This is a genomic window from Candidatus Colwellia aromaticivorans, assembly GCF_003333305.1.
GTDB lineage: Bacteria > Pseudomonadota > Gammaproteobacteria > Enterobacterales > Alteromonadaceae > Colwellia > Colwellia aromaticivorans.
On record NZ_QOLD01000069.1, the window covers coordinates 1 to 57,671 of the forward strand.

Here is a 57,671-nt window from a genome sequence, read left to right on the forward strand (position 1 = left end):
TATTTTATGCTTTACATACGCAGCGCCAGGCAAGTTCCTTCCTATTTCTGTCAAGGTTAGTTTATTACCTGCTATTAATGCGTCGCTACAACTCATCAATGTTTTCATTCTGGCATTATTGAAAGAATATAAGGCGTTTTTGAAATATTTATGGCAAAGTAATGGCTCAGGCATGGCAGTTGTAACTTATGTGTGTTGTGGTGACTTACATAAGATCATAAATTGCTGTGCCTGTCACGTTTTGGGGATTCGTCAGCCCATAGGGCAGGTTTAGAAACGTTTTATGCAGCGTTATTGATTTCGACAATAGAACAACTATTCTCTTCAATCAATGCCTTGCCTAAAGACGTTTCTAATTCCAGCTGAATCCTGCATTTTGAAGTAACACGGGTATATAAGTTCAAGTTTCCCTTTTAATATTAGGTATGACTTTACCAAAAGGAAATAAGTGATGAGTAGCCCGTTAGTTGTTGATTATTACAGTGACATTTTATGTGTTTGGGCGTGGATCGCACAACGTCGTATTGATGAATTAAATAAGCAATTAGGCAATAAAATTGAATTACGCTATCACTATGTAGATATATTTGGTGATGCGATAAATAAAATACCGACTCAATGGCGAGAAAAAGGCGGTTATGACGGTTTTTCTGCCCATGTAATTGAGTCAGCTTCTGTTTATGAAGATGCTCATATTAATAGTGATATTTGGTCAAAAATTCGTCCGGTGTCTTCTGCTAATCCTCATTTGGTTCTTAAAGCCATTGAATTAACTTATTCATGCCAACAAAGCATTGAGTTAGCGCTAAAATTTAGGGAAGCATTTTTTGTTGAGGCAAAGGATATTAGTCATTTATCGGTGTTGTTTTCTATTATTGAACAAGCAGGGCTTGATAGTAATCGGGTAAATAAAGCGATGAATGATGGTAGTGCTATGGCGGGCTTAATGCGTAATTATCAACAAGCAAAAGCATTGGAGTTAAAAGGTAGTCCATCTTATATTATCGACAATGGTCGACAAATATTGTACGGGAATGTCGGTTATCGAGTGTTGCTAGCCAATATTGAAGCACAGTTAAATGCACCAGAAAATGACGTAAGTTGGTGTTAATTTTTATTTCGGATTGATTGTTTCGAACTAATTATTACAAAGGCATCATAATATATATATTATGCCTTTGTAATTGGTATTATTTGCTTCTTACTTTTTAAACCCAACTTGGCACTGAATCAGCGTTAATGACTTCTTCGTAGGTTGGACGTGCTCTGACAATGGCAAATTCATTATCTTTTACCATGACCTCGGGCGCTAACATTCTAGTGTTATAAGTAGACGCCATTACTGCGCCATAAGCCCCACAACTCATAATGGCAATTAAATCACCTGATTTTGATTCATTTACTTGGCGGCTTTTGGAAAAAGTATCGCCAGTTTCACAAACGGGGCCAACAACGTCATAAATTTTTTGTGCTGTATTTGTCGTATCTACCGCTAATATTTCGTGATGAGCATCATACATACTTGGGCGAATTAAATCGTTCATGCCAGCATCTAACATTAAGAACTGACGCTCCTCACCTGTTTTAATCAATACCACACTCGATACTATAATACCGGCATTTCCTAATAAAGAGCGGCCAGGTTCAACGATGATTTTACAGGCTAAGTGGCCTAATTGTGCTTTGGCAACAGCAGCATATTCCTTTTTACTTGGGATCACTTCATCACTGTAAGTAATACCTAAACCGCCACCAATATCGATAACGCTGATTTCATGGCCATCTTCTGTAAGATCAGTCACTAATTGGGCAATACGTTTATACGCTTCTTCAAACGGGGCAAGTTGGGTTAATTGTGAGCCAATGTGAACATCAACCCCTTGAACTTTTATATTAGGTAATGACGCTGCTTGCTTATAAGCTAGTCGGGCTTTACTTATTGGCACACCAAATTTATTTTCAGCTTTACCGGTAGATATTTTTGCATGCGTGTTCGCGCAAACATCAGGGTTTATACGAAAAGCAATGGCAGCTGTCGTGTTTAACCGCGTGGCAATTTGGCTAATGAGTTCAAGTTCAGGCTCTGATTCAACATTAAATTGAAAAATGCCTTGGTTTAATGCGTATTCTATTTCTGATTCAACTTTAGCGACCCCTGAATAGACTATTTTGTCTGCGGGAATTCCAGCAGCGAGAGCGCGGCGAATTTCACCTTCTGAGACAACGTCGGCACCTGAGCCTAGTTTTGCTAAAGTAGATAACACGGCTTGGTTACTATTTGCTTTTACGGCATAGCAAATCAGCGTATCTTGTTCACTAAAAGCTTGCTGATAACCTTTAAAATTTTGGCTTATAGCGGTATTTGAGTAGCAGTAAAAAGGTGTGCCTACTTGTTTTGCTATATCGCTAATGGCCACGTTTTCAGCAAACATTTTGCTGCTAATATACGGAAAGTGTGTTTGAATTGTCATGTGCCTAGTCTTTATTTACAGAGTGAACTTTTTAAGAATGAACAATCTATTCTAATCTTTAATGCTATTCAATATAAACAGCCATAATATTTTTTTCTAGTTTATATTAAAGCCACTTTAAGATGCAGAATTTAGCTGGAATTAGAAACGTCTTTAGACAAGCCATATTTTCAAATAAAAAGTGTTAATTTAGATTTTATCGTTTAACAAAACAGGAACCACGATGAAAAAAAAGAATTTATTAGCCTTGTTTACAGTCTCTTTATTGTCGGTATCTGTGTTAAATCTCAATGTTTCTGCCCACGTGTCAGACTACAGTACAGATGTGATTGGTATTAGTGAAATACACTTATCTTCCAGTCATTGGGTGAATAAATTAGCACAAGATAATACCCCTTTAATGAGCCAAACGAGCATCGCTCAGTTCAACCAAAACTTAGTGCAAAATAATCCTTATATTGTTAATCCGCTGGCCATGGTTGAGCGTTTAACTAAAGCTCAATTATTAGAAAAAATACGCAGTATTAGCAAGCCTTCAAACCAAAAGCGTTTTTATGACAATGGCGAACAGCTTAATCAAAACGATTATGCAGCTTATATTGAAAGTACTAACCAAAATGCTGTCAAAGCTGAAAACACAGTGACCTTTGGTTTAGTGGTTAGACGCTCTATATTACGTACATTTCCAACCTTAGACAGAGTTTTTAAGTCGACAGAAGATAGAGATTTAGATCGGTTTCAAGAAAGTGGTTTATTTCCTGGTGATGCCGTTGCTATTTTACATGCGAGCAAGGACGAACAATGGGTTTTAGTGCAGGCCTATAATTACCTTGCATGGATGCCAAAAAAAGATGTCGCGATTGGTAACAAAACTGACATCTCAGCTTTTAAAAATGATGAAAACTTTATTGTGGTAACAGGCAGTAAAGTTTTTACTAATCATGTGCCAAACCATGCGGCGCTGTCAAACATCCAACTGGATATGGGCATACGCTTACCTTTGGCTAAACGTAGTGAGTATAGTAATGCGTTATATGGCCAAAACCCGTTTGCTAATTTTATTGTTAAACTACCGACTAGAAGGTCTGATGGTAAGTTAGCGCTTAAACTTGTGCTAATACCACGTAGTCAAGATCTACGTGTGGGTTATTTACCTTTTACCAAGCAAAATTTAGTAAAACAATCTTTTAAGTTTTTAGGTGAACGCTACGGCTGGGGACACGATTATAATGGTCGGGACTGTACTGGTTTTATTGGTGAAATTTACAAAAGTTTTGGTTTGTTGATGCCAAGAAATTCGGGTCAACAGGCTAAAAGTGATTATGGTCAAAATCACTTTTTTGCTATAGGTGCAGCTAAATCAGATAAGTTGAAAGTGATCGAGCAGATGCAAGTGGGCGATCTTATATATATACCTGGCCATGTGATGATGTATTTAGGACTGGATAATTCAAGGCCTTATATCATACATGATGTTAAAGGCTTGGGCTACATTGATGAGCGTGGTGAAGTATACCGTGGTACGCTAAATGGTGTTTCCGTTACGCCATTATTACCTTTAAAAGATTATGAATCCTTAAAAGATTATGTAAATAATATTACTAACATTAAGCGTATTAGAGCTAAATGATGATAAAGGTAACGAGATGAAAATAACTAATATTCGGTTTGCCAAATTAACAGTACCCCTAGTGACTCCGTTTAAAACTGCGCTTCGCACTGTAACCAATATTGACGATTTAGTGGTGATTATTGAAACCGATAATGGGGAAGTTGGGTATGGCGCAGCGCCGGCTACTCCGTTGATCACTGGTGATACTCATGGCTCAGTGATGACAGCGATTGACACGGTGATTAAGCCATTATTAATTGGTCGAGACATTGGCGAACTTAGTGAGTTGACTAATATTGTTCAGTCGGCACTTATTAAAAACACTAGCGCTAAAGCGGCGGTTGAAATTGCACTTTTTGATTTGTGGGGAAAATTATACCAAGCACCTTTGTATAAGCTGTTGGGTGGTGGTTGCAGCCAACTGAAAACGGATATCACCATCAGCATTGATAACATCGATAAAATGATCAGTGACAGTCAAAAGGCATTAGCGCAAGGTTTTGATATTCTAAAAATCAAAATTGGTAAAGATATTCACCAAGACATTGAACGAGTAAAAAATATTTACCAAGCAGTTAAAGGCAAAGCATTAATTCGTTTGGATGTGAACCAAGGCTGGACAGCTAAACAAACGGTATTTACTATACAAAAACTTGATGCGGTGGGGGTTGAATTAGAGCTAATTGAACAACCTGTTAGAGCGGATGATTTGGCTGGTATGCGTTATGTAACTGAGCGAGTTTCAACGCCAATAATGGCAGACGAAAGTGCCTTTGGCCCTAAAGAAGTTATTGAACTCATTACCACGGGTGCTGCGGATATTATCAATATTAAATTGATGAAAACAGGCGGTTTATCCAACGCCATTAAAATAGCGGATATTTGCCAAACGTATCATGTTGATTGCATGATAGGGTGTATGCTTGAAGGTAGCATAGGGGTGGCAGCTGCAGCACATTTAGCCGCATCAAAATCGAATGTGATCACTAAAATTGACCTTGATGGTCCAGCGCTTGGGCAATACGATCCTGTACATGGCGGGGTAAATTTTAACCTTGCTAATATTAGTTTAGGCGATGGGGCTGGTTTAGGTATTGAAAGGATTGATGGTTTGGTCGACCTCTAGCACTTAGTGTTTTCAATGGTCATGAGTATAAAATGGCAATAACGTTTGGTTTTATCCTCGGTAAATTAATTAGTGAAATTTCCCACTTATTAATAGTGTAATTTTTAAGTGAGTAAAGATTTTTATGAGCGCAGAATATACAAGTGTAGACTGGTTGGTATTTGTCACTTATGGCGCAATTTTATTGCTGTCAGGCTGGTGGGTTAATCGCAAAAAATCAATCAGCAGTGAAGATTACTTTCTTGGCGGTAATGCTATGCCAATGTGGATGGTGTCTATTTCTGTATTGGCAACATCACAATCAGCAGCAACCTTTTTAGGTGGTCCTGATATGGGCTATCGTGGTGATTTATCTTATTTAGCGACTAATATTGGCGCTTTTATCGCGGCATTTTTTGTGTCAGCTTACCTTATTCCAAAATTTTACCAATACAAGGTTTTTACCGTTTATGAATTGCTTGAACAGCAAATAGGGCCGAGAGCAAAAAAGCATGCCGGTATTATGTATTTGTTTGGTCGTGTATTTGCCAGTGGCGCTCGTTTGTATATGGCGGCCATTGCCGTGGCGATGATTTTATTTGGTGATATTGCTGCACAAAGTATTGTGTATGCAACCGTTATTATTACTGTGATTGGTTTGTTATTTTCAGTATTTGGTGGCGTACGCGCAGTTATTTATAGTGATGTCATTCAAGCGATCGTTTATGTCAGTGCTGCGGTATTTGTTCTTTACTTTTTAGTTATCGCTATTCCTGCCGATTTTTCAACGATTGTTGCTGCGCTGCAAGAGCCAGCAGTTAACACTACAGGCTTTATTCAAACCTCAAAACTAACGTTATTTAATTTCGATTTAGATTTTAGCAGCGCCGGCATGTTTGGTTTTTGGTCATCTATCACAGGGTTTTTATTACTCAATATTGCCGCTTTTGGTTTAGATCAAGATATGACTCAAAGGGTGTTAACATGCAAAACAGCTAAAGACGGCAGTAAAGCGATGTTATTTTCTGTAGTGATGGTTATTCCCGTTATGCTGTTGTTTTTGGTTATCGGCTTATTGTTATTTATTTTTTATCAACGTCCTGACTTAATGGGAGAGGGCGCGGCAACCGCGATGACATCATTTGATGGTGCAAAAGTGACAGTATTTATGTCCTATGTTCTTAATCAAATACCCTCAGGTGTCCGTGGTTTGGTGACTATAGGTATTATTGCGGCAGCCTTGTCTACATTGAATTCAGGTCTAAGTTCAATGTCATCAGTATTGGTGCAAGATTTGTATCGTCCTTTTAACCAGCAAAGGGGCTTGCAGTTTGCTGATAGTCATTATGTTAAGGCAGGTAAAGTCAGCATGATTATTGTTGCTGTTGCGTTAGCTGCGATGGCAGTATTGTGTTTTTACTGGCAACAGCATACAGATACACCACTATTAGCTTTCGCCTTGAGTGTTATGCTATTTTCTTATAGTGGCTTGTTGGGTGTTTATTTTACTGCGCTATTTACCAAACGAGGCAGTGAGCGCTCGGTAACCGCAGCCTTAATAACGGGCTTTGTTATTACGTTAATATTTCAACCTTATATTCAAACATTGTATTTACCAGCAGAGTTGATTTTTGACTTAGCCTTTACCTGGAAGCTATGCATTGCGACTTTTATTTCTACCTTGGTTTGTTTGTTAGGCACGCGTAATATTGTTGATACGCCATATAGTTCTGGTCATGAGAATAAACTTGAGGTGCATGCCTAATGGCATTGGAAAATAAAAAACAAGTTAGTAATAAGATTAACTATATTTTGGGCGTTGATGGCGGTGGTACTAAAACACTCGCTCGTTTAATTAACTTAACGACTCAAGAGCAATGGCAAGCAGCTTCTGGTCCATCATCATTAACGAATAATTTTACGGGTGCGGTGAAGGTATTAAACGCGTTAATTGATGATCTAATCGAACAAGCAGATTGTCAATCACTTGAGGTGGTTGCTATTTTTGGATTGGCGGGTGCAGGTAATAGCGATCTTGTTGCTAAGTTGCAAGAAATACTCGCGCATCGCTTTATCGCCCTCGATATTTGTAGTGATGCTACCACGTCTGCCTATGGGGCAAATAATGGCGGCGAGGTTGCTGTAGTTGCTTTAGGTACTGGCTCTGTAGGGATGCGCCTACAGTTAAATGAACAGGGTAAGTTAACTCAGCACTTAGTTGGCGGTTGGGGTTTTCTCATTGGTGATGAAGGTGGTGGCGCTAAACTGGGTTACCATAGTGTTCAAGCTTTAGTGGCTGAATTTGAATATTTTGGCTATGCGCAGAGTCAATTAGCTAAAGCGGTTGCTGCTTTTATTAATACTCAAGATAGTCATGTGATAACACGTCAGGCTATTGCTGTTTGGTTAGCAAACGCAAAGCCTATTGATTTTGCTCAGTTATCACCCTTGGTGACTCAACACCAATCTGACTGTCCCGTGGCGAAAAATATCATTGATAATCATGTCGCCAGTGTTGAATCGCTCATTAGGGATACACGTGCTGATACCACACTGCCAGTCGTTTTGCTGGGAGGACTTGCTCAGTCAACCCAAACGTTGTTGTCAGCCACAACTAAACGTTTGTTAGTTAGCGCAAAAGGTGATGCGCTTGATGGCGCCTGCTTACTTGCTACCATTGCGGTGAAAAAGCACAAGCTTGCGATTTAATAAACAGTCTTGTGCACCTTGAGTCGTGCTATTTATTACTTACAAGATCACTCTTAGCTGAAGTTATACGTTTAACAATGACAGCGCACTTTGCAATTTATCGACTAATTCAGGATTAGTTAATGCTTGTTTTTCGCTATCAAAATTATCATAAAAGCTAGGGACAGATACGCTCGCTTTAACATCACCAGCAAAATAAGGTGCCGATCCCGTTGCTGCGGCCAACACTGAACCTGCGCCGCCAGGGCCCGGCGATGTTGCTAATAATACCATTGGCTTATTTTGAAAAAGTTTTTGATCGATACGTGAAGTCCAATCAAAAAGGTTTTTATAAGCCGCAGAATAAGAACCGTTATGCTCAGCAAAAGAGATAATAATGGCATCTGCTTGGCCTAGTTTAGCGAAAAAATCTAATGCTTGTTGCGGCTGACCTAGAACTTCTTCCTTATCTTGGCTAAATAATGGCATTTCATAGTCGTTAATATCTAAAATTTCAACTTCAACACCATCTCTATGTTTAACTTGTGAAGCTGCATAAGTGGCAAGTTGCTTATTGATTGATTTTGAACTGCTGCTTGCTGCAAAGGCTAATAATTTCATGAGATGGCTTCCGTTAATGTAAGTTAATGATGATTAGTATATATTACAAGCTTATCGTAATTAATATAGTAAAAAGCATTTATTTATTTCCATATGACACATAATAGCAAAGACAGTAAATTATTCGATGGCATTATCATTTTTACCCAAGTGGTGAAATGCGGTAGCTTTTTTAAGGCTGCTGAGGTGACTGGGCATTCTAATTCGTATATCAGTAAAACAATTAACAAGCTCGAAGCCCGACTAGCCGTTCGCTTGCTAAACCGTACTACGCGTTCGCTTAGTTTAACGCCTGAAGGTAAAGTCTATTTTGAACAATGTCAGCAACTGGTATTAGATGCTGAGGATGCTTTAGGCTTACTAAACCAAAGCCATGTTCAGCCAAAAGGGGTATTAAAAATAAGTTGTCCCGTTGCTTTTGCTCAAGGCTATTTACAAGATTTTTTATCAAAATATTTACAATGCTATCCAGAGGTTGAACTACAGCTTGATTTAAATGATCGTCGTGTTGATCTTATTCAAGGGGGCTTTGATTTAGTGATCAGGGCGACAGATCAATTGGAAGAATCTAGCTTAGTCTGTCGAAAAATATATAGTTGTAAAAGCTATACCGTAGCGTCTCGTGATTATTTACAGCGCTTTGGTAGGCCGACTAAACCAGCGCAACTGTCTGAACACCAATGCCTTTGTTACAGCAATTTAAAAACACCTAAACGTTGGCATTATGTTGACCCTAGTGGCCATGATATCCAAGTCGATGTTTCGGCTAAATTACTCTGTAATAGTGCGCAAATGGAATTGGCTATGGTAAAAGCTGGGCATGGGATTTGTCGTTTGCCAGAGTTTGCTATGGAGCAGGAGCTTAAAGATAAGTCGTTAGAAATACTTTTTAGTGATTATCCTGCACCTATTATCAACGTTTATGCTATTTATCCTAGTCGACAGCATTTATCACCGAAAGTTAGGTGTTTTATTGATTTAATGGTTGAGCATATGCCCGTGTGTTAAGTCTTTATCATAATGTTGTGATGCATTCTGGCACTGTCTTAATAGTTGATGGAAGTCATTTAGTTCTCTATCCATACTCGTTTCAGGAAGATACAAGTGGTAGCCTAGTGCTGAGTGTAAGCTTTGACAGTGATGCAAAAATGCGGCTATTGGCCCTGAAATGTTCAAACCAGATTGCACCGTAAATGGCGTAAAATTAATTTGAATTTGTTCTAATGATAAGAGTTGCTGTACATAAGCAAACTTGAGTAAAGGTTGTTGTTCATGTATCAGCCTGTTAGCTAATCTAGGTGATATTTGTTGCGCTAGTGACTCTAAATTAACTAAACGAATACCGATGTAAGGTAAGTCAATAGGGGTGATTCCGCATACTTCTCGAATAGGCTTTATTGCTTGAATTTGTTGCCAATAAAGTTGCCAGCTACCGTATATATGCATATATTCTAATTTTTTTGGTGTTATATGATAACTAAATTGTGGTTGTAAATACTTTGTCACTCCAGTAATCATCACGACTAAAGCCACTAAAAAAACAAACATTAATACTAATCTCAATGATTGCCAATAATACTGGCTAACTAATAAGGTTAACAATAATAGTATGAAGCCAACTAACAGCAAAAATATCGCATGATGGCTGGCTTGCGCTTTAATATTAATACTAGGTAATTGTGTTGTCATGATGATATCACTTGCTATAGCGCATTTTATAAATTAGCTAATCAGTCAACTTACCTGTTAAGTATAAACGTTTTTTAGGTGATTTGTGACTACGTATTATATTTGAGGTTACCAATCACCAATCAAATTGAATGTTAATATGATCACTTTTGCTACAGACTGTGTAATAACCAAATTTACTGGCCGCCTTAAGTATCATCCTGCTGTCATGTGGTGAATAATGGTATGGGGATAGTTATGTAGCAAGTCGTGCAACGGGATCTATATTAATTTTTAGAATTAAGTCTACTTGACGATGTGTTCCCGTTTTTTCAAAAATATATTTAAGATACCAACGAGCGGTTTCATAACTTATTCTCATCTCAAAAGCTGCACCTTTTAACTCGAACCATCAACTAAATACTTGGTTAATCGTGTCTCACAAAGGCTTAAATTGTAACTCTGTTGTAAATATTGCATATTTATTGGATTTTCAGCTGCGCTTTCCCTAATAATTAGGAGAACTACAGGTAGATCAAATTGTAATTGTAGTCTCGGCATAGCCGGCATTAATATTAACAAGAGGTTTTCATATTCAGGTAGGTTAAGACGTAGTGGGATCTCTTTATTAAGTACTGCGTTAATCATGGTTTGTTTTAATTCGGCATTAAATTTTTTTCTAAAACTCGAGTTTTTCGCGGTAAATTTCCCTTGTTGTATTGATAGAAAAGGATTTTTTTCTATACTATTTGATGCACTTTGGTTTATTTCCAATACATTTTTATCACTATCTAATATTAAAATACCGTGTCCCATATTTGACAATAGGTGCTCAGCATTTTGCATTCGATAATTTGTTCGTTCAAAAACGTTAGAGAGCTGTACCGCTTTGTTGATATGTTTTGAAAATGCGCCCAGTGCTTGTAATTCTTGTAGGGTGTATAAGCCTTGTTGAGCTGAGCGTAACAAGGTGAAGTGCAGTGTATTATGACCATCAGCGATTAACATACCGCCAGCTGCATGTGAAAAATTCTGCGGTTTCATCCATTCATTATTAAATGTTGTGCGGCAATAGAAATTTTCATCTTGGCGGCGAGCATTGAAAATTTGCTCTGTGAACATAACGCCCGCTATTAATTCTGAGTGATCCGTAAAGGTTGGGTTAATGTGCCCGTAATAATCCCCATAACTTTTTAAATAGCCTTCCTTTAACCCCAAAAAAGCGATTGATTTAACTTGTTTAGTGTAGGGATTTTGGCTAAATAGTCCTGCTCTTTCGGATTGAAAATAATCACAGACACCTTGCAACGCAACATCCCAATGTTGTGGATCAATAGAAGCTTGGTAGATTGATACGATAGCATCATTGTATTTGTCAAAGTCGATTAAATTTCAAGCCGTTATGAAATTGTTCTTTGGGTATAGCTAGCCCGCTAAAAGGTAGCAAATTTTGTTAAGAAAACCTCCACCCAATTGGGGGGAGGTTAAATTACTTATATTAGCTAAACTCAGAAGTGGTAATAAAACTAATTATAAGAAGGAATTTCTCGATGAATATAAATAACTCTAAAAAACAACTATGTAGGAATATTTTATCAGTGTTTATTGCGGTGCTTTTATTAATGGGCTGTGGTGGTTCTTCAGATGAGTCAGCAATAAAAACAGGTGTTTTTCTAGACAGTGCAGTTATCAATATTGGCTATAGAACAGAAACGTTAGAAGGAATTACAAATTCAGCAGGGCAGTATCAGTATTTAGCAGGGGAGACAGTCACATTCTTTATTGGTGATCTTGTATTTCCTACTATAAACGCTAGTCCTATTGTAACGCCTTTTGATTTAGCCAATACGGAAGATATAACAAATAATATGGTTGTTAATATTATTCGATTACTGCAATCTCTCGACCAAAATGGCGATTCAAGTGATGGTATTAGTATTACCGAACTGGCAAAATCATCAGCAGTGCCTTCAATTGATTTTACGCAAACGGTTGAGGATTTTTCATCGTCATCAGATGTACTTACTTTACTTGCCAATGCGGGACAAGATACAACTATTTTAATATTAATAACCATTGAAGAAGCAACCGAACATTTTAAAAATTCACTAGGATTGACGAATAATTTAATTGCATTAACGACAGCAGAGCTTGTTGGTAGTTCATTTGAAGTTTATTTTGATCAAGCTGAGGGTTCACTTATTTATCATTTTTCGTCTGATGGTGCGTGTAGTGTAGCTGATTTCGATGGTGAATTTGATTGTACCTGGGAAGTTAATTCCTCAGGACAATTAATTGTAACAACTGAAGATTTTGAAGATACTTATACCGTAACGTCAGGTAATTCAACATTAGGCACATTAAGTATTCATATTGATGATATTGAAGAAGGTATATTAAATGAAACAGGTAAAATAACAAAAGTAGGAGAAAATATATTTACTCATAAAGCCGTATCTGGTGGGGACTTTAGGATCAATTTTAATCCATCAGGTTTTCTTGCTTATCATTTTTCACCCGACGGTACTGGTATTGTTCAAGATTTTGATGGTCAATTTGATTGTACTTGGGCGATAAATTCATTAGGTGCGTTGGTGGTAACAACTGAGTTTTTTGTAGACACCTACGTCTTAACGGGAGGTATACCTTCGTCTGGCACATTAAATATTCATATTGTTGATGAAGAAGAGGGTATATTAGATGAAACAGGTACTATATCGCTTCATCGTTGATATGGCCGATTTTGTGGTAAAAATATAAAATACATTATTGTTGGTAAAGGTTTGAAATAACATGAAACTATTATTTTAACCTTTATTATTATGTTTTCTCAAATTGAACTTCATTAAAATTGTACTCAACGTTACCACGAAGATATTAAGCCTAATGTCTTTTAGCGAGGAACGGAAGCTTTGATATTACCACTCCTAGCTTCCGCTCTCTAGCGCCCAAAGTGATCCAAAACATTGTTCACTGAATCTCAGATATTATGATTGAAAGGCTGTTTTTCATAAAAATTAATCTATGGTCAATGAGACCAACCTCAATAATGAGGCGTAGTCACAAGTCAATAACTTTGTTATAGAAGCAAACTTTACAGTAGTAAACTCAACCATAAAGGAATGGTTATTGTGCTCAGTAAGGTGCTTACTACTACAGTACCCGCTACGGTTTGCTGATGTTGTTGATGAGTTAAAGCAATTAAATAAGCATTTACCGCCGTAGGGCAGGCACTTAATATGACCAATACTGTAATGGTGAGTGGTTGAAGACTGAAAATATAATGCGTTGTTATATAAACTAAAATGGGTAATAAAATTAATTTACTAACACAAGCTATGCTTATGAACGTTAACTCTTTGCGTACGTGATAAAAGGTTAATGATCCCCCTAAAGTAAATAATGCTAACGTAATCGCGGGTTTCCCGATTAACGTTAAACTTTCTTGTAAAAAATCAGGTAAAGATATTCCTAATATATTAACCAATAAGCCTGTCAGTATGCTGATAATGAGCGGGTTATTTAACGTGTGCTTAATAAAACCAAGCCAATAGAAGTATTTGTTTTTGTTTTTTTCTTTATTAGTATTCTTTGCTGCTAATACAGCGGTTAAAGTAAATAACATTGCGCTATGCATGGTGACTATAAGAAAAACAATGATGATCACTTGTTCACCAATAACGGCTAATAATACAGGTAAGCCAACAATGACGTTATTTGAATAGCTAGCGCTTAAAGCAAAAACTGCAGAAGCAGCGCTATTTTTATGAGAAGACTGTTCGGTTTTTTTATTGACTTTATGCCCATAAAAATAATAATTTATTAGCCAAGCAATTAAGTAGCAAATTAATACAGGCAGATAAAATGCAGCGAATAATTGTGGACTGACATCACTGCTAAAATCAGCTTTTGCCATTTGATAAAACAAAAAAGCAGGAATGCTAATCGAGAAAGTAAACTTGCTTAATGTGTTAAGTTGCTCACGGCTTAGCCAACGACTTTTTGTACAGATAAACCCGAGCAGACCCACTAAAATTAGTGGTGATATGATAGCAATGATATTCATAATGAATACACCGAAACTCTTTTTTTATTAGCCGTAGCTTTGTTCAAAAAAACTTTCAATAATTAATCGAGCTGATTCGGCATCGATATTATCTTTTGTTAAATTTTTATAACCGCCACGAGAAAATAACTGCTCTTTCGCATCGGCAGTCGTTAGCCTTTCATCTTGAAATTCAACTTTTATTCCAAAACGACCAGCGATACGTTGGCCAAATTTCTTCGCATCTAAGGTTATTTGTTGCTCACTACCATCCATATTAAGCGGTAGGCCAACAACAATAAAATCAGGTTGCCATTCTTTTAAATAACTCGCTAATGAATCCCAGTTTGGAATGCCATCGTTGGCTTTAATTGAACCTATAGGGGAAGCGGATCCAGTAATTTCTTGACCAACTGCTACACCAATATATTTTTTACCAAAGTCAAAGCCGATAACGGTGCGTTGACCAATAGGGCTGTTTTTTTTTGCCACTGTATTTACCTAAATGTTTATCGGTTGCTAATCATTCGTTACTCAACCGTACTTCGCTACTCGTAAGTTATAACTAACGACTGTTGTTATGCATGGCCAATATCCGAAGATAAATGCGCAATATCAATACCCAGCTTTTCAGTCGCCTTTTGCCAGCGTTGTTCAATTGGGGTATTAAATAAAATATCACTATCGGCATCAATGGTTAGCCAAGAGTTAGCTTGTAATTCGGTTTCCAATTGACCCGGCCCCCAACCAGCATAACCTAAGGTGACTACAAACTGTTCCGGTGCTTTTTTTGTGCCTAATGCGAGCAAAATATCTTTAGAGGTGGTGATCATGATGTCATCACTGAGCGCTAAAGAACTATTCCAACCAGATTGAGTTCGATGCAACACAAAACCACGGTTTTGGGAAATAGGGCCACCAGAAAGTACCAGTTGCTCTAAGCTATGATCTAAGCCGATGTTCTCCACTGATGCAGGCTTCTCTTCAGGTTCAAGTGTGGCTTTGTTTTCACTTGCCTGTTCATTATCATTTTCTTCAATTTGTTTTAATAAATCATGCAAGGTGATATTAACAGGCATGTTAATAATCAAACCCATGGCGCCTTCATCATTGTGCTCACAAATATAGGTGACGGTTTTGTTAAAATAGTCATTACCTAGTGAAGGCATGGCAATTAAAAATTGATTTTCTAAACTATCCATTTCTACCTCTATTAAAGCCAATATCACAAAGTTAGTGAAACTGGTATAACGCTAACTGCCAAGGGTATTCTGATCGGAACTCACTATTTTTTTCTAATGTTTTCTTCAATAGCATCCATCAATTTACCACTAATATTAATAGGGTAAGCGGCTTCTATTTCTCGTATACAGGTTGGACTAGTAACATTTATCTCAGTCACTTTATCGCCAATAACATCTAAACCGACAAAATATAATCCACGCTTCTTCAGCTCAGGGGCGATGGTTTCAGCAATGAGTTTATCACTTGGGCTTAATGGCCTAGCAACGCCTCGACCACCGGCAGCTAAATTACCCCGGGTTTCTCCTTGTGCTGGAATGCGTGCTAAGCAGTATGGCATCGGCTCACCATTTACAATTAAAATACGTTTATCGCCATCAACAATTTCCGGCATATACTCTTGTACCATGGCGTATTGTTGACCATGGTTAGTTAATGTTTCAATGATAACACCCACGTTGGCATCATCTTCTTTAATACGAAATATTGATGAGCCGCCCATGCCATCAAGTGGTTTGATGATAATGTCTTTAAGCTCTTGATGAAAAGTACGAATTTGTTTGTCATTTCGTGTGACTAACGTGCGAGGCGTTAAGTCAGCAAACCAAGCGGTAAATAGTTTTTCATTACAGTCTCGCAAGCTTTGTGGTTTGTTAACGATTAATGTACCTTCTATTTCAGCGCGCTCAAGCATGTAGGTTGCATAAATATATTCGGTGTCAAAAGGTGGATCTTTACGCATTAAAATAGCGTCAAGCTCACTTAACGCGATATCTTGTTGATCCGATAATTCATACCAATGGTTAGCATCATCAAATACTTTTACCTTTTGTGTACTTGCTCTCGCTTGATCTTGATCAAGATATAAATCCTGCATCTCCATGTAATAAATTTCATAACCACGCTTTTGGGCTTCAAGCATCATTGCCATGGAAGAGTCTTTAACTACTTTAACCTCAGAAATAGGATCCATTACGATACCGAGTTTTATTTTTTCAGATTGTGCCATTGTTATTTTCTATCCTATCTGTATATTATTTTAAATCGCCAAAGCGACATTGCAGCGCGGTAATTGCGGTAAGCGCGGCTGTTTCTGTTCTTAATACCCTTGGACCAAGTAATATATCTTGAAAATCAGCTTGGTTTGCTTGGCTTATTTCCTCATCCGTTAACCCGCCTTCTGGGCCGATTAATAATCTAACGCTAAGTTCGCTGGCTGGTTTATCCATTGGTAATGACATTATGGAATGTTCAGCTTTAGGATGTAAATTAAGCTTTAAAGCGGTTGTTTGCTCATTAATCCAGTCTTGTAACGGCATAGGCTCAGCAACCAAAGGAACAACACATCGGCCACTTTGTTCACAAGCACTGATCACTATTTTTTGCCATTGTTCTCGTTTTTTAGCGAAACGTTCGCTTGATAGTTTTACCCCACAACGCTCAGTAAATAATGGCGTGATTTTATTGACCCCAAGTTCAACTGATTTTTGTAAGGTAAAGTCCATACGGTCGCCACGTGAAATACCCTGACCTAAATGAATATTCAATGGTGATTCGTTATTCACCGATTCCTCGCTGATTATTTCAACACTAGCCTGTTTCTTTTTAACATCGACTAATTTGGCAGTATATTGAAATGCTTCATTACCATTAGGCTTGTTGCCATTAAATAAGGTAACTATATCGCCTTCATTTAAACGTAAAACTCTCACCATATGACCAAAGGCATCATCAGATAATTTCACCGTGCTATTTACAATAAAATCTGTACTTTGATAAATTCGTGTTTTGGACATAGTGTGGCAAGGCTTACTTTATTCGTCATAAGATAGATACAAGATAGGGGTTAAGGGGTTAAAAAACAATGGGGAGGCTTAACTATATTTTTTCTTATAAATGAAAAAACCAGCAAAAATGCTATTCACCTATCGTCACTCCCGAGGTCTTTAAATCGGGAGTCTAGAGTTTTAAACACTGAGATTCCAGCTTCAGCTTTGTAGTTCCAGACCAAAGCTAAGTACCTACGTCCTGTAGGCAAAGACATAACTGGAATGACGGGAATACTAGGTATGGTGAATAGACTGCACTATTTTTTGTTTATAAATGAAAAAAACAGCAAAAATGCTGGTTTTTAGGTAATGATAAATGTGAACACTCTTTTGTTTACCGTTAGCTTTAGATTCCCGCAGCTTTACGCAAATCATCAGCCTTGTCAGTTTTTTCCCAACTAAAGGCAGTAAAGGTATCATCACCAACAGTCATTTCAAATGGTTCACGACCAAAGTGACCATATGCCGCAGTTTGCTGGTACATAGGGTGTAATAAGTCTAACATTTTAGTGATGCCATAAGGGCGTAAGTCAAAATGTTCGCGTACTATCTCAACTAACCTTTCTTCAGCAATTTTGCCAGTGCCAAAAGTATCAATTGAAATTGAGGTAGGCTCAGCAACACCAATTGCGTACGACACTTGAATTTCACATTTGTCAGCAAGTCCGGCTGCAACAATGTTTTTAGCAACATAGCGACCAGCATAAGCCGCACTTCTGTCTACTTTTGATGGATCTTTACCTGAAAATGCACCGCCGCCATGACGCGCCATACCGCCGTAAGTATCTACAATAATTTTACGACCGGTTAAGCCACAATCACCTACAGGACCACCAATAACAAAACTACCTGTTGGGTTGATGTGATATTTCGTATTTTCAGTTAAGAACTCTGCTGGTAATACATGCTTAATAATGTTTTCCATTACCGCATCAATTAAATCTTCTTGCTTAATATCAGGGTTATGTTGAGTTGACAATACTACGGTATCAATCGCGATAGGTTTATTGTTTTCATAAACAAAGGTAACTTGCGATTTAGCATCAGGGCGTAACCAAGGTAAAATACCTGATTTACGCGCTTCAGCTTGACGCTCAACTAAGCGATGAGAGTAATGTAAAGGAGCAGGCATTAAAGTTTCAGTTTCGTTAGTTGCATAACCAAACATTAAGCCTTGATCGCCAGCACCTTGATCTTCTGGTTTAGAGCGATCAACACCTTGGGCAATTTCAGGTGATTGTTGACCAATTAAATTCATAATGCCACAAGTAGCACCATCAAAACCAACATCAGAAGAAGTGTAACCAATGTCACTGATAACATTACGTGTAATAGTTTCTAAATCAACCCAAGCATTGGTACTCACTTCGCCTGAAATAATAGCAACGCCGGTTTTAACCATGGTTTCACAAGCAACACGGGCAAATTTATCTTTAGCAATAATGGCATCTAAAACCGCATCAGAAATTTGGTCGGCTATTTTATCGGGATGACCTTCAGAAACAGACTCTGAAGTGAAAAAGTGTGTAGACATAAATCCTCAGCAGATTGCATTTTAGCATTCATATTTTGATTTTATACAGCAGCTTAATTAATTACAGCCATATAAAACCTGCGCTAAAATGTAAAAATTGATAGTAATACAATAATAATGCGCAGATTCTACTCTTTCTAAAGTCATTCTTCTAGCTTTTTTACGCCTAGACGTCTAAATGGCTTAAATTATTATAAGCGTAATGAGAGCCTCTCATCAAACGAATAAACATTTGATGTTAATATAAGCACCTAAAATCATATTTTTTGATCCAGTATAGTAAAGTTACGTTGCAAAAGGTTAGAATGAATATATGAAGTATTAACTGTACCTTTTGATGAATATTGAAGAATTATTAAGCCCGATCAAGTCATTTTTACAATGTGAAACACCGCAAGAGTGGATTGAAAAAGCGGCAAAACCTGAAAATTTACCTGTCATATTATTAGACCATCTCGTGTGCGAATTAAAAGCAGCTCAAACAGGGATGTGGCTTATTCGCAAGTATGCTGTAGATAAAAAAAGTGGTGAAGAATTGCTAAACTGGCTACAGCCATATGAGAAGTTTGTCTATAAAAAAGAAGGGAAGCTTGAAGATTTGGCTAGTAAGTTGAAATTTTCAAAGTCTATAGTGCCAAAAAACAATTCTCCAATAGGGCAAGATTTAATCGATAAGATGGTGCTACTGATTAAAGAAGAGCTACATCACTTTTATCAAGTTTTAGAAATAATGAATGCCCGTAATATTCCATATGAGAATATTACGGCGGGTCGATACGCCAAAGGAATGATGACACATGTCACAACACATGAACCTGAAACACTCATTGATAAACTGATTTGTGGGGCTTACATCGAAGCTAGATCATGTGAACGATTTGCTAAGTTGGCGCCGCATTTAGATGATGATTTAAATAAGTTTTACGTCTCTTTATTACGCTCTGAAGCCCGTCACTACCAAGATTATTTATCACTGGCTGCACAGGTAGCAGGTAAAGATATATCTGAACGAATAGCTCACTTTGGTAAAGTAGAGGCTGAATTAATATCTACTCCAGATAGTGATTTTAAATTTCACAGTGGTTTACCTGTAAAATCTTAAATTGTTACACAAGTCTAAGTGGTTAATCGAGTTACTCTGAATCGAACCGATTGAATGTGTTTGGTATAACAGTGAATTAAGGTTATCAGTCTCGATGTACTTTACGTTAACGGCTTATTCATTAATTGCATACTTGTTGGCGTAACCTTAAGCCAAGCACCTTGTTCATACCAATCACCCAGCACTATCCGTTTAGCCTCTTCATTATTAGCACTTAACTCATGTACTGCAGGTCTGTGAGTATGGCCATGTATTAATAGCTGACTGTGGTAGTTTTCAAGACATTTAACTACTTCGTCAGGTGTTACATCCATAATATCTTGTGATTTAAACGCTGTTGCTGCTGCACTTTTTTTTCGGTAGTCAGCCGCTATTTTTTTACGGACAAATAAAGGTAAGCTTCTTATTAGCGCTTGCCACCACCATGAACGTGATTTTTTGCGAAACTTTTGATAGCCAACATCACGAGTACACAGCGTATCACCGTGCATAATAACAACACTTTTTCCGTATAAATCGATTAAATCAACCTCAGGTAACAAGATCATTGCTGATTTTTTAGCAAAGCGCTTTCCAAGTAAGAAATCACGATTACCATGAATATAGTAAATAGTAGTACCAAGGGCTGATAGGGTAGCCAATGCTTTGGCTATAGTGGATAAAAAAGGGCTGTCGTCATCGTCACCAATCCAAGCTTCGAATAAATCACCCAAAATATAAAGTCGCTGTGCTTGGGTCGCTTCACCTTGCAAAAAACGTAAAAAACAGGCCGTCATGTCGGGCCTGTTTTGTGCTAAATGCAAATCAGCAATGAAGTAGGTAACTTCTTGGAGAGTACTATTCATTAGTTGAAAAGGTTACCGAGTTATTCAACAAGTGCAGATTCAATTAAAATATCGTCTTTAGGAACATCACCGTGACCAAACATATTGCCTGTTTCTACAAGTGCCATCTTATCAATTACGTCCATGCCTTCAACAACTTCGCCAAATACACAGTAGCCCCAGCCTTGAACAGATTCACTTGTAAAATCTAAGAAATCATTGTCTGATAAATTGATAAAAAATTGAGCGGAAGCTGAATGTGGCTCTTGTGTACGTGCCATCGCTAAAGTTCCGCGTTTATTACCTAAGCCATTATTTGCTTCGTTTTCAATGCTAGCACGGGTTTGTTTTTCATCTAAACCAGGAGCAAAACCACCACCTTGTGCCATAAACCCTTTGATCACACGGTGAAAGATAGTGCCATTGTAATGACCTTCTTCTACATATTGTTGAAAGTTTTTAGCTGTGTTTGGTGCTTTATCGAAATTTAATTCAATTTTAATATCACCAAGGGTCGTTTTGAAAATAATCATAAGATTCTCTTAATAAGTTGGGCATGCAAATAAATTTTGCCAAATTGTACCTTAACTTAAGATAAAGTGCATCTGCTATGGTGATCCAAAAGGATGCTTGAGGTACAATCTTTTTTTAATTCGAATATTCAATTTTTTATTTAAGTGGAGTCGTTAATTCTCATGTTACAGATATACAATACCCTAACCCGTAAAAAGGAAGTTTTTACCCCAATTAACCCCGGTAAAGTAGGATTGTATGTTTGTGGTTGTACTGTTTACGATTTATGCCACATTGGTCATGCACGCACTTACATTAGCTTTGATAACATTGCTCGCTATTTACGCTTCTCTGGTTTTGAGGTTAATTATGTACGTAATATCACTGACGTTGAAGATAAGATTATTAATCGTGCTCATGAAAACAATGAAACAACTGATGAATTAACTGAGCGTACTATTGGTTACATGCATGAAGATTTTGATGCCTTAAATATGGCGCGTCCTAATCTTGAGCCTAGAGTAACCACGCATATGGCTGAAATTATTGCGATGATTGAAACGCTAGTCGCTAAAAAACATGCTTATATTGCTGGTATTGACGCGGATGTAACCGGCAAAGGGGATGTTTTATTTGATGTGTCGAGTTATGACAATTATGGCAAGTTGAGTGGTCAAGACTTAGAACAATTACAAGCGGGCTCACGCGTTGAAGTGGATAATACAAAAAATAGCCCGTTAGATTTTGTGTTATGGAAGTCAGCTAAGCCGGGTGAGCCAAGTTGGTCATCACCTTGGGGAGAGGGGCGCCCCGGTTGGCATATTGAATGTTCAGCGATGAATGCTAAAGAGCTAGGGAACCACTTTGATATTCATGGTGGAGGCTCAGATTTGCAATTTCCTCATCATGAAAATGAAGTTGCGCAAAGCTGTTGTGCGCTTGATACACCTTATGTGAATTATTGGATGCACACGGGTATGGTACAAATTGATCAAGAAAAAATGTCTAAATCGCTTGGTAACTTTTTTACTATACGTGACGTGTTAGCTAAGTATGATGCCGAAACAGTAAGGTTTTTCTTAACAACAGGGCACTATCGTAGCCAGTTAAATTACTCAACAGACAACTTGAGCCAAGCGCGTTCTTCATTAGAGCGTATTTATACAGCGCTAAGAGATGTTAATGTGCCTGAAGACTTTGTTTTAGATAAACAATCACCTTATGTAGTGCAATTTAGCCAAGCCATGGATGATGATTTTAATACCCCACAAGCTATTGCGGTATTATTTGAAATTGCTAAAGAACTCAATGTAGTAAAAGATGATAACGCGGAACAAGCAATAAAACTTGCTGCTACGTTAAAAGCACTGGGTGGTGTCATCGGTTTATTACAATTGGCGCCATCATCTTTTTTACAAGGTCAAAATGATGATGATGAAGTTGCGGTTATTGAAGCGCTAATTGTACAGCGTAATCAAGCGCGTGTGGATAAAAACTGGGCATTAGCAGATGATGCAAGAGATAAGTTAAATGCGATGAATATTGTGCTAGAAGATAGTGCAGGTAAAACGACTTGGCGTAAAGCTTAGCCTTTAGACCCTTCGACTGTTCGTTCCTCACGCTCAGGGCGAACGGTTTACCTTAATCTATAACCTATAATCCGTTTGTCCTGAGCTTGTCGAAGGAAGCTTGTCGTCCTTCGACTGTTCGTCCCTCACGCTCAGGATGAGCGGTATTGTCCATTTATTTCCCAAATTGCTCACAAGCAATAAGCGTATTTTCAATCAAGCTTGCTACGGTCATTGGGCCAACACCACCCGGAACGGGAGTGATAAAAGCTGCTTTATTCTTAGCGATATCAAAATCGACATCACCAACAAGTTTTCCAGACGCTAAACGGTTAATGCCTACATCAATTACAATTGCACCCTCTTTAATCCACTCACCGGGAATAAAGGCGGGTTTACCAACTGCGACAACAATTAGGTCAGCATTTCTCACTTTCCCTTCAAGATCTTTAGTGAACCGGTGCGTAGTCGTAACAGTACAGCCAGCCAGTAATAACTCTAACGTCATTGGACGGCCAACAATATTTGAAGCGCCAACTACCAAAGCTTCTAAACCGTAAGGGCTTATATCCGTTGACTCGATAAGCTCCATAATACCTTTTGGAGTACAAGGGCGTAATCCGGGTTGACGCAGAACGAGTTTACCAACATTAAAAGGATGGAAACCATCAACATCTTTCTCGGGGTGAATATGTTCTATGATCAAGTTCGCATCTAAGGTTTCAGGCAAAGGCAGTTGCACCAAAATACCATCGATTGTGTCATCGTTATTGAGTTCATCTATTAATTGGTATAATTCATCTTGTGAGGTGGTAGGTGGCAAATCATATGAGCGAGAAACAAAGCCAACTTCTTCACAAGCCCTACGTTTACTACCAACGTAAACTTGAGAAGCCGCATCACACCCTACTAGAATAACAGCTAAGCCAGGGGCTCTTTGACCATGGCTAATGCGTATATTAACTTTTTCTTTTACTGAATCTCTTAGTCGTTTGGCAATGCTTTTGCCGTCAATTAATGATGCCGTCATAATGCTTATACTTGACCTTAAATATATTATTTAAATAATAGTGATAAAACAGCGCTATTTTGCCATAAAGGTAGACTGAGTAGTAGGTATAAATAACAGTTAACACACTTGCGTGTTATAACCGCTGTTTGAAATTATAGTTATGATAGATTACATAAATGATAGAAAGCCAAATAAGGGGGTTTTGATTCAACAATTGACCAAGTTGCATTAAAATTAGGCGAACACGTTTTTTTTAAAAAAAAAGGTTTGACTGGGCTGACGCAACTCGGTAATATCCGCATCCGTTGAAAGCAGCTAATATTTAGTTTGATTTTTAACGGATGTCGGTGATTAGCGCAGCTTGGTAGCGCACTTGGTTTGGGTCCAAGGGGTCGCAAGTTCGAATCTTGCATCACCGACCACTTTTTCTTTCTAGAATATTAGAAAGTTCAAGTCTTGGTTTGAGTGTCGTCAAGTTCAGTCGAAAGTTTGAATCTTGCATCACCGACCACTTTTTCTTTCTAGAATATTAGAAAGTTCAAGTCTTGGTTTGAGTGTCGTCAAGTTCAGTCGAAAGTTTGAATTTTTCATCACTAACCACTTTTTTATTCTTTAGAATTTTAAAGTAAAGCTTTTGTAGGTAAATGTGCGCCCTTAGCTCAGCTGGATAGAGCAACGCCCTTCTAAGGCGTGGGTCGCAGGTTCGAATCCTGCAGGGCGCGCCATACTAAAAAGTAAATGTAAAAATGTATTATGGTGGCTATAGCTCAGTTGGTAGAGCCCCGGATTGTGATTCCGGTTGTCGAGGGTTCAAATCCCTTTAGCCACCCCATCTTTATTTCATTACATGCCAATGTAGTGGGAATTGTGAAAATCGGTGATTAGCGCAGCTTGGTAGCGCACTTGGTTTGGGTCCAAGGGGTCGCAAGTTCGAATCTTGCATCACCGACCACTTTCTTTATTTCTTCTTTAAATATTCAAATATCCAAATGTATTTTTTGGTGTAATGAAAAAAAGTCAAAATTTCAATCTGTCATCATTGACCAATGACTTTATTTTCTCTAAAAAATCAACCTCTCGATTGAACCCTGTCATTTTCAAAGTATGGGCAGTGACTCAGAACAAATACTTCTTTTATTTTTCATTAATATCAATAAATACATCAACTAAATTGAAATGCATGCAGTGGCTTTGATTACGTTACATCTCTTTTTAAGAGAGTGAGCATTGATAAAAAAATGTATCTTGATCATGAATCGCTCAGACATCCTGAAACTCGCATACTTGAAGTATCATGGGGATCTAATTTTCCGAGAAAACTTGCTCTTGCAAGTTCTTTTATGTATCGCTATAATTTGGCGTCATAAATTTTAACCGTTCGTATGAACAAGGCACTTTTACTGCTTTATAGTAAAGTAAGTAAACATTAGTGCATTATAAAAAGCGTAGCACGCTAATTTCTTTTGAGGTAATTAAATGCAAGTTTCAGTTGAGACAATACAAGGTTTGGAACGTCGTTTGACTATTTCAGTTCCAGCCGAAACAGTAGATGTTGAAGTTAAAAATCGCCTTCGTCAAGTGAGTAAAACCCAACGTATTGACGGCTTCCGTCCAGGTAAAGTACCAGCGTCAGTTATTCAAAAACGTTACGGTAAATCAGTTCGTCAAGAAGTTGCTGGTGAACTCATGCAACGTAATTTTGTTGATGCCATCATTGCAGAAAAAATTAATCCAGCAGGACGTCCTTCATTCGTAGCTAAAAGCAATGAAGATGGTAAACCATTAGAGTTTGAAGCAACATTTGAAATTTATCCTGAAGTTGAATTAAAAGACTTAGAAAAAATTGCAGTAGAGCGTCCAGACGTTGAAGTTAACGATGCAGATTTAGATGAAATGTTTGTAACATTGCAAAAGCAACACCAAACATGGAAAGAGAACAAACGTATAACAAAGAAAGGCGACAAGTTAACACTTGATTTCAATGGCCGTGTTGATGGTGAAGAATTTGAAGGTGGTAAAGCTGAAGGATTTGAACTTGAACTTGGCGCGGGTCGCATGATTCCAGGTTTCGAAAAAGAAATCACGGGTATGAAAGTCGGCGAAGAAAAAACGATTAAAGTTACATTCCCTGATGATTATCATGCAGAAAATCTAAAAGGTAAAGAAGCTGAATTTGACATCGTTGTTCATAAAACTGAAGGTTCAGTATTACCTAAAGTTGATGAAGAGTTTGCTAAACTTTTCGGTGTTGAAGAAGGTGGCGTTGACGCTTTACGTGCAGAAGTTAGCAAAAACATGTCACGTGAATTAACGCAAGCTGTTAAGGCTAAAGTTAAAGAACAAGTAATTGAAGGCTTATTAGCTGGTCATGAAGTTGGTTTACCGTCGGCGTTAGTTGCTCAAGAAGTTGATGTTTTACGTCAGCAAGCTATGCAGCGCTTCCAAGGCCAAATGGATCCAAAAAACTTACCTGAACTACCAAGTGAGATGTTTACTGAGCAAGCAGAACGTCGCGTTAAAGTTGGTTTGTTATTAGGTGAAGTGATTAAAATTAACGAATTAAAAGTTGATAATGCTAAAGTTGATGAGTTAATTGCTACTGCTGCTTCTGCTTACGAAGATCCAAAAGAAGTTATTGAATACTATGCAAACAACCAAGAATTAATGCAGCAAATGCAAAATGTTGCTTTAGAAGAGCAAGCAGTTGACTTTTTAGTTGAAAAAGCTGATGTATCAAGCAAAAAAGCGAGCTTTAAAGATATTATGAACCCAGAAGGTAAGTAATACCGCTTTTTATATTGACAAAAAGCTACGCAATAGCTTAAATGGCTTATATGGAAACATATAGGCCATTTTATTTTTATATAGCCAAGGCACTTCAAAATGCGAGTTTCAGGATACCTGAGCGGATCATGATCAAGGCGCATCTTTTGATTAAGGGTTGTTCCCTTAAAAACAGATGTAACGATGAGTATGTTTTTCTCAGGAATCCCCGTAGGACTGGTTTAGAAACGTTTTAGTCTACGTTATTGAATTTGAGAAGGGAGTTAACCATCTCTTCAATCAATAGCTTGCCTAAACACGTTTCTAATTCCAGCTGAATCCTGCATTTTGAAGCAACTTGGGTATATGTAAGCCACTTTTTTACATTCGGTTTTAGGGAAGGTACACACTTGTTTACTTCACAACATGCATCTCAGTTTAATTCAGAAATTAATTCTCAAAGTTCAGCCTCCAACCCAGAAAGCGCTTTAGTGCCTATGGTAGTAGAACAAACCGCTAAGGGTGAACGTTCTTACGATATTTATTCTCGACTATTAAAAGAGCGAGTTATCTTTTTATGTGGTCAAGTTGAAGATCACATGGCGAATTTAATCATTGCCCAATTATTGTTTTTAGAATCAGAAAGTCCAGATAAAGACATATTTCTTTATATCAACTCGCCTGGTGGCTCGGTAACAGCGGGTATGGCAATTTACGATACCATGAAATTTATTAAGCCGAATATAAGTACTGTTTGTATTGGTCAAGCCGCAAGCATGGGCGCATTTTTACTTTCTGGTGGTACCAAAGGTAAGCGTTATTGTTTACCTAATGCCCGCGTAATGATTCATCAACCACTTGGTGGTTTTCAAGGTCAAGCATCAGATTTTGAAATTCATGCAAAAGAGATTTTGTATATTAAAGATAAGCTAAATCGTTTAATGGCTGAACATACCGGACAGTCTTTAGAGAAAGTATCTCAAGATACTGATCGAGATAATTTTTTAAGTGCAGAAAGTGCAGTTGAATATGGTTTAGTTGACTCCATATTAGAACAAAGAAACAGTTAAACTTTTTAAATACACCATTTTATAAAAAAAGGGTGTACTGAAAAAATGATAAAATTACTACTATACTTAGTTTATATAAACAGTTTGTAGCTAATTAACAGTATTAAGATATTTAGAGGTAGGGCATGACGGATATTAAAAGTGGCGACGGTGACAATGGTAAGTTACTTTACTGCTCATTTTGTGGCAAAAGCCAACATGAGGTTCGTAAACTAATTGCTGGCCCATCAGTATTTGTTTGCGATGAATGTGTTGAATTATGTAATGACATTATTCGTGAAGAAATCAAAGAGATTTCACCCAAAGAAGAAAAAGAAGCATTACCTTCTCCAGTAGAAATACGTGAAAGCTTAGATGACTATGTTATTGGTCAGGATCACGCGAAAAAAGTATTAGCCGTTGCGGTTTATAACCATTATAAACGTTTACGTAATGGTGACTCGCATAATGGTGTTGAGCTAGGTAAAAGTAATATTTTATTAATCGGTCCAACTGGCTCAGGTAAAACCTTATTGGCGCAAACGTTAGCTCGTTTGCTTGATGTGCCTTTTACTATGGCAGATGCTACGACACTAACTGAAGCAGGTTATGTAGGTGAGGATGTAGAGAATATTATTCAAAAATTGTTACAAAAATGTGATTATGATGTTGAAAAAGCTCAACGCGGTATTGTTTACATTGATGAAATAGATAAAATTTCTCGTAAATCAGACAACCCTTCAATTACTCGTGATGTATCAGGCGAAGGCGTTCAACAAGCATTGTTAAAACTTATTGAAGGTACTATTGCTTCTGTACCGCCACAAGGCGGACGTAAGCATCCTCAACAAGAATTTTTACAAGTTGATACCTCTAAAATACTCTTTATATGTGGTGGCGCGTTTTCTGGCCTTGATAAAGTGATTGAGCAACGTTGCCAAACCGGAACAGGTATTGGTTTTGGAGCTGAAGTACGTGGTAAAGATGAAGAAGTAACTTTAACAGAGCGCTTAGAGGAAGTTGAACCTCAAGATTTGGTTAAGTATGGTTTGATTCCTGAGTTTATCGGTCGTTTACCTGTTCTTGCAACCTTACGTGAATTAGATGAATCTGCATTAATTCAAATTCTACAAGAGCCTAAAAATGCATTAACCAAACAGTTTGTCGCATTATTTGATATGGAAGAAGTTGAATTAGAGTTTAGAGAAGATGCATTACGCGCAATCGCTAAAAAAGCGATGGATAGAAAAACAGGGGCTCGTGGTTTACGCTCGATTGTTGAAGCGGTATTACTCGATACTATGTATGAACTACCATCAATGGAAAATGTGAGTAAAATAGTTGTTGATGAAACAACGATAAAAGGTGAATCTAAACCCTTGGTTATTTACGATAGCAAGCAGGATCAAGCTGCTTCCGAGTAAGCGATATGAGTATATAATTACTGTTTGAATTTAAAGAGCCCTTGTGGCTCTTTTTTGTTTCTACCTCAGCTATAGAAACTTATTTTTATTGCTTGTAACTTCTTTATTTATCCCCATATACTTTCTAATCAGTAATTTATAACACTTTTTAAAGAGACTCACATGACCGAAGAATTATCTGGTGTAGTTGAAATTCCCGTACTTGCCTTAAGAGATGTTGTCGTTTACCCACAAATGGTTATTCCTTTATTTGTTGGTCGAGAAAAATCTATTCGTTGTTTAGATCTTGCCATGGAAAATGACAAGCAAGTATTTTTGGTAGCACAAAAAGATGCTGCTATTGATGACCCTCAAGCCAATGATGTTTATGAAGTAGGTACAGTAGCGACTATTTTACAAATGTTAAAACTTCCAGATGGCACAGTAAAAGTGTTAGTTGAAGGAGTACAGCGTGCACGGGTGACAGCATTTGTTGAAACGCAAGAATACTTTAGTGCAAATGTTGAATACTTACCAATTGAAGGTGATTCAGAAGATGATACCGAAGTATTAATTCGCTCTGCCATCTCACAATTTGAAGGTTATGTAAAACTTAATAAAAAAATTCCACCAGAGGTACTCACCTCGGTTTCAGGTATTGACGATGCTCAGCAGTTAGCTGATACCATGGCTGCTCATATGCCGTTAAAGCTTGGCGATAAACAAAAAATATTAGAAATCATTAATGTTTCTAAACGTTTAGAGCATTTAATGGCGCTGATGGAAGGTGAAATTGATTTATTACAAATAGAGAAAAAAATTAGAACGCGCGTTAAAAAGCAAATGGAAAAAAGTCAACGCGAGTATTATTTGAATGAGCAAATGAAAGCCATTCAAAAAGAGCTTAATGAAGGTGATGAAACACCAGACGAGCTTGAACTTATGGCTAAGCGTATTGATGAAGCTCAAATGCCGGCAGAAGCAAAAGATAAAACGTTGGCCGAATTACAAAAATTGAAAATGATGTCACCAATGTCAGCTGAAGCGACAGTAGTGCGTAGTTATATTGATTGCATGATCAATGTACCATGGAAAAAACGTAGCAAATTAAAGCGTAACCTAGCGTTAGCACAAGAAGTGTTAGATAAAGACCATTATGGTCTAGATAAAGTAAAAGAGCGCATTCTAGAGTATCTTGCCGTACAACAGCGCGTTAGCCAGTTAAAAGGTCCTATTCTTTGTTTAGTCGGTCCTCCAGGAGTTGGTAAAACCTCATTAGGCCAATCTATTGCTAGATCTACAGGGCGTAAATATATTCGTATGGCGCTAGGTGGTGTGCGTGATGAAGCTGAAATTCGTGGTCATCGCCGTACTTATATCGGTTCATTACCTGGCAAGTTAATTCAAAAAATGTCGAAAGTTGGGGTAAAAAACCCACTGTTCTTATTAGATGAAATTGACAAAATGGCTTCAGACATGCGTGGCGATCCTGCTTCTGCTTTACTTGAAGTGTTAGATCCTGAGCAAAACACCACTTTTAATGATCATTATTTAGAAGTTGATTATGACTTATCTGATGTTATGTTCGTCGCTACGTCTAATAGTATGGATATTCCTGGGCCATTACTTGACCGTATGGAAGTTATTCGTTTATCGGGTTATACCGAAGATGAAAAACTAAATATTGCTCGTAATCACTTACTAGATAAACAAATTAAGCGTAATGGTCTAAAGAGCAAAGAAATAACAATTGAAGACAGTGCTATTATTGGAATTATTAGATATTACACTCGAGAAGCAGGGGTACGTAATCTTGAACGTGAGATATCTAAATTATGCCGTAAAGCAGTTAAATCCATTTTATTAGATAATAAACTGAAAAGTGTTGTTATCAATCAAGACAATTTAGATGAATTTTTAGGCATACAACGATTTGATTATGGTAAAGCCGATGATGAGAATCGTGTGGGCTTAGTAACCGGTTTAGCATGGACACAAGTGGGTGGTGAATTATTAACGATAGAGACAGCCTCAGTACCTGGTAAAGGTAAATTAACCTATACGGGCTCTTTAGGTGACGTAATGCAAGAGTCGATTCAAGCGGCGATGACTGTAGTGCGAAGCAGAACGAAAAAGTTGCGTATCAATGAAAATTTTTATGAAAAACGTGATATTCATGTTCATGTACCGGAAGGGGCAACACCAAAAGATGGACCAAGTGCTGGTGTAGGAATGTGTACTGCACTCGTTTCAAGTTTAACCGGTAATCCGGTAAGAGCAGACGTTGCCATGACAGGTGAGATTACCTTACGCGGTGAAGTTTTGGCTATTGGTGGTTTAAAAGAAAAGTTATTAGCAGCGCATCGTGGTGGCATTAAAACGGTCATTATTCCTCATGAAAATGAACGTGATCTAAAAGAAATACCTGAAAATGTTAAAGCTGATTTATCTATTCACCCAGTAAAATGGATAGATGAGGTACTGAAACTGGCGCTTGAGCACCCAGTAGAGCAATGGCAAGCAGAGTGATTTTTATACGAGAAAAGTTGCTTTTTGATATAAATCATTAAAAAAGGTTAAAAAAGGTTAAAAAAGTCAAAAAACTTGTGAAAAATAGTAATTAAGGCTTTTCAAACGTTGAAACTATGGTAAGTTAACTACGCTTATATCGCTAGACCCCTTGTATATCATGCATAAAGCAATATATTTAGGAGAGCTAGCACAAAGTATTTTTCTAAACTCTACGCTTGAAGTTCAACAAAAGAAATGATTTTACCTAGAGTATATAATTTCTACAGGACGAGCTTTTATTAAACCCCTTATTGAGGGAAGTAAAAATAGCGTTGTAATAATAACAATTGAAGGGGTATACACTGTGAATAAATCTCAACTTATCGAGAAAATTTCTGAAGGCGCAGACATTTCAAAAGCTGCTGCTGGTCGCGCATTAGATTCATTTATTGGTGCTGTAACTGAAGAGTTACAAAATGGTGAGCAAGTTGCTTTAGTTGGTTTTGGTACTTTCTCTGTACGTGACCGTGCAGCACGTACTGGCCGTAATCCACAAACAGGCGCTACTATTCAAATAGCGGCTGCTAAAATTCCTGCATTTAAAGCAGGTAAAGCATTAAAAGATGCTTGTAATGACTAATATTTGATTAATTGCTTTTAGCAGTTTTTATATTAAAAATATATTTAAAGACCACCTAAAGGTGGTCTTTTACTGTTAGCCTATTTAAATAGACTAAAAATAATGCCTATTCACCTTCCTCTGAAAGCGTAGTTATTCCGTAAATCTCTAGTACAGAGTATTCTACATCAATCCAGAGTTCCTTAATTAAAACACTATGAGGAAGACAGCAGGTGAACAGTTGAAAAAATAAAATGAATCTTGCACTTCAAGCGATGGTCTGCATCTGCTAAAATCGCGAGCAATAAAAAATTATAGCCTGAACTCTCGATATTATAGAGATCGGTTTTATTGGCTATACCTTAAATAAATGAGATAAAGATGTTAGAAAATATTCGAGAAAGCTCGCAGGGCATGACAGCCAAAATTATTCTTGGCCTTATTATATTAACTTTTGCTGTTGCTGGTCTTGGTAGTTACACTAATTCGACTGATACTTCTATTGCGACGGTTAATGGCGAAAAAATTAGTCAACAAGAATTCAATAAAGCTTATCAATCGCAACGTAACCGTATGGCACAACAATTTGGGGATATGTTCGATACTTTATCTAATGATAGTAACTATATGGCTAATTTTCGCCAAGGTGTTTTAGATAATCTAATTAATGAACGATTAATCGATCAAAGTGCAGAAAGTCTTGCTATTCGTGTATCAGATGAGCGACTTAAAAAAACGATAAGAGAAATGCCTGAATTTCAAGTTGATGGTGTTTTTGATAATAACCGCTACTTGGCTATTATTAACCAATCTGGTTTTTTCCAATCATCAAATTTTCGAGATTATTTACGTGTTGAAATGACTCGTCGTCAACTATCTCAAGCGCTTGTTTCTACAGAGTTCAACTTACCTTACCAAGAAAAATTACAACTGGCTTTGCAAAATCAAACCCGTGATATTCGTTTTGCAACTATTTCAGCAAAACAATTCGAAGCCGGTATTGATGTTAGTGAAGAAGAAATTAAAACTTACTATCAAGCTAATCAAATACGTTTTGAAAATAAAGAACAAGTAAAAGTAGATTATATCCGTCTAAGTATTGCTGATATAGCCAAAAACATCCAAGTTAGCGATGAGGAAGTTGCTAGCTATTATCAAGATAATATCGCCAGTTTTACTCAAGCGGAACAACGTCGTGTTTCACATATACTTATAGAGTTTACTGAGGGTGATAGTAATAGTGAAGCCACAGCCAAAACACAAGCTGAAACTGTGTTAGCTCGTATTGCTCAAGGAGAAGACTTTGCAGAGCTTGCTAAAGAGTTATCAAATGATACTTTTAGTGGTGAAAATGGTGGTGATTTAGATTTCCTTGAAGTTGGCGTAATGGAGTCAAGTTTTGATACTGCAGCTTTTGCATTAACAACAGTAGGAGATATCACCGAACTAGTCAAAACGAGTTTTGGTTACCATGTTATTAAATTGACAGAGCTTAAAACACAAGTGATTCAAAGTTTAGCTGATGTTAAAACTGAATTACTGGCTAAAGTGAGTAATGATAAAGCACAAGAGGAATTTTATACACAAACTCAAGAGATGGCACGTGTAAGCTTTGAGTTTCCAGACAGCCTCGAAGATGCCGCTAGTGAAGTGAATACTACGATAGAAACATCAACTTGGTTAGCTAATTCGGGATTAAATACTAATAGTAAAGCGCCTTTTAATAATCCTAAAGTGCTTGAAGCCGCTTTTTCTGATTTGGTTTTACAAGATAATATGAACTCCGATATTATAGAGCTGAATGATAATGAAGCCTTAGTATTACGTTTGAATACCTACCAAGAAGCAAATGTTAAGCCGTTAGTGGAAGTACAAGCGCAAATAGAAAAAATATTAGTGGCACAAAAGGCGACTGAAAAAGCACAAAGTACGATTCAAGCACTTTTGGTGCAATTTAAAGCAGGTAATGATATTACAGAAGAGTTAACTAAGCATTATGTTAGCTTTACCGCAAAAGAAAATGTTGGGCGTTATAGTGCAGATTTAGATCAAAGTATTACTCGTGAAGCATTTGTATTACCTCACCCTACAGAAGGGACTATTTCCGCATCGACAGTCGCACTAAGTAATGGAGATTTAGCTTTAGTAGAGGTACAGGCGGTTAATGTGGTTGATTCGATTGCGACTCCACAGCTTGCTCAGCAGCAAACCTCTCAATTAGCCCAATCTGCTTATAAAAGCTATGTTGATTCATTAAAAATTGGCGCTGAAATTACCCATGGTAAAGTAGCTGAACCGACAAACTATTAAATACTGATAAAATAAGTAGCGGATTTTTAAACCCGCTACTTATTTTATAGTATATCTTTTAAGAACCATTTTCTTCAGATCATCATTTTTTAGGTGTTAGTTGAAAACTATGATTCCGCAGTAGTTTTTGAGTTACTTTATGTTGTGGATTAGTCATCACATCACGAGTTTTACCTGACTCAACAACTTCCCCTTGCGATAACACCATAATGTCGTCACTAAAATGGCGAATGATGCCTAGGTTATGGGAAATTAGAATATAAGCTAAGCCCATCTGGTATTGCAGGTCTAACAACAAGTTAATCATTTGTGAACGTAATGACGGATCTAATGATGCCAATGCTTCATCGAGTATTATTACTTGAGGTTTTAATATAATCGCTCTAGCAAGCGAAATGCGCTGCTTTTGACCTCCAGAGAACATATGAGGATAAAAATTCATATGATCGCCCAATAAACCTACTTTTTGTAATGTGGTGCGAATAAGATCTTTTCGATGTACTTCATCAAAGGGCGTATTGAGTTTTAACGGCTCATCAAGTAATTGTAAAATAGTTAAGCTTGGGTTTAGCGTAGTGCCTGAATCCTGAAAGATCATCCGAATATGTTGGCATCTTTGTTTATAGCTAGCACTTTGTAATGCTTTACCATTTAAATAAATACAGCCGCTACTTGCTGGCTCTGCGCCAACTAATAACTTAGCTAACGTTGATTTTCCCGAGCCAGTATCACCGATAATAGCTAACGTTTGATGTGCTTCAACACTAAAAGAAATAGGCGCTAAAACGGTGGTTGTTTTTTTATTAAACCAATAGTTTTTATCTCTATATGACTTACTGAGGTCTTTTACTTCAAGTAACTCTGACATATTAGTTATCCCCCTTTATTATTTTTTTAGGAAGGGGGCTTGGTGGTGTAAGAGGAAAGTGGCAACTGACTTTATGTCCATGAAAATTAGTCACTGAAGGGGCTTTTACGCAAGCTTGCTGTGCTCTAGGGCACCGTGGACCTAAACGACAGCCAATGGGTAAATGTTGTAAAATGGGGATGCTGCCAGGCAATGTTTTTAATCGTGATTTTGCCGGTAAATGTAAATTGGCACTGGGGCTACTATCGACTAAAGCTCGGGTATAAGGATGTAATGGCTTACTAAATATTTGCGTTGTTGTACCTGCCTCAACAAATTGGCCACTATACATTACCGTAATGGTATTGGTCCAATGGGTGATGTTTTCTATATCATGACTGATCAATAAAATAGACATGTTTTTTAATTGGTTTAAACTGGCTAATAATCTGAAAATTTGTCCTTCATTGCTAATCTCCATTGCCGCTGTTGGCTCATCTGCAATCAATAATATAGGTCTTCTTGCTAAGGCCATTGCTATCATCACCCGTTGGCAGAATGCTTCAGTTAACTGATGCGGGTAACTTGAAAGGCAGGCGTTGTGGTCTTTTATGCCTACTTTATGTAGGAGTTTAATTGCAGCAGATTGACGTTGTTGTTTTCTTTGCCAAAAAAAGCCTGATAGCTGACCACTATCAATGGCTTCTGTTAGCTGTTCTCCAATTGATGTTGTGGGATCCAAACAAGCCATAGGTTCTTGAAAGATCATCGCAATATCACGAGAGAGTAGCGCTTTGCGTTCTTCAATTGAAAGGTGTAATAAATCAATGCCGCGCCAATGAAATCTATCAGCATGTACATGCCATTTATCGTCTAGTACACCGACAAGTGCTTGTGCTAATAATGACTTGCCTGAGCCTGATTCACCCACTAAACCTCGTACTTCACCTTCTTTCATGGATAAACTGATTTTATCAACGGCAAGTATACTTTGTTCATCATGGATGAGCTCAATTGATAGATTTCTAATATCAAGTAAATTCATTAGTGTTCCTTGCGCAGTTTAAGCGCATGGCGAATACCTTCACCGACAAGGTTGGTTGCAACTACGGAAAATAAAATAGCTAAACCGGGTAAGTAAACTGTCCATGGGGCGATATAAAATAAATCTAAACCATTAGCTAAGGTTGCCCCCCATTCAGGTAATGGAATTTGTGCGCCCAAACCTAAAAAACCTAATGTTGCAATGTCTAAAATAGCAGCAGATTGCGCTAAGGTTGCTTGCCCCATGATTCTATCGGTAATATTAGGAAATATTGAATAGTACAAAATTCTAAATGGACTTGCTCCATCTAGCTTTGAGGCTAGCACATAGCCTTTACGGGACTCTTCTTTTACTGCATAACGAGTAATATGAATAAACTGAGGAATGAGGACCAGCACTACTGCCCATACAGTGTTAGCTATACCAGGGCCTAAAATAGCAACAATAATAATAGCGAGCAGCAAAGACGGAATGGATAAAATCACATCGAGAAAATGATTAAGGAAGCTTGATTTAAGGCCTGAAGTTAAGGCTGATAATGAGCCGATTATCACACCAATAACCAGTGAAATAATAACAACGATAAAGCTAAGGCCAAAGGTAAGTGAAGTACCATACATTAAGCGCGATAACATATCTCGGCCTAATTCATCAGTACCTAATAGATAACTTACATTACCGTCAATATGCCATGCTGGAGGCAGTAATAGCATATCTAGTTGCCCTTCAACGGGCGAGTGGGGGGCTAAAAGCGGACCGAAAATAGCGAGCACTATCAAAAATAAAAAACAGCTAAAGCCTACCATTGCAACCGGTGTTTTTCGAAAAGCCAACCAAAGTTGCATAAAAGGAGAAGGAAAAATTTCTTCTAAATATATCTTATCACGCGCCATATTTAATTCCTCTAGCGAGTGGGTTTAACGCGGCATAAATAAAATCTGTTAGGATGTGCACGATAAAAATAAAGCATGATAAAACTAATAGACCACTTTGAATGGCGGTATAATCTCTTTGATAAATACTTTCTATAAGCCAACGACCTATTCCCGGCCAGCTAAAGATGACTTCAGTGACCATTGCAATGGTCACTAAATTAGCAAATTGCAAACCAACGTGACGAATTATTCTAATTAGTGCGTTTCTGATGGCGTGACGAAAAATAATTTGTTGAAAAGTTAAACCTTTAGCACTAGCTGCACGAATATAGTTAGTTTCTAACACTTCGATCATTGAAGTACGAGCTAAACGAATAAAGATCGTTGCAGGTGCTACTGCAATAACACAAGCAGGTAGAATAATGTGGGCGGTAGCATCACTAAAGGCTTGCCATTTATATGGACTGTCACTCAGAAGGATATCAATAAACTGAATGCCGGTTACTAGCTCTATTTCGAATAGTAAACTTATCTGCCCAGCAGAAGGAAACCAGCCTAAGTTGATAGAGAAAGCTAAAATTGCCAATAGCCCTAACCAAAAAACTGGTACCGAGTAACCTAACATTGACACAGACAAAATCAAGTTATCAGTGAGTTTATTATGCTTTATTGCTGCAATAAAGCCTAAGGGAATACCAACAAGCATAGCAATGAGCAGTGCTACTAAACTGAGTTCAATCGTTGCGGGTAGTAAGTTAACTATTTCAGTACTAATATCTGACTGGCTTGCCATTGATAACCCTAAGTCACCGTTGATTATATGGCTGAGGTAAGTCATGTATTGCCAGAAAAAATTACGGTGAGTTTGATAAGCCTCATTAAGCTCAATAAGTTGGCTTGGTGTCGCATTAATAGCACCTGATAAATTAATTATTGCCTCACCAGGGAATAAAAAATTTAAGCTAAATGACAGTAGTGTCAATAATAACATAGTAAACATAAATAGGCTTAATCGGCGTAAAGTAAAAACTAGCATAATTAATTTACACCTGTATTAATGATGTTGTTTTTTCTGCGTTGAGGGTTCTGCTTTACCACTGTTTTCTTACTGGTTAATTTGCGCTTGGCTACGTGGTAAAAATTGATACCGCCAAAGGGTGTTAAAATGTTACCTATTACATTGTTCCCCCGCGCTTGATAACGTTTTGAGTGCGCAATTGGAATTAAGGGAACTGCTTGTGTAAGTATAGCCATAGCTTGAGCGTAGTATTTTTTTCTTTGATTAATATTAGTTGTTTGCAATGCTTTTTTTATAATAGCATCATATTCTTGGTTACACCAAAAGGTGGTGTTGCTGCCAGTTTGTGTAGCGGAACAACTAAGTATAGGGGTGAAAAAATTATCAGGATCAGGGTTATCTGCAGACCAACCTAACAAAAAGCTTTGATGCTCGCCAAGTTTCAATCGTTTTAAAAAAGTGTTCCATTCATAACTAATAATATTAACTTTTATATCAATTTTCTTTAAGTCGCTTTGAATAAGCTTAGCCATAGTGATGGCATTTGGGTTATAAGGCCTTTGAATTGGCATGGCCCACAAATCCATAGTGAAGCCATCTGAATAGCCCGCTTGGGTTAGAAGGCTTTTTGCTAATATAGGATTAAATTCTTGTTCAAGGATACTTTCATCAAAAGCCCATGAAGTTTTGGGTAATAATGAATTAGCCATTTCAGCTTTCCCTTGATAAACCGTATCAAGCAAGGTTTTTTTATTAATCGCATAACTGATTGCTTGTCTAACTAGTTTATTATCAAAGGGGGCTTTTTTGACATTAAAACCAAAATAGCCAACGTTTAATGCCGTTACCGCCTCTAATGATAAATCTTCACGCTGAATTATTTTTTCATGGGCAATGGGGTAAGCTGTAACATCACACTCATTTGCGAGCAGTTTGGTTAATCTACCTGTATTACTGGGGGTTATATCAAATACTAGTTGTTCAATTTGTGCAGGTTCTTGCCAGTATCGTTCGTGACGGTAAAAGCGTATTAATGATCCAACGCGATATTCTTTTAACTTAAAGGGCCCTGTTCCTATTGGGTGTGTGTCTATATTTGATTTAGCCTTTTGTTTAGCAAGTTGTTCAGCATACTCAGCAGATAAAATTACAGCAAAATCAGTAGCAAGGTTCGCTAGGAATGAATTATCAGCATGAGACAAGTGAAATCGTATGGTGTGATCATTAATTTTTTCGATCTCGTCGATTAAATCACTAAAACTGACACTTTGAAAAAAAGGGTAATTTCCACCAGAAACTAAGTGATACGGATGCTCAGTATCTATAATTCTTTTAAAGCTAAAAATGACATCGTCAGCAGTTAATAACCTACTCGGGGTAAAATAATCAGTGTGATGAAAAGCAACATTTTTTCGTAAATAAAAGGTGATTTTTTTACCATCATGAGTAACATGCCAAGACTCAGCTAGGGCAGAGCTCAATGTGTTTTTATCGCCCTGATAAGCAATTAATCTATCGTATAGCTGGTTTGAGGTCGCATCTATTGTTGTACCAGACGTGACCAGTTGAGGATTAAAAGTTTCTGGTGAGCCTTCAGCGCAGTAAATCACACTGCGCTCACTTAATGATAGTTTACCTTCCTCGTTACAAGCAGTTAACAATAATAAGCTGAGTAGGATTGTTGTAATAAACTTAAGATAAATCATCAGTAACACCCCTCTCAAGTAAATTATATTTTTTTAAATAACCTCTCAGTTGATGATAGGTTAGTTCAAGTGCTTGAGCGGTTTTCTTTTGATTGTATTGGCAATGTGCTAACGCTGATTTAATTAATTCAACTTCGTAGTTTTGTGATAATGATTTTAATGATTGTGGGAAAGCATTGCTAATAGCATAGAGTGGACTGGCCGTTTCTACGATGTTTTCAGTATCAGCTAGGTCGCTAGCGGTTGATTTATCTGGTTGTTGAATACTATTCTCAGGGTGAGGTGCAATGAACTTTGGTTGTAACTGTGTTCTATCTATTGTCTTAATAAGCTGAGTTGGTCTAAAAGGCGACTCAAAGGGATCAATAATTAAATCATGTACAGGTAAATGAGGATTATTACAGCGATAAACACTGCGTTCGATTACATTTTTTAATTCTCGAATATTACCCGGCCAAGAGTATTCTAGCATGGCCCGTTTAGCCTTATCAGTAAAACCGCTAAACACTTCAAATTCTAATTCTCTCGTCATATTGATAGCAAAATGCTCTGCTAACATGAGAATGTCGTCAAGTCGCTCTCTTAATGGCGGCAAAGTAATAACATCAAAAGCTAAACGGTCAAGCAAATCGGCTCTAAATTGGCCTGATGCTGCTAAGGTTGGTAAATCTTCATTGGTTGCTGCAACTAAACGTACATTGGTGGTAATCGTACGTGATCCGCCAACGCGTTCAAATTCGCCGTATTCAACCACACGTAATAATTTTTCTTGAATTAATCCAGAAGTATTCGCAATCTCATCTAAAAAAAGGGTGCCATTATCTGCCCGTTCAAATCGACCTTCGTGACGTTTATTAGCACCGGTAAAAGCGCCAGAGTCATAACCAAAGAGTTCTGTTTCAAGTAAGTTTTCATTCAGAGCAGCACAATTAAGCTTTAAATAACTTTGTTCCCAACGTTTTGATAAATAATGTAAACGCGCAGCAACTAACTCTTTACCTGTACCACGTTCGCCAATAATTAATACTGGTTTACTCAATAGCGCAATTTGTGATACTTGTTCTAACACCTCTAGAAAGCAGTTAGATTGACCAAGAAGATTGTCTTGTTTATTAAAGCGCGACATGGCTTGACCTAATTATGATACCAATTAAATTCATTATAAATTGAAATAACTAAATAGACTTGGTATTAGTTAATTTCACTAACAAATAGTGTATTTTATTAATCGACGATATAATAGTATTTTTTAAGATTTCGATAAATCTAGCTAAAACAGTTGGTTAAGCCTTTTTGTCACGTTGGCGTAAAACATGAATAGCATAGTGTATAAGTTTACTACACATTTATACTCGTTTTTATTAAATTTGAATGAAATATCATTAATTTGAACAATAAGTAAGAGCGTTAACTAATATATAAGAGGAAGTCGTTATGGGTATTTTTTCAAGGTTTACCGATATTATCAATTCGAATATTAATAATTTATTAGATAAAGCTGAAGATCCAGAAAAAATGGTACGTTTAATTATTCAAGAAATGGAAGATACCTTAGTTGAAGTGCGTTCAAGTTCCGCTAAAACGTTAGCAGATAAAAAAGAACTTACTCGCCGAGTGACTCGTTTTGAAAATGAAGCACAACAATGGCAAGAAAAAGCAGAACTAGCGTTAAGTAAAGACCGAGAAGATTTAGCGCGTGCTGCGTTGATAGAAAAAAAGAAAAGTAGCGAGAATGCACAAACACTATTACAAGATTTAATGCATACAGAAGAGCATATAATGAAGCTTCAGAGTGAAGTTTTGCAATTGCAAGACAAACTAGCCGATGCAAAATCACGACAAAAAGTGATTGTTATGCGAGAGAAAACAGTTAAATCTCGTTTGAAAATTAAGAAGAATATTGATAGTAATAAAGTTGATGATGCGTTAAGTCGTTTTGATCGTTATGAACGAAAAATTGACAATCTTGAAGGGCAAGTTGAAGCATATGATCTAGGTAGTAAATCTCTAGCGGATGAAATTTCTGAACTTGAATCAGATGAAAAGGTAGATGATGAATTGGCTTCATTGAAAGCAAAAATGAAAAAGAAATAGCATTAGATTATGAGTCGCTAGTTGCGAGTATTCAATAGTCATTGTATCTGACTATTGGTTAAACTTAAGCGTTAAGTTGAACGTTAAGTATTTAATAAGGGGAAGTATCGTGGAAGAGCTCATTATGGCACCTGTTATTATTTTTATGGTCATCGTTGCGCCAATTTGGTTAGTACTGCATTACCGTAGTAAAGGGCAAGTTAGTCAAGGTCTTAGTGAAGAAGAGTATATCCAGTTATCTGACTTATCAGAAACGGCAGATAAAATGGCCGATCGTATTAAAACCCTTGAAGCTATTTTAGATGTGGAGACTCCAGATTGGAGAAATAAGCTATGATTGGGCGCAGAGGTGAGCTATACCGTAACCCAATTAATGGGAAAATAGCAGGTGTTTGTGCCGGTATCGCCGATTACTTTGGTTGGGAAACCTGGTTAATAAGGATTTTAGTGGTGTCAGGTGTATTGTTTGGTATGCCTTTCTTAATATTCGGTTATGTTGCCGCTTGGTTTATACTTGATAAAAATCCTAAGGGGCAAGTTAAGCACAGTAAATATCACAGAGCAGGAACTTCAAAACATTCACAGTATGAAAGTGCTAGCAAACATGATGAAGATGAACAAGTGAATGAATCGATTAAAGTTAAGGCTAGAGTGTGGCAATCAGGTGAACCACCTAAGCAGGCTTTTCACGATATTCGCCGTAAATTTTCTTCGTTAGAGAAACAGCTACAAGCAATAGAACACTATGTAACGTCACCAGAATTTACGGTGGCAAGAGAGATAAATAAACTATGATCGTCCCTCGGTGCTCCGTTCGTCCCTCGGTGCTCCGTTCGTCTCTCGTGTGCTCCGTTCGTCTCTCGTGTGCTCCGTTCGTCTCTCGTGTGCTCCGTTCGTCTCTCGTGTGCTCCGTTCGTCCTGAGCCAGTCGAAGGAAGCCAGTCGAAGGAAGCCAGTCGCCCTTCGACTGTTCGTTCCTCACGCTCAGGGTAAACGGTATTTCCCTATTTCCGCTTGTCCTGAGCTTGTCGAAGGGTCGAAGGAAGCCTGTGGTACTTCGACTGCTCGTTCCTCGCGCTCAGCATGAACGGTTGTGTTTATTCCTAGTTATGGTGGCCACATTGACTAGTGATATGACTACCAAAGTAAACTAAGGCTATTATTTCTTTAAAAAAATCATTACCATCAAACTATTCAATTATTAAGCTCTTTAAAATTCAGTTAAACAAAACATGGCAATGATTAAAAAACAGCGATTAGATAAATTAAAAAATAAAGCCAGTGAATTATTAAACCGTAGTCTAGATCAACACATCAATTTAGCCGTTACGGGGTTAAGTCGAAGTGGCAAAACCGCATTTATCACTTCACTTGTTAATCAATTAATCAATGAAGGTCACGGTAGTCGATTAAGTTTTTTCGATCCCGTTCATCACGGTAATTTTATTGCGGCTAAAAGGGTTCCACAAAAAAATCTATCTATCCCTCGCTTTGATTATGACAAAGCAATCTCTTCACTGACAAGTGATATACCCTCATGGCCTGAGCCTACTCACGGTATTAGTGAATTACGTTTAGCAATTCGTTATCAACCCAAAAAATCATTATTGAAATATGCCACTGATATGGCAACGTTAACGTTAGATATTACTGATTACCCGGGAGAATGGCTGCTTGATTTACCTATGCTCAATCAAACCTACGAACAATGGTCAGAGCAAACACAAGTATTATTGTCTGCGGCACCACGTGATAAACATTCTCAAGAGTTTTTAGTTAAAGTGGGACAAATTGATCCCTTTGGCGCAGTGGATGAAGAGCTATTAGCACAACTGTCAAAAGAATATACTAAGTTATTACATACTTTTCGTTATGAATTAGGACTATCGGTGATTCAACCAGGGAGATTTATTTTGCCTGCAGAGTTAGCTGGCGCTCCTATTTTAGAGTTCTTTCCGTTTCCAAACTTAAATACAATTGATGGCAATGATTATCAAAATGCGAGCGACGATAGCTTTATCGGTATGCTCAGGTCACGATATATTGAGTATAAAGAGCAAGTAGTTAAGGTGTTTTATCAGCAACACTTCTTACGTTTTGATCGACAAATTGTTTTAGCTGATTGCTTAACACCACTTAATGCTTGTTCAGACAATAGTGGCTCAGAGAGCTTTGCCGATTTACAACTAGCCATTGATATGATTTTAGAAAGCTATAGCTATGGTAAGTCAGGTTTGTTTTCTCGGTTATTTTCACCAAAAATAGATAAGCTGTTATTTGCAGCGACTAAAGCAGATCATGTTACTGCTGAGCAACATGGCCCGATGGTTTCTTTATTAGATCAACTTATATATCAAAGTAAACATAAGCTTAACTATGAAGCTATTGAAATGAAAACCCTGGCTATCGCTGCTGTGAAAAGTACTACATCGGGGAAAACGCTACACAAAGGGCAAAGGATATCAGTTATTCAAGGTAATACTTTACCCAAAGGGCAAGAGTCGACAGCAAAAATAACACTTTTTCCTGGCGCTGTTCCTGAAAAATTACCTGAAAAAAATTATTGGCAACAAAGTGCTTTTAATTTTATTAATTTCTTACCCATTACAGGTATGGAAAAACATGAGCCTTTACCTCATATTCGTATGGATCAGGTATTACAATTCTTATTGGCGGACAAAATGATATGAATAAAGGTAATGACAAAACGGACGAAAAAACCCACCAACAGCAAATACTGTTTTCTGATAGTGAATTGTTGATTGAACAAGTTACTAATGAAGTAAAAGCAAGCCAAGATGGCAAACAAGTGATATTTGATAATCAAGATTACTTACCAATAGATGAACAAAAAGAATTACCAGCACTATTAAATGAGCAAACCTTAGAGCACAATTTAACGGCAACAAAATCTAAGCCGCGTTGGTTATGGCGTATAGCGTTAACGCTACTTACCGGTGTTATTGGTGTTGAAACCGTTGACTTTTTTATGATGGGTTTTGTCAATTCGCCAATTATTACGAGTGTCTATGGTGTTATATTATCCTGTTTAATAGTGCTTGCTTCTTCAAGTGTGTTTAGTGAATGGTCAACCTTACGACAATTCAAATGCAGAGAAAAATTAAAACAACAAGCGTGTGAATTACTTTCAGATAATTCGCTAACTAAAGAGCAAAATATTAGCGCGTTAGACGTAAAAACCTTTTGTCAAAAAGTGAGTGAAAACTTGCCTTGTGATCTGGTTTCAGAGCAAGAGCAAGCGTGGCAAGATGCCTTAAATGCTCAATACAGTGACGCTGAATTATTACAACTCTATTCGCGATTAGTACTGACAAAGGTAGATGAGAAAGCGATGGCTGAAATTGCCAAATTCTCTACAGAGGCCGTTGTTTTGGTTGCACTTAGCCCTGTGGCATTAATCGATATGTTGATAATTTTATGGCGTAATTTACGCATGATTAATAAAGTTGCGCTCTTGTATGGTATAAAATTAGGATATTGGAGCAGAATAAAACTGATCAGGCAGGTGTTTGTTAATATGGCTTATGCTGGTGCTAGTGAGCTTATTGCTGATTTTGGATCGGATATGATCGGTGCTGATTTACTGGGTAAACTTTCGGGTCGTTTGGCTCAGGGATTAGGCGCGGGCATGCTAACAGCTCGCTTAGGTGTTAAAACTATGCAGTTATGCCGTCCTATTCCGTTTGCAGACAAGCCTAAGTTAGCTCATGTTAGAAGAGAAATGTTGGCAACAATTAAAAATCTAATCAGCCGAAAAGCCTAAAGCTTACTTTGCTCTTTAAGTTTAGCTGTAACTATTATTTTACGAAACTTAACTCTGTTAGTTTTTGACCTGTGCGCATTATACCAATCTCACTAACTATGTGATCATTTCTACTTGTTAAAACGACCAACTACTTCGTTATTTATTTAATAGCTAGAACAACTAGTTATTGAAATAAATGCCTTGTATTTGACCGTTTTCCCTACGTATAAAATAGATCACCTAATTAATGAAACTGGTATTACTTCCCTTTTCTTAACTTTTTACCTTAAGATGAATGTAACTAGTTAAGGAATAAAAATGAGTAAAAAATTATCAACGCAGCAATGTGAAGCGTGTCATGTTGACGCCCCAAAAGTGAGTGACGGCGAATTTAAACAGCTACTAAACCAAATTCCAGATTGGGTACCCCGAGTTCGCGATAACGTGATGATGTTAGAAAGAGAGTACAAATTCAAAAATTATAAGTTAGCTTGGGCATTTGCCAACAAAGTGAGTGAATTAGCTGAAGCCGAATTTCATCACCCATCTATTTTACTTGAATGGGGTAAAGTCACGGTAACATGGTGGACACACTCTATTGGAGACTTGCATAAAAATGACTTTATTTGTGCGGCAAAAACTGATCAATTGATATGATTTGTAACATAAAAATACAAGCACATTATGTATTACACTAGTAAGTCTTAATAATATCTATTATTAAGACTTTGTTATTGTAAAAATTAGTTTACAATAGTTTTTTTATTTGAACTATTCGATAAAAGGGCTTCTTGCATGCGTTTGGAAATTACTTGTCATGATCGTGTTGGTATGGGGCAAAAAATATTAGCTATTTTTGTTGAACACAGTATCAATGTTCGCGGTATTGAATTTAAACAGCCCGGCAGAATTTTCATTAATATTCCCGATTTAGAATTCTCAGAAATACAAACTTTTATGCCTCAATTACGTTTGTTGGAAGGTGTTGCAGATGTAAGAACCGCGCCTTACATGCCTTCTGAACGTGAGCGTAATGAATTGGTTACTTTAATTAAAACCTTTCCTGATCCCTTTATTTCTCTTGATGTTAAAGGCAATATTCGCATTGTGAATAATATCGCGTCGTCAATTATGGGGTGTAATGAAGATACCGTTAAAGGCCAGCATATTAGTCAATGGCTTAAAGGTTTTAACTTTACCCGTTGGTTAGATAATGTTGATGTATTTGCTCAAACTCGTCGTTTAAAATTCCAAGGAGAAGACTTTGTCGCAGATATTATGCCTATTAATGTTATCAATGAGATTGACGAAATTGTCGGTGATAATAATCAGGTTTTGGCGGGAGCGGTACTTATTCTTAAGTCTGAAGCACGACTTGGTCAACAAATAAATGCTTTTAAAGAGCCAAACGAAAATGCTTTCTCAGGTATACAAGCCAGTAGTAGCGGTATGCGTAAAGTTATTCGTGAAGCTAAACGTATGTCGCAACTTGATGCGTCTATTTTAATTATTGGTGAAACGGGTACAGGCAAAGAACTCCTCGCTCGCGCATGTCATGCTGCGAGTGAACGAGCAGAGCAACCCTTTATGACGCTTAATTGCGCTGCTTTACCTGACGATGTTGCTGAATCAGAATTATTTGGTGTGGGTGAAAAAGACCATGAAGAAAGTAAACGAGGTATTTTTGAGCTTGCTGATGGCGGAAGTGTTTTTCTTGATGAAGTGGGCGAAATGTCGACTAAATTGCAAAGTAAACTTTTGCGTGTCATTCAAAATGGCAGCTTTAGACGAGTTGATTCAGAGCAAGAAGTGACGGTAAATGTACGTATTATTAGCTCAACAAACAAAGACTTACTTAACTTAGTTTCTCTTGGCCAATTTAGAGAAGATCTCTATTATCGCTTGAATGTGTTTGGTTTGAATATTCCACCACTAAGAGAGCGCCGAAGTGATATTTTACCATTGACCGAGTTTTTTATTGTTCATGCAGGACAGCAAATTGGCAGATCAAATCTAAAACTAACGCCTGAGTGCAGTGAGTTTATTGAACATTATCCGTGGCCAGGTAATGTCAGACAATTAGAAAATGTATTAACAAGATCTGCTTCATTGCTTGAAGGGACTGAAATTGAAATTGAACACTTACAGCTTCCTGCTTATACCCGTGAACATGGTTATTTAGAGCAAGAGTTTGAAGGTACTTTAGATGCGGCTGTTAAAAACTTTGAGGCTGATTTGTTACGTAAGCTTTATCCTGCCTATCCAAGCACTAGACAATTAGCTAAAAAACTTGGCTTAAGCCATACCGCTATTGCGAACAAATTGCGAGAGTATGATATCAATAAGAAAACAATTAAAATTTAGACTCAGTACATCCTTGTTTCTGTATGACTGAATAAATACGTCAAAAGAATTGATTGCCTGAGGTAAACCCCACAATTTTTCTTTAACCTGAACCAACAGCTTATAGAAAACTCACTTTTTACTATTCTTTATCGGTGGAAAAAATTCATATAAAGAATTTTTTCCACTATTAAATCCTCCCCTTTTCTGATTGTTTGAGGCTTTAAGCTAAACCCGTAGAATTAGTAACATAATTTGAAAGGTTTAACAAAAGGTCACTTATGAAGTTAGCTACTCTTAAAAATAATATGCGTGATGTTCAATTAGTCGTTGTTAATTTAACACTGGATAAAGCGGTAGTTGAGGCTGATATTGTTCTAACATTACAAGATGGATTAGATAATTGGCACGATATTTCACCTAAGCTAGAAATTGTTTATAACGCACTTAACAAGGGCGAAATTAACAATACTATTGCTTTTTAGCTGGCGCAATGTGAGTCACCATTGCCTAGAGCCTATCAGTGGGCAGATGGTCACGCGACAAAATAAAAGTTGCTTGTGAAAGCGTTGGTATTGATTTTGACTCAGAAGTTGCAGTTATCACTGATTATGTGCCTATGGGGGCATCTGTAAAGCAAGCCGCACAACATATAAAATTATTAATGTTACTCAATGATGTGTCATTACGTAACTTAGTTCCCGGTGAATTAGCGAAAAGTTTTGGCCTTTTTGGCTCAAAGCCATCTAGTGCTTTTTCTCCAGTTGCCATTACTGTTGATTAATTAGGGCAAGCGTGGGATGGCGATAAATTATATTTACCACTGACTGCCCACCTAAATAATGATTTGTTCGGTCAACCAAGTTGTGGTGTAAATATGACGTTTTATTTTCCAACTATTGTTGCCCATGCAGCAAGAACACGCCCATTATCTGCGGGCTGTATTGTTGGCTCTGGTACTATTTCAAACTATGATCGTTCTTAAGGTTCAAGCGGTATAGCTGAAAAACTGATGTGAGAAATAATTGCTGGTGGTAAATCAAAAACAGAATTTATGAACTTTGGTGATAACGTGCGTATTGAAATGTTTGATGAAATTGGCGACAGTATTTTTGGTGTCATAAGACAGACAATGGTTGAATATAAAAGTTTAAATAATGACAATATTGCCTTACTTTAGGCGAGTAATATGAAACTTTACGGTTATTGGCGTTCAACTGCGGCTTACAGAGTACGTATTGCTTTACATCTTATACTCATGATACTTCAAAATGCAGGATTCAGCTGGAATTAGAAACGTTTTTAGGCAAGACATTGATTGAATAGAATGGTTTTTCAGGAGAATATGCTCCTGCATTCTCTAATTAGCTACATCCATGTAGCGTCCTTCTCAAAATCAATAACGCAGCATAAAACGTTTCTAAACCAGCCCTGCGGGGATAACTGAGCAAAACATGCTCATTGTTACATCTGTTTTTAATGGAGCAACCATTAATAAAAAGATGTGCCTTGATCATGATCCGCTCAGGCGTCCTGAAACTCGCATTTTGAAGTGATTTGGGTATAGATATCGCTTGTGAAATTCATCCATTAAATAACTTACGTATTCAGCAATATTTGGCTACAGATCTTAATATAGAAAATGAAGCTAAAGCAGCATGGGTTGAGCATTGGATGATCATAGGTTTTAATGCGATTGAAAAACAATTAGCGCAAAGTGCAGGTTGTTATTGTTTTCAAGATCAAATAACCGTGGCTGATATTTGTTTGGTAGTACAAGTATATAATGCAAATCGCTTTAATGTTGATATGAGCGCCTATCCTTATATCAATCGAGTGGTTGATAATTGCAATAAGCTTAAAGCTTTTCAGCTAGCATTACCTGAAAATCAAGAAGATGCTCAGATATAACACACGTGTATTTACAAATTGTGCAGTGGTTCTAAAGTTATAATTAACATGACGGGTAAATAGTAATAAAAAAAGAGATCAACGACCTCTTTTTTTATATATAACGATTAATAGGTTGGGTATAACTAACCTATTAATGCAATATTCTTGCGCGGATAGTACCATCAATTGCTTTTAGTGCTTTAAGTGCTAGGGCACTGTCAGCAGATTCAACATCAATAACAACATAACCAATTTTATCATCAGTTTGTAAATACTGAGCAGCGATGTTAACACCGTGTTCAGCAAACGCTTGGTTAATTTTCGTCAATACACCCGGCTGGTTGTGATGAATGTGTAATAATCGACTAGCATTTATGTGCTCAGGCAGTGATACTTCAGGAAAATTAACGGCTGATAAACTTGAACCATTATCTGAATATTTTACTAATTTACTTGCTACTTCCAAACCAATATTTTCTTGGGCTTCTTTAGTACTACCGCCAATATGCGGTGTTAAAATAACATTATCAAAGCCACGTAATGGTGATAAAAACTCATCATCATTACCTTTTGGTTCAACAGGGAATACGTCAATGGCAGCACCAGCAATTTTTTTCTGAGTTAAAGCTTCTGCTAACGCATCAATGTCTACAACGGTTCCACGAGAAGCATTAATAAATATAGCACCGGATCTCATTGCCTCAAATTGAGCTGAACCAATCATGTATTGTGTTTGCGGTGTTTCTGGTACATGCAAGCTCACTACATCAGATTCGGCAAGTAAAGTATTCAATGATGCTGATTGACTCGCATTGCCTAGAGGTAGCTTTGTTTCAATATCATAAAAACGTACGCGCATCCCTAATGTTTCAGCCAAAATACCAAGCTGTGTACCAATGTGACCGTAACCAATAATACCTAAGGTTTTGCCGCGAGCTTCGAATGAACCTACTGCTGATTTAAGCCATTCTCCACGGTGTGCTTTAGCACTTTTTTCAGGAATACCGCGTAGCAATAATAAGGTTTCACCTAACACTAACTCTGCAACTGAACGAGTATTTGAAAACGGGGCATTAAAGACAGGAATACCTAACTCTTGTGCTGCGACGGTATCAACTTGATTGGTACCAATACAAAAACAACCAATAGCCACTAATTTTTTTGCGTGGCTTAATACTTCAGCGTTTAATTGAGTACGCGAGCGAATACCAATAAAGTGTGCACTGGCAATTTTTTCAATTAAATCGGACTCATTAAGTGAGGTTTTAAGATACTCAATATTCGAGTATCCTTTTGCTGTAAGCTCTTCAAGGGCACGTTGATGCACACCTTCAAGTAATAAAATCTTAATCTTGTCTTTTGCTAATGAATTTTTATTTGTAGTCATAAGGGGTCGCTTCGCTCGTTAAGTTAACACTTATATTTTTGAATTCGTTAATCTTAGCCATATTTTAGCAAAAACAAATGCGTTTAGATGGCTAGATATCTATAATGCAAATAAGATAGCATATAGTGCATAGACTCTAAAGTACTTATTTAGCCTAAATGAATAAAAAGGCCACTTAGCTAGATGAGTATACACAGGTCTATATTGTTTAATTATATTGATTGTTATTTGATTACGCGGACACCGGACTCTGTCCCTAAAACCAATATATCAGCGCCTCGCTTCGCAAATAAACCATTCGTTACTACGCCAACAATGGCGTTAATATCGGCTTCTAATTTTTTAGGATCTACAATTAATAAGTTGTGAACATCGAGGATAACATTACCGTTATCGGTAACTACGCCTTGACGATATTCAGGGTCACCACCCAGTTTAACTAGCTCGCGGGCAACATAACTACGTGCCATAGGAATGACTTCAACAGGTAACGGGAAACCACCCAGTAGTTCAACTTGTTTAGAATCATCAGCAATACAGATAAATTTATTGGCAACTGCGGCGACAATTTTTTCACGGGTTAGTGCCGCTCCACCACCTTTGATCATGCTCATATGCTTAGTTATTTCATCTGCACCATCAACATAAACATCTAAAACATCTACATTGTTTAGATCAAATACTTCAATACCATGGGATTTTAAGCGTTTGCTTGATTCTTCAGAGCTAGAGACCGCACCTTCAATTTTGTGTTTGATTGTCGCTAAGGCATCAATAAAATGATTTACTGTCGAGCCTGTACCTACGCCGACAATTGTGTCATTTTCAATAAATTCTAATGCTTTAATTGCTGCTGCTTTTTTCATCTCGTCTTGAGTCATGGCGCTGCCTTAGTAGGGATTTAGCTGTTTTGTAGATAGTATTGCAGATTATAACATTGTTCAAATAGTTTAGTAACGAGTTATCAGCTATGAACGGCGAAGAGCGTTAATAATACCCTCGCTACTCGCTACTTGAAACTGATGGTTTTGTGTTGGCGTAATAATTTCGGGTAAAGGTATATCCCAATATTCTACTGGCACTACATCAATTTGCTGACAATCATGAGCAATACCAATAGGGTACATTTTATGTGTTTGCCAATTAACTAATGTTCTGTCGTAAAAGCCACCGCCCATGCCTAATCTGGCACCTGAGCGATCAAAAGCGACCAGTGGTGTACATAACAGATCAAGTTGTTCTAATGGGCAAACCTTCGTTACCTCTAATTTCGGCTCACTGATGCCATATTGATTCTGGACCATAAAACTGTTCTTTTCAAATAATAAAAAGAGTAAATGACCGGAGCAAAAAGGGTGTAATACCGGTAAGTAGACTTGTTTGCCTTGTTGCCAACACCATTTAATAAAAGGCATAGGATCAAGCTCACCATCATTAGCTAGATATAAGGCGATTGTTTTTGCTGATTGAACTTTCGGATGATTTACTAAACGCAGCTTCAGTAATTCACTGGCTTCTTTTTGGAATGTTGTGGTAAGTGCCTTTCTTTTGGTACGCAATATTTGTCTAATTGACGTTCTAGTGTTGAGTTCAGTAGGGTTTATACTCATGTTACCTCGAAATACTCGTTTCAGCGAGAATTAAAAGGCTTAGAGGCAAGGCATTGATTGAAGAGAATGGTTGTTCCCTTGTCGAAATCAATAACGCAGCATGTAAGCCTTTAAAACTCGCCCTGCGGGGACGCCTGAGCAAATAATGCTCGTCTTTGCTCCTTTTGTTAAGGGAACAACCATTAATAAAAACAAGCGCCTTGATCATGAATTGCTCAGAAGTCCTGAAACAGACATTTTGAAGTATCATGAGTATAATAAAGGCTTAGTCATTTCTTTTGCTCAATAAAAAAATAAAGATGGATGTGTCGAAAACACCCACCTAATGCTAATCAAGTGCTAATTAAGCATTATTAGTTGATGCATTTTGGATATTAGTTGATTCTTCATCTTCTGATAAATTTTCCCAAAACCTTGATTTAAAACCTAGCAGTAAAATAATCAAACCAATACCCATACTAAATAAGCTAATTTGAATATACAGTGCAGGTATTTGAGACACATTGTTTGGATCATAATTACCGGCTAATAAACCTGAGATGATATTCCCAATAGAATAAGTCAAAACAAAAATGCCCATCATTTGCCCGGCAAAACGTTTAGGAGATAATTTGCTCACAGCGCTTAATGCTACAGGGCTTAAACATAATTCACCAACGGTATGTAAAAAATAGGTTGCTACTAACCAATAGGGGGCAACTTTCATCCCAGAAGCTGCATGTTGTGCAGCAAAGAACATAACAATGAAGCCACTTGCCATAATAATTAAACCAACAGCACATTTTATTCCATAAGATGGACTAACAAGCTTTTTTCCTAAGTTGATCCATAATGCGGCAAAGAAAGGGGATAATAATACGATAAAGAATGAGTTTAATGATTGAAACCAGCCAGTGGGTATTTCAAATGAACCCACAATACGATCGGTATAATCGCGCGTAAATAAATTCATTGAGGAACCGGCCTGTTCAAACCCAGACCAAAAACAAGCGGAAGCGACACAAATAATTAATAACGCGACTAATTTTTTCTTTTCAACAACCGATAATGAACTAAAGAAATAAATGGTCGCATAGTAAATAACGAAAATAGCAGAAAATACGACAGCAACATATTGAGCAATGGTAACAGGTACTATGGTTAGCATATCTTGGAGTATTAGGTAAGTTACTAATACTACAGTAGCTAAAAAGCCGTAGATAATTGTCCAGCTAAGTTTTTGTGCTTTTTTTGATAATGGATAAACCGGCTTTGCGCCTATGCCATTAAGGTTTGGCGTGGTGATTTTGTATTGAACTAACCCGATAGCCATACCTATAGCCGCCGCACCAAATGCCCAATGCCAACCTTGATTCTCCATTAAATAACCACAAGCACCATAACCGATCACTGAACCGATATTAATGCCCATATAATAAATGGCATAACCACTATCACGACGAATATCTTTATCAGAATATAACTGACCAACCATGGCACCAATATTGGGTTTTAATAAGCCAGTTCCTAACACGACAAAGATTAATCCAATTAAAAATGAATAATCGCTAGGTATTGCTAAAATTATATGGCCAATCATGATGATTATTCCGCCATACCATACGGCTTTTTGTCCACCAATTAACCTATCAGCAATCCAACCACCTGGTAGCCCCATAAAGTATACACTACCAGTGTATAGACCATAAATTGCGGCTGCTGAGGCGACGGTTAAACCTAACCCTTCTTCTTGTAGAGTAGCCGTCATAAATAAAACAAGTAACATACGCATGCCGTAATAACTCATGCGCTCCCACATTTCGGTAAAAAAAAGTGTTTTAAGGCCACTAGGATGGCCAAAAAAGTCTTCTGTAGATTGTACTGACATAAAAAATTCCCGAAAAAGTCACCATATTGTATTGATTTTTATTATGGCTGACAGATGTTTGCTCATAACGAAATAGTGCTAAAAACCATTAACAGACGAAAGTTATACCTGTGCTTGAGCGTAAAGGCAAATTTGAATAGATAACAATCTATTAACAAGTTCGTTTTATACTCATGTTACCTCGAAATACTCGTTTCAGCGAGAATTAAAAGGCTTAGAGGCAAGGCATTGATTGAAGAGAATGGTTGTTCCCTTGTCGAAATCAATAACGCAGCATGTAAGCCTTTAAAACTCGCCCTGCGGGGACGCCTGAGCAAATAATGCTCGTCGTTGCTCCTTTTGTTAAGGGAACAACCATTAATAAAAAGATGCGCCTTGAACATGAATTACTCAGTAGCCCTGAAACAGACATTTTGAAGTATCATGAGTATATGTAGAGAAGTTTTTCCTATTAACTAACGAGTATGTCTATAACTATCTTATAAATTTAGCAATGGAATATGCACTAGCTTTATTCAGAATATATGGTCAGTTTTCTGAGCGACAGCTATTCTCTAAGTCTCTTGTACGCAGTCTTATATATCAATGCTAAAAGCCCCACTTAAGGCTTATAGTTCAAGATTAAGGTAAATATCATGGGTATAAGTACTTACAGAAAATAATTGCTTCTGCTTATTATAACAAAATGTTGCCTGAAACGTCATGTAGACAAAGGCAATATAAGGAAGGCTGTAAGTGAATAGTTACTGCTATTATACTATTGTTTGCTTGTTACTATGCTGTTAGACTTCGGCGTTGTTAATTTGAGCATAAATGCTCAATATTTTCTTTATTTCCGCTAAGCTTGTGCATGTTAAAAAGGCTTAGGGTAACCGCATTACAGGAACACCTTTGCGCTAATGATTATTATGACTAAAAAATTCTTTAATAAACTCACTCAAGTGGTAACTAAGTTTACATTTCATTTTGTTGCTTTTTCAATATTGATTTTTTCAACTCAAGCTATGTCTTATCAACAAGTAAGTAAAGCTCAGATAGCAGCGTTTCAAAAGATGTCTCCATCACAGCAAAAAGCGCTAGCTAAAAGTATGGGATTCGATATTAGTAATATTGGTGATATAGGGAATATTTCAAAACAATTGTCAGGGACAGGTATCGATAGTCAACCGATAGTAAATACTAAAATCACCCCTCGCGCTAGCCAGGTTGATCAAAAAAGAAGTTCTGATAAGCAAATAGAAAGCTTAGGACAAATGAAAGAATTAAAGCCTTTTGGTTATGATGTGTTTGCTAATTCACCTCAAACCTTTTCGCCAACCATGGATATTGCGATTCCTGCCGGTTATATAGTAGCTCCTGGTGATAAAATTTCTATTCAAGTATTTGGTAAAGAAAGTGATGAACTCGAATTAGAGGTAAATAGGGAAGGACAAATTGTTTTTCCAACTCATGGACCTTTTGCCGTTGCTGGCTTGTCTTTTTCTGAAATGAAACGTTTATTAATTGCAAAAATCAAAGAAAAAGTTCTTGGTGTCGATGTTGTTATTGGCATGGCGTCGTTACGTTCAATGCGAGTATTTGTTTTAGGCGCTGCATTTAAACCGGGGCCATACAATCTAAGTTCTTTATCCAGTATTATCCACGCTGTTTTTGCCGCAGGTGGCATTAGTGATATTGGGAGCTTACGTAATATACAACTCAAGCGTTCTGGTAAGTTGATCAAAACACTCGACTTATACGATTTACTTATTCAAGGTGACTCTAGCAACGATGTGTTATTACAATCAGGTGATGTGGTTTTTATTCCACCTGTAGGTAAAGTAGTTTCTATTGACGGCGAAGTACGTCGCCCGGCTATTTATGAATTAGCAACGGGAGATGATTTTGCTAGTGTATTAGCGATGGCGGGTGGTTTATTACCAAGTGCCTATGCAAAGTCAACCTTTATTGAACGCTATAATCAAAATGATTTACGCAGTATTGTTAATGTCGATTTTACTAACGACAAACAATTGTTATCAAAAGCGCAAGCCGGTGATTTTATCCGAGTAATGAAAGCTGCTGATATGTTTTCACAATCTATTACCTTAATTGGTGCATTAACGCGCCCTGGAAAATATCAATGGCAGCAAGGACAAAGAGTTACAGACTTATTACCTCATGTTAATTCACATACATTAGATAATGCTGATTTAAATTATAGTTTGATTATTCGAGAAATTGATCAAGCACGTAACATTGAAGTATTACAATTCGGTCTTGCTAAAGCCATCACTAATCCAGAATCTGAAGATAATTTTTTATTAAAAGCAAATGATAAATTGTTAGTGTTCTCTCGAGTATCTCAATTGTATGAAAGTAGTTTGTCGCTTGATATGCTTGCATACACGCAAGAAGAGCTCTTTAAGAAAGAGCAAAAGTTGGCTAAAGATAAATTTAAAACCAAGCAGTTTTGGCAAAAGTATGACCATCCAAATAAAATAGCTGAAATAGAAGTAGACAAAACAACCAAACTGGCAAATCAATCTATTGTACAAATTTCAGGAGGCGACATAGAAGAAAAAGTTAATGTAAAAGAACTTACTTTATTTTCTCGCCAACGTTTATTGATGCCTATCATTCAAAAGTTGAAGAACCAAGGCGGTTCAGGACAACCTATTCAACTAATTGAAATTGATGGCTCGGTGAAATTCCCAGGTGTTTATCCTCTGGTACGTAATGGTCGAGTAGAT

General features: G+C 37.3%; 49 protein-coding genes, 4 tRNA genes and 1 pseudogene (1 of these 54 running past the window's edge). 30 read left to right on the plus strand and 24 right to left on the minus strand.

Annotated features, from left to right (window positions below; all coding sequences use genetic code 11):
* Window positions 1–274: hypothetical protein (locus DWA31_RS17310; RefSeq protein WP_210725584.1), on the plus strand; the 274-nt coding region annotated here is incomplete at its 5' end.
* A 177-nt stretch (window positions 275–451) separates the two neighbouring features.
* A complete protein-coding gene (locus DWA31_RS10465; protein WP_114326538.1) occupies window positions 452–1,111 on the plus strand; it encodes a DsbA family oxidoreductase in 660 nt (219 codons plus the stop codon).
* A 97-nt stretch (window positions 1,112–1,208) separates the two neighbouring features.
* Here DWA31_RS10465 and lysA read toward each other — a convergent pair whose 3' ends face one another.
* A complete protein-coding gene (gene lysA / locus DWA31_RS10470) occupies window positions 1,209–2,471 on the minus strand; it encodes a diaminopimelate decarboxylase (protein ID WP_114326539.1) in 1,263 nt (420 codons plus the stop codon).
* A gap of 223 nt (window positions 2,472–2,694) precedes the next feature.
* Between lysA and DWA31_RS10475 the strand changes: the two genes are divergently transcribed.
* From DWA31_RS10475 to DWA31_RS10490, 4 genes are all read left to right on the plus strand, one after another.
* Entirely contained in the window at window positions 2,695–4,101 is a 1,407-nt protein-coding gene (locus DWA31_RS10475; RefSeq protein ID WP_114326540.1) for a C40 family peptidase, read from the plus strand.
* Window positions 4,102–4,117: 16 nt separating this feature from the next.
* Window positions 4,118–5,209 (plus strand): dipeptide epimerase, encoded by a 1,092-nt coding sequence (locus tag DWA31_RS10480; protein WP_114326541.1) that lies wholly within the window; start codon window positions 4,118–4,120, stop codon window positions 5,207–5,209.
* 124 nt (window positions 5,210–5,333) lie between these two features.
* Complete coding sequence (locus DWA31_RS10485; protein WP_114326542.1) at window positions 5,334–6,953, plus strand: sodium:solute symporter; 1,620 nt, start codon at window positions 5,334–5,336, stop codon at window positions 6,951–6,953.
* The gene (locus DWA31_RS10490; RefSeq protein ID WP_114326543.1) at window positions 6,953–7,897 is read left to right on the plus strand and encodes a glucosamine kinase nucleotide-binding domain-containing protein; all 945 of its coding nucleotides are present in this window, start codon (window positions 6,953–6,955) and stop codon (window positions 7,895–7,897) included. The genes DWA31_RS10485 and DWA31_RS10490 overlap by 1 nt, the downstream gene beginning before the upstream one ends.
* Window positions 7,898–7,960: 63 nt before the next feature.
* On the opposite strand, the gene DWA31_RS10495 is transcribed toward DWA31_RS10490, so the two are convergent.
* On the minus strand, window positions 7,961–8,497 hold the full coding sequence (locus DWA31_RS10495) for an NADPH-dependent FMN reductase (RefSeq protein ID WP_114326544.1): 537 nt from the start codon (window positions 8,495–8,497) through the stop codon (window positions 7,961–7,963).
* 93 nt (window positions 8,498–8,590) lie between these two features.
* Between DWA31_RS10495 and DWA31_RS10500 the strand changes: the two genes are divergently transcribed.
* Entirely contained in the window at window positions 8,591–9,505 is a 915-nt protein-coding gene (locus DWA31_RS10500; RefSeq protein ID WP_114326545.1) for a LysR family transcriptional regulator, read from the plus strand.
* Here DWA31_RS10500 and DWA31_RS10505 read toward each other — a convergent pair.
* From DWA31_RS10505 to DWA31_RS10510, 3 genes are all read right to left on the minus strand, one after another.
* On the minus strand, window positions 9,476–10,186 hold the full coding sequence (locus DWA31_RS10505; RefSeq protein WP_114326546.1) for a DUF2982 domain-containing protein: 711 nt from the start codon (window positions 10,184–10,186) through the stop codon (window positions 9,476–9,478). The genes DWA31_RS10500 and DWA31_RS10505 overlap by 30 nt on opposite strands.
* Window positions 10,187–10,421: 235 nt before the next feature.
* Entirely contained in the window at window positions 10,422–10,547 is a 126-nt protein-coding gene (locus tag DWA31_RS17710) for a hypothetical protein (RefSeq protein ID WP_281268629.1), read from the minus strand.
* A gap of 17 nt (window positions 10,548–10,564) precedes the next feature.
* Entirely contained in the window at window positions 10,565–11,473 is a 909-nt protein-coding gene (locus DWA31_RS10510; RefSeq protein WP_114326547.1) for a hypothetical protein, read from the minus strand.
* A gap of 242 nt (window positions 11,474–11,715) precedes the next feature.
* Here DWA31_RS10510 and DWA31_RS10515 point away from each other — a divergent pair, with 242 nt between their 5' ends.
* Window positions 11,716–12,897, plus strand: coding sequence for a hypothetical protein (locus DWA31_RS10515; RefSeq protein WP_114326548.1), 1,182 nt, complete (start codon window positions 11,716–11,718; stop codon window positions 12,895–12,897).
* A gap of 362 nt (window positions 12,898–13,259) precedes the next feature.
* Here the strand turns inward: DWA31_RS10515 and DWA31_RS10520 are convergent, their stop codons facing one another.
* From DWA31_RS10520 to metK, 6 genes are all read right to left on the minus strand, one after another.
* On the minus strand, window positions 13,260–14,231 hold the full coding sequence (locus DWA31_RS10520) for an AEC family transporter (protein ID WP_114326549.1): 972 nt from the start codon (window positions 14,229–14,231) through the stop codon (window positions 13,260–13,262).
* A 27-nt stretch (window positions 14,232–14,258) separates the two neighbouring features.
* Window positions 14,259–14,702 (minus strand): Holliday junction resolvase RuvX, encoded by a 444-nt coding sequence (ruvX, locus tag DWA31_RS10525; RefSeq protein WP_114326550.1) that lies wholly within the window; start codon window positions 14,700–14,702, stop codon window positions 14,259–14,261.
* Window positions 14,703–14,788: 86 nt separating this feature from the next.
* On the minus strand, window positions 14,789–15,412 hold the full coding sequence (locus tag DWA31_RS10530; protein ID WP_114326551.1) for a YqgE/AlgH family protein: 624 nt from the start codon (window positions 15,410–15,412) through the stop codon (window positions 14,789–14,791).
* Window positions 15,413–15,495: 83 nt separating this feature from the next.
* The gene (gshB, locus tag DWA31_RS10535) at window positions 15,496–16,461 is read right to left on the minus strand and encodes a glutathione synthase (RefSeq protein WP_114326552.1); all 966 of its coding nucleotides are present in this window, start codon (window positions 16,459–16,461) and stop codon (window positions 15,496–15,498) included.
* A 25-nt stretch (window positions 16,462–16,486) separates the two neighbouring features.
* A complete protein-coding gene (gene rsmE, locus DWA31_RS10540; RefSeq protein ID WP_114326553.1) occupies window positions 16,487–17,248 on the minus strand; it encodes a 16S rRNA (uracil(1498)-N(3))-methyltransferase in 762 nt (253 codons plus the stop codon).
* 379 nt (window positions 17,249–17,627) lie between these two features.
* A complete protein-coding gene (gene metK, locus DWA31_RS10545) occupies window positions 17,628–18,815 on the minus strand; it encodes a methionine adenosyltransferase (RefSeq protein WP_114326554.1) in 1,188 nt (395 codons plus the stop codon).
* Between the two features lie 337 nt (window positions 18,816–19,152).
* Here metK and miaE point away from each other — a divergent pair, with 337 nt between their 5' ends.
* The gene (miaE, locus tag DWA31_RS10550) at window positions 19,153–19,917 is read left to right on the plus strand and encodes a tRNA isopentenyl-2-thiomethyl-A-37 hydroxylase MiaE (protein ID WP_114326555.1); all 765 of its coding nucleotides are present in this window, start codon (window positions 19,153–19,155) and stop codon (window positions 19,915–19,917) included.
* A gap of 101 nt (window positions 19,918–20,018) precedes the next feature.
* Here miaE and DWA31_RS10555 read toward each other — a convergent pair whose 3' ends face one another.
* Together DWA31_RS10555 and DWA31_RS10560 are read right to left on the minus strand one after the other, a co-directional pair.
* Window positions 20,019–20,762, minus strand: coding sequence for a UDP-2,3-diacylglucosamine diphosphatase (locus tag DWA31_RS10555; RefSeq protein WP_114326556.1), 744 nt, complete (start codon window positions 20,760–20,762; stop codon window positions 20,019–20,021).
* Between the two features lie 20 nt (window positions 20,763–20,782).
* Window positions 20,783–21,274, minus strand: a complete 492-nt coding sequence (locus DWA31_RS10560; protein ID WP_114326557.1) for a peptidylprolyl isomerase — start codon at window positions 21,272–21,274, stop codon at window positions 20,783–20,785.
* 162 nt (window positions 21,275–21,436) lie between these two features.
* Here DWA31_RS10560 and cysS point away from each other — a divergent pair, with 162 nt between their 5' ends.
* Window positions 21,437–22,843 carry a cysteine--tRNA ligase gene (gene cysS, locus DWA31_RS10565; protein ID WP_114326558.1) on the plus strand — a complete coding sequence of 469 codons (1,407 nt, stop codon included), beginning with the start codon at window positions 21,437–21,439 and terminating at the stop codon, window positions 22,841–22,843.
* A gap of 154 nt (window positions 22,844–22,997) precedes the next feature.
* On the opposite strand, the gene folD is transcribed toward cysS, so the two are convergent.
* Window positions 22,998–23,852, minus strand: a complete 855-nt coding sequence (folD, locus tag DWA31_RS10570; protein ID WP_114326559.1) for a bifunctional methylenetetrahydrofolate dehydrogenase/methenyltetrahydrofolate cyclohydrolase FolD — start codon at window positions 23,850–23,852, stop codon at window positions 22,998–23,000.
* A gap of 327 nt (window positions 23,853–24,179) precedes the next feature.
* Here folD and DWA31_RS10575 point away from each other — a divergent pair.
* From DWA31_RS10575 to DWA31_RS10625, 10 genes are all read left to right on the plus strand, one after another.
* Window positions 24,180–24,256 (plus strand) — tRNA-Pro (locus DWA31_RS10575).
* Window positions 24,257–24,482: 226 nt separating this feature from the next.
* Window positions 24,483–24,559, plus strand: a tRNA-Arg gene (locus DWA31_RS10580).
* A 31-nt stretch (window positions 24,560–24,590) separates the two neighbouring features.
* Window positions 24,591–24,666 (plus strand) — tRNA-His (locus tag DWA31_RS10585).
* A gap of 43 nt (window positions 24,667–24,709) precedes the next feature.
* Window positions 24,710–24,786: transfer RNA gene (locus tag DWA31_RS10590), tRNA-Pro, on the plus strand.
* Between the two features lie 524 nt (window positions 24,787–25,310).
* On the plus strand, window positions 25,311–26,618 hold the full coding sequence (gene tig / locus DWA31_RS10595; RefSeq protein WP_114326560.1) for a trigger factor: 1,308 nt from the start codon (window positions 25,311–25,313) through the stop codon (window positions 26,616–26,618).
* A 389-nt stretch (window positions 26,619–27,007) separates the two neighbouring features.
* Window positions 27,008–27,667 (plus strand): ATP-dependent Clp endopeptidase proteolytic subunit ClpP, encoded by a 660-nt coding sequence (clpP, locus tag DWA31_RS10605; RefSeq protein WP_114326561.1) that lies wholly within the window; start codon window positions 27,008–27,010, stop codon window positions 27,665–27,667.
* A gap of 125 nt (window positions 27,668–27,792) precedes the next feature.
* The gene (clpX, locus tag DWA31_RS10610; RefSeq protein ID WP_114326562.1) at window positions 27,793–29,070 is read left to right on the plus strand and encodes an ATP-dependent protease ATP-binding subunit ClpX; all 1,278 of its coding nucleotides are present in this window, start codon (window positions 27,793–27,795) and stop codon (window positions 29,068–29,070) included.
* Window positions 29,071–29,232: 162 nt separating this feature from the next.
* Entirely contained in the window at window positions 29,233–31,578 is a 2,346-nt protein-coding gene (lon, locus tag DWA31_RS10615; protein ID WP_114326563.1) for an endopeptidase La, read from the plus strand.
* A 328-nt stretch (window positions 31,579–31,906) separates the two neighbouring features.
* Entirely contained in the window at window positions 31,907–32,200 is a 294-nt protein-coding gene (locus DWA31_RS10620; RefSeq protein WP_342766956.1) for an HU family DNA-binding protein, read from the plus strand.
* A gap of 360 nt (window positions 32,201–32,560) precedes the next feature.
* Window positions 32,561–34,489, plus strand: coding sequence for a SurA N-terminal domain-containing protein (locus DWA31_RS10625; RefSeq protein ID WP_114326565.1), 1,929 nt, complete (start codon window positions 32,561–32,563; stop codon window positions 34,487–34,489).
* An 82-nt stretch (window positions 34,490–34,571) separates the two neighbouring features.
* Here DWA31_RS10625 and DWA31_RS10630 read toward each other — a convergent pair whose 3' ends face one another.
* Genes DWA31_RS10630 through pspF form a run of 6 tightly spaced genes read right to left on the minus strand, consistent with a single transcriptional unit; the run spans window position 34,572 to window position 41,106 of the window.
* On the minus strand, window positions 34,572–35,357 hold the full coding sequence (locus tag DWA31_RS10630) for a peptide ABC transporter ATP-binding protein (protein WP_114326566.1): 786 nt from the start codon (window positions 35,355–35,357) through the stop codon (window positions 34,572–34,574).
* 1 nt (window position 35,358) lies between these two features.
* Window positions 35,359–36,381: a peptide ABC transporter ATP-binding protein gene (locus DWA31_RS10635; protein WP_114326567.1), complete on the minus strand. Its 1,023-nt coding sequence runs from the start codon at window positions 36,379–36,381 to the stop codon at window positions 35,359–35,361.
* A complete protein-coding gene (locus DWA31_RS10640; protein ID WP_114326568.1) occupies window positions 36,381–37,274 on the minus strand; it encodes an ABC transporter permease subunit in 894 nt (297 codons plus the stop codon). Before DWA31_RS10640 ends, DWA31_RS10635 begins: the two co-directional genes overlap by 1 nt.
* Window positions 37,264–38,292: an ABC transporter permease subunit gene (locus DWA31_RS10645; RefSeq protein WP_114326569.1), complete on the minus strand. Its 1,029-nt coding sequence runs from the start codon at window positions 38,290–38,292 to the stop codon at window positions 37,264–37,266. The genes DWA31_RS10640 and DWA31_RS10645 overlap by 11 nt, the downstream gene beginning before the upstream one ends.
* Window positions 38,293–38,294: 2 nt before the next feature.
* Entirely contained in the window at window positions 38,295–39,980 is a 1,686-nt protein-coding gene (locus DWA31_RS10650; RefSeq protein ID WP_114326570.1) for an ABC transporter substrate-binding protein, read from the minus strand.
* A complete protein-coding gene (gene pspF / locus DWA31_RS10655; RefSeq protein WP_114326571.1) occupies window positions 39,967–41,106 on the minus strand; it encodes a phage shock protein operon transcriptional activator in 1,140 nt (379 codons plus the stop codon). Before pspF ends, DWA31_RS10650 begins: the two co-directional genes overlap by 14 nt.
* Window positions 41,107–41,414: 308 nt before the next feature.
* Here pspF and pspA point away from each other — a divergent pair, with 308 nt between their 5' ends.
* From pspA to DWA31_RS10710, 9 genes and pseudogenes are all read left to right on the plus strand, one after another.
* Window positions 41,415–42,074, plus strand: coding sequence for a phage shock protein PspA (gene pspA, locus DWA31_RS10660; RefSeq protein WP_114326572.1), 660 nt, complete (start codon window positions 41,415–41,417; stop codon window positions 42,072–42,074).
* Between the two features lie 124 nt (window positions 42,075–42,198).
* Window positions 42,199–42,411 (plus strand): envelope stress response membrane protein PspB, encoded by a 213-nt coding sequence (gene pspB, locus DWA31_RS10665; RefSeq protein ID WP_114326602.1) that lies wholly within the window; start codon window positions 42,199–42,201, stop codon window positions 42,409–42,411.
* Entirely contained in the window at window positions 42,408–42,869 is a 462-nt protein-coding gene (gene pspC / locus DWA31_RS10670) for an envelope stress response membrane protein PspC (protein WP_210725585.1), read from the plus strand. The genes pspB and pspC overlap by 4 nt, the downstream gene beginning before the upstream one ends.
* A 436-nt stretch (window positions 42,870–43,305) precedes the next feature.
* Entirely contained in the window at window positions 43,306–44,763 is a 1,458-nt protein-coding gene (locus DWA31_RS10675) for a YcjX family GTP-binding protein (protein WP_114326573.1), read from the plus strand.
* Window positions 44,760–45,857 carry a YcjF family protein gene (locus tag DWA31_RS10680; RefSeq protein WP_114326574.1) on the plus strand — a complete coding sequence of 366 codons (1,098 nt, stop codon included), beginning with the start codon at window positions 44,760–44,762 and terminating at the stop codon, window positions 45,855–45,857. Before DWA31_RS10675 ends, DWA31_RS10680 begins: the two co-directional genes overlap by 4 nt.
* Before the next feature lie 300 nt (window positions 45,858–46,157).
* Window positions 46,158–46,496 carry a 4a-hydroxytetrahydrobiopterin dehydratase gene (locus DWA31_RS10685; RefSeq protein ID WP_114326575.1) on the plus strand — a complete coding sequence of 113 codons (339 nt, stop codon included), beginning with the start codon at window positions 46,158–46,160 and terminating at the stop codon, window positions 46,494–46,496.
* Between the two features lie 138 nt (window positions 46,497–46,634).
* A complete protein-coding gene (gene tyrR, locus DWA31_RS10690; protein WP_114326576.1) occupies window positions 46,635–48,203 on the plus strand; it encodes a transcriptional regulator TyrR in 1,569 nt (522 codons plus the stop codon).
* A 260-nt stretch (window positions 48,204–48,463) separates the two neighbouring features.
* A pseudogene (locus DWA31_RS10695) lies at window positions 48,464–49,362 on the plus strand (fumarylacetoacetate hydrolase family protein).
* A gap of 377 nt (window positions 49,363–49,739) precedes the next feature.
* Complete coding sequence (locus tag DWA31_RS10710; protein ID WP_114326578.1) at window positions 49,740–50,093, plus strand: glutathione S-transferase family protein; 354 nt, start codon at window positions 49,740–49,742, stop codon at window positions 50,091–50,093.
* A gap of 133 nt (window positions 50,094–50,226) precedes the next feature.
* Here DWA31_RS10710 and serA read toward each other — a convergent pair whose 3' ends face one another.
* From serA to DWA31_RS10730, 4 genes are all read right to left on the minus strand, one after another.
* Window positions 50,227–51,462 carry a phosphoglycerate dehydrogenase gene (gene serA, locus DWA31_RS10715; protein WP_114326579.1) on the minus strand — a complete coding sequence of 412 codons (1,236 nt, stop codon included), beginning with the start codon at window positions 51,460–51,462 and terminating at the stop codon, window positions 50,227–50,229.
* A gap of 224 nt (window positions 51,463–51,686) precedes the next feature.
* Window positions 51,687–52,343, minus strand: coding sequence for a ribose-5-phosphate isomerase RpiA (gene rpiA / locus DWA31_RS10720; RefSeq protein ID WP_114326580.1), 657 nt, complete (start codon window positions 52,341–52,343; stop codon window positions 51,687–51,689).
* A gap of 87 nt (window positions 52,344–52,430) precedes the next feature.
* Window positions 52,431–53,072, minus strand: a complete 642-nt coding sequence (locus DWA31_RS10725) for a 5-formyltetrahydrofolate cyclo-ligase (protein ID WP_114326581.1) — start codon at window positions 53,070–53,072, stop codon at window positions 52,431–52,433.
* A gap of 343 nt (window positions 53,073–53,415) precedes the next feature.
* Window positions 53,416–54,939 (minus strand): peptide MFS transporter, encoded by a 1,524-nt coding sequence (locus DWA31_RS10730; RefSeq protein ID WP_114326582.1) that lies wholly within the window; start codon window positions 54,937–54,939, stop codon window positions 53,416–53,418.
* Window positions 54,940–55,847: 908 nt separating this feature from the next.
* Between DWA31_RS10730 and DWA31_RS10735 the strand changes: the two genes are divergently transcribed.
* Window positions 55,848–57,671, plus strand: partial view of an SLBB domain-containing protein gene (locus DWA31_RS10735; protein WP_114326604.1) — the 5' portion only. Its footprint extends 930 nt past the window's final position; 1,824 of the gene's 2,754 nt are visible here — the first part of the coding sequence; it begins with the start codon at window positions 55,848–55,850; the stop codon falls past the right edge of the window.

What these genes read in the sequence shown, in the direction of transcription:
- DWA31_RS10465 (WP_114326538.1), top strand. Translation starts at nt 452, where the DNA reads ATGAGTAGCCCGTTAGTTGTTGATTATTACAGTGACATTTTATGTGTT.
- lysA (WP_114326539.1), bottom strand. Translation starts at nt 2,471, where the DNA reads ATGACAATTCAAACACACTTTCCGTATATTAGCAGCAAAATGTTTGCT.
- DWA31_RS10475 (WP_114326540.1), top strand. Translation starts at nt 2,695, where the DNA reads ATGAAAAAAAAGAATTTATTAGCCTTGTTTACAGTCTCTTTATTGTCG.
- DWA31_RS10480 (WP_114326541.1), top strand. Translation starts at nt 4,118, where the DNA reads ATGAAAATAACTAATATTCGGTTTGCCAAATTAACAGTACCCCTAGTG.
- DWA31_RS10485 (WP_114326542.1), top strand. Translation starts at nt 5,334, where the DNA reads ATGAGCGCAGAATATACAAGTGTAGACTGGTTGGTATTTGTCACTTAT.
- DWA31_RS10490 (WP_114326543.1), top strand. Translation starts at nt 6,953, where the DNA reads ATGGCATTGGAAAATAAAAAACAAGTTAGTAATAAGATTAACTATATT.
- DWA31_RS10495 (WP_114326544.1), bottom strand. Translation starts at nt 8,497, where the DNA reads ATGAAATTATTAGCCTTTGCAGCAAGCAGCAGTTCAAAATCAATCAAT.
- DWA31_RS10500 (WP_114326545.1), top strand. Translation starts at nt 8,591, where the DNA reads ATGACACATAATAGCAAAGACAGTAAATTATTCGATGGCATTATCATT.
- DWA31_RS10505 (WP_114326546.1), bottom strand. Translation starts at nt 10,186, where the DNA reads ATGACAACACAATTACCTAGTATTAATATTAAAGCGCAAGCCAGCCAT.
- DWA31_RS17710 (WP_281268629.1), bottom strand. Translation starts at nt 10,547, where the DNA reads ATGAGAATAAGTTATGAAACCGCTCGTTGGTATCTTAAATATATTTTT.
- DWA31_RS10515 (WP_114326548.1), top strand. Translation starts at nt 11,716, where the DNA reads ATGAATATAAATAACTCTAAAAAACAACTATGTAGGAATATTTTATCA.
- DWA31_RS10520 (WP_114326549.1), bottom strand. Translation starts at nt 14,231, where the DNA reads ATGAATATCATTGCTATCATATCACCACTAATTTTAGTGGGTCTGCTC.
- DWA31_RS10530 (WP_114326551.1), bottom strand. Translation starts at nt 15,412, where the DNA reads ATGGATAGTTTAGAAAATCAATTTTTAATTGCCATGCCTTCACTAGGT.
- gshB (WP_114326552.1), bottom strand. Translation starts at nt 16,461, where the DNA reads ATGGCACAATCTGAAAAAATAAAACTCGGTATCGTAATGGATCCTATT.
- rsmE (WP_114326553.1), bottom strand. Translation starts at nt 17,248, where the DNA reads ATGTCCAAAACACGAATTTATCAAAGTACAGATTTTATTGTAAATAGC.
- metK (WP_114326554.1), bottom strand. Translation starts at nt 18,815, where the DNA reads ATGTCTACACACTTTTTCACTTCAGAGTCTGTTTCTGAAGGTCATCCC.
- miaE (WP_114326555.1), top strand. Translation starts at nt 19,153, where the DNA reads ATGAATATTGAAGAATTATTAAGCCCGATCAAGTCATTTTTACAATGT.
- DWA31_RS10555 (WP_114326556.1), bottom strand. Translation starts at nt 20,762, where the DNA reads ATGAATAGTACTCTCCAAGAAGTTACCTACTTCATTGCTGATTTGCAT.
- DWA31_RS10560 (WP_114326557.1), bottom strand. Translation starts at nt 21,274, where the DNA reads ATGATTATTTTCAAAACGACCCTTGGTGATATTAAAATTGAATTAAAT.
- cysS (WP_114326558.1), top strand. Translation starts at nt 21,437, where the DNA reads ATGTTACAGATATACAATACCCTAACCCGTAAAAAGGAAGTTTTTACC.
- folD (WP_114326559.1), bottom strand. Translation starts at nt 23,852, where the DNA reads ATGACGGCATCATTAATTGACGGCAAAAGCATTGCCAAACGACTAAGA.
- tig (WP_114326560.1), top strand. Translation starts at nt 25,311, where the DNA reads ATGCAAGTTTCAGTTGAGACAATACAAGGTTTGGAACGTCGTTTGACT.
- clpX (WP_114326562.1), top strand. Translation starts at nt 27,793, where the DNA reads ATGACGGATATTAAAAGTGGCGACGGTGACAATGGTAAGTTACTTTAC.
- lon (WP_114326563.1), top strand. Translation starts at nt 29,233, where the DNA reads ATGACCGAAGAATTATCTGGTGTAGTTGAAATTCCCGTACTTGCCTTA.
- DWA31_RS10625 (WP_114326565.1), top strand. Translation starts at nt 32,561, where the DNA reads ATGTTAGAAAATATTCGAGAAAGCTCGCAGGGCATGACAGCCAAAATT.
- DWA31_RS10630 (WP_114326566.1), bottom strand. Translation starts at nt 35,357, where the DNA reads ATGTCAGAGTTACTTGAAGTAAAAGACCTCAGTAAGTCATATAGAGAT.
- DWA31_RS10635 (WP_114326567.1), bottom strand. Translation starts at nt 36,381, where the DNA reads ATGAATTTACTTGATATTAGAAATCTATCAATTGAGCTCATCCATGAT.
- DWA31_RS10640 (WP_114326568.1), bottom strand. Translation starts at nt 37,274, where the DNA reads ATGGCGCGTGATAAGATATATTTAGAAGAAATTTTTCCTTCTCCTTTT.
- DWA31_RS10645 (WP_114326569.1), bottom strand. Translation starts at nt 38,292, where the DNA reads ATGCTAGTTTTTACTTTACGCCGATTAAGCCTATTTATGTTTACTATG.
- DWA31_RS10650 (WP_114326570.1), bottom strand. Translation starts at nt 39,980, where the DNA reads ATGATTTATCTTAAGTTTATTACAACAATCCTACTCAGCTTATTATTG.
- pspF (WP_114326571.1), bottom strand. Translation starts at nt 41,106, where the DNA reads ATGTCGCGCTTTAATAAACAAGACAATCTTCTTGGTCAATCTAACTGC.
- pspA (WP_114326572.1), top strand. Translation starts at nt 41,415, where the DNA reads ATGGGTATTTTTTCAAGGTTTACCGATATTATCAATTCGAATATTAAT.
- pspB (WP_114326602.1), top strand. Translation starts at nt 42,199, where the DNA reads ATGGCACCTGTTATTATTTTTATGGTCATCGTTGCGCCAATTTGGTTA.
- pspC (WP_210725585.1), top strand. Translation starts at nt 42,408, where the DNA reads ATGATTGGGCGCAGAGGTGAGCTATACCGTAACCCAATTAATGGGAAA.
- DWA31_RS10675 (WP_114326573.1), top strand. Translation starts at nt 43,306, where the DNA reads ATGGCAATGATTAAAAAACAGCGATTAGATAAATTAAAAAATAAAGCC.
- DWA31_RS10680 (WP_114326574.1), top strand. Translation starts at nt 44,760, where the DNA reads ATGAATAAAGGTAATGACAAAACGGACGAAAAAACCCACCAACAGCAA.
- DWA31_RS10685 (WP_114326575.1), top strand. Translation starts at nt 46,158, where the DNA reads ATGAGTAAAAAATTATCAACGCAGCAATGTGAAGCGTGTCATGTTGAC.
- tyrR (WP_114326576.1), top strand. Translation starts at nt 46,635, where the DNA reads ATGCGTTTGGAAATTACTTGTCATGATCGTGTTGGTATGGGGCAAAAA.
- serA (WP_114326579.1), bottom strand. Translation starts at nt 51,462, where the DNA reads ATGACTACAAATAAAAATTCATTAGCAAAAGACAAGATTAAGATTTTA.
- rpiA (WP_114326580.1), bottom strand. Translation starts at nt 52,343, where the DNA reads ATGACTCAAGACGAGATGAAAAAAGCAGCAGCAATTAAAGCATTAGAA.
- DWA31_RS10725 (WP_114326581.1), bottom strand. Translation starts at nt 53,072, where the DNA reads ATGAGTATAAACCCTACTGAACTCAACACTAGAACGTCAATTAGACAA.
- DWA31_RS10730 (WP_114326582.1), bottom strand. Translation starts at nt 54,939, where the DNA reads ATGTCAGTACAATCTACAGAAGACTTTTTTGGCCATCCTAGTGGCCTT.